General features: G+C 63.6%; 57 protein-coding genes and 2 pseudogenes (1 of these 59 only partly in view). 24 read left to right on the top strand and 35 right to left on the bottom strand.

What is annotated here, in order from left to right; all coding sequences use genetic code 11:
• Nucleotides 1-9 precede the first annotated feature (9 nt).
• A complete protein-coding gene (locus QM801_RS05985; protein ID WP_415018300.1) occupies nucleotides 10-135 on the bottom strand; it encodes a hypothetical protein in 126 nt (41 codons plus the stop codon).
• A gap of 120 nt (nucleotides 136-255) precedes the next feature.
• Here QM801_RS05985 and gcvA point away from each other — a divergent pair, with 120 nt between their 5' ends.
• On the top strand, nucleotides 256-1,209 hold the full coding sequence (gene gcvA / locus QM801_RS05980; protein WP_415018299.1) for a transcriptional regulator GcvA: 954 nt from the start codon (nucleotides 256-258) through the stop codon (nucleotides 1,207-1,209).
• Between the two features lie 4 nt (nucleotides 1,210-1,213).
• Here gcvA and QM801_RS05975 read toward each other — a convergent pair whose 3' ends face one another.
• From QM801_RS05975 to QM801_RS05965, 3 genes are all read right to left on the bottom strand, one after another.
• Nucleotides 1,214-1,996, bottom strand: coding sequence for an oxidoreductase (locus QM801_RS05975; RefSeq protein ID WP_415018298.1), 783 nt, complete (start codon nucleotides 1,994-1,996; stop codon nucleotides 1,214-1,216).
• A gap of 102 nt (nucleotides 1,997-2,098) precedes the next feature.
• Nucleotides 2,099-2,542 carry a L,D-transpeptidase gene (locus tag QM801_RS05970; protein ID WP_415018297.1) on the bottom strand — a complete coding sequence of 148 codons (444 nt, stop codon included), beginning with the start codon at nucleotides 2,540-2,542 and terminating at the stop codon, nucleotides 2,099-2,101.
• A gap of 181 nt (nucleotides 2,543-2,723) precedes the next feature.
• Complete coding sequence (locus tag QM801_RS05965) at nucleotides 2,724-3,368, bottom strand: hypothetical protein (protein ID WP_415018296.1); 645 nt, start codon at nucleotides 3,366-3,368, stop codon at nucleotides 2,724-2,726.
• 7 nt (nucleotides 3,369-3,375) lie between these two features.
• On the opposite strand from QM801_RS05965, the gene QM801_RS05960 reads away from it, so the two are divergent.
• Nucleotides 3,376-3,552: a hypothetical protein gene (locus QM801_RS05960; protein ID WP_415018295.1), complete on the top strand. Its 177-nt coding sequence runs from the start codon at nucleotides 3,376-3,378 to the stop codon at nucleotides 3,550-3,552.
• Between the two features lie 72 nt (nucleotides 3,553-3,624).
• Here QM801_RS05960 and QM801_RS05955 read toward each other — a convergent pair.
• A pseudogene (locus tag QM801_RS05955) lies at nucleotides 3,625-3,966 on the bottom strand (hypothetical protein); the annotation flags it as partial.
• 264 nt (nucleotides 3,967-4,230) lie between these two features.
• Nucleotides 4,231-5,334, bottom strand: coding sequence for an ATPase inhibitor subunit zeta (locus QM801_RS05950; RefSeq protein WP_415018294.1), 1,104 nt, complete (start codon nucleotides 5,332-5,334; stop codon nucleotides 4,231-4,233).
• Nucleotides 5,335-5,706: 372 nt separating this feature from the next.
• On the opposite strand from QM801_RS05950, the pseudogene purC reads away from it, so the two are divergent.
• Nucleotides 5,707-6,478, top strand: a pseudogene (purC, locus tag QM801_RS05945) (phosphoribosylaminoimidazolesuccinocarboxamide synthase).
• A 2-nt stretch (nucleotides 6,479-6,480) separates the two neighbouring features.
• Nucleotides 6,481-6,720 carry a phosphoribosylformylglycinamidine synthase subunit PurS gene (gene purS, locus QM801_RS05940; RefSeq protein WP_415018293.1) on the top strand — a complete coding sequence of 80 codons (240 nt, stop codon included), beginning with the start codon at nucleotides 6,481-6,483 and terminating at the stop codon, nucleotides 6,718-6,720.
• Nucleotides 6,721-7,025: 305 nt separating this feature from the next.
• On the opposite strand, the gene QM801_RS05935 is transcribed toward purS, so the two are convergent.
• The gene (locus QM801_RS05935; RefSeq protein WP_415018292.1) at nucleotides 7,026-7,775 is read right to left on the bottom strand and encodes a hypothetical protein; all 750 of its coding nucleotides are present in this window, start codon (nucleotides 7,773-7,775) and stop codon (nucleotides 7,026-7,028) included.
• A 179-nt stretch (nucleotides 7,776-7,954) separates the two neighbouring features.
• Here QM801_RS05935 and purQ point away from each other — a divergent pair, with 179 nt between their 5' ends.
• The 6 genes from purQ to purL all read left to right on the top strand — a co-directional run bounded on the left by purQ (nucleotide 7,955) and on the right by purL (nucleotide 12,659).
• Nucleotides 7,955-8,617, top strand: coding sequence for a phosphoribosylformylglycinamidine synthase subunit PurQ (gene purQ / locus QM801_RS05930; RefSeq protein ID WP_415018291.1), 663 nt, complete (start codon nucleotides 7,955-7,957; stop codon nucleotides 8,615-8,617).
• 107 nt (nucleotides 8,618-8,724) lie between these two features.
• Nucleotides 8,725-8,865 carry a hypothetical protein gene (locus QM801_RS05925; protein ID WP_415018290.1) on the top strand — a complete coding sequence of 47 codons (141 nt, stop codon included), beginning with the start codon at nucleotides 8,725-8,727 and terminating at the stop codon, nucleotides 8,863-8,865.
• Nucleotides 8,866-9,034: 169 nt separating this feature from the next.
• A complete protein-coding gene (locus QM801_RS05920; RefSeq protein WP_415018289.1) occupies nucleotides 9,035-9,214 on the top strand; it encodes a hypothetical protein in 180 nt (59 codons plus the stop codon).
• Between the two features lie 163 nt (nucleotides 9,215-9,377).
• Nucleotides 9,378-9,554 (top strand): hypothetical protein, encoded by a 177-nt coding sequence (locus QM801_RS05915; protein WP_415018288.1) that lies wholly within the window; start codon nucleotides 9,378-9,380, stop codon nucleotides 9,552-9,554.
• Between the two features lie 62 nt (nucleotides 9,555-9,616).
• Entirely contained in the window at nucleotides 9,617-10,159 is a 543-nt protein-coding gene (locus tag QM801_RS05910; protein ID WP_415018287.1) for an NADPH-dependent FMN reductase, read from the top strand.
• Nucleotides 10,160-10,460: 301 nt separating this feature from the next.
• Complete coding sequence (gene purL, locus QM801_RS05905) at nucleotides 10,461-12,659, top strand: phosphoribosylformylglycinamidine synthase subunit PurL (RefSeq protein WP_415018286.1); 2,199 nt, start codon at nucleotides 10,461-10,463, stop codon at nucleotides 12,657-12,659.
• Nucleotides 12,660-12,711: 52 nt separating this feature from the next.
• Here the strand turns inward: purL and QM801_RS05900 are convergent, their stop codons facing one another.
• Complete coding sequence (locus QM801_RS05900) at nucleotides 12,712-13,311, bottom strand: L,D-transpeptidase (RefSeq protein ID WP_415018285.1); 600 nt, start codon at nucleotides 13,309-13,311, stop codon at nucleotides 12,712-12,714.
• 160 nt (nucleotides 13,312-13,471) lie between these two features.
• On the opposite strand from QM801_RS05900, the gene QM801_RS05895 reads away from it, so the two are divergent.
• Both QM801_RS05895 and grxD read left to right on the top strand, forming a co-directional pair.
• Entirely contained in the window at nucleotides 13,472-13,708 is a 237-nt protein-coding gene (locus QM801_RS05895) for a BolA family protein (protein ID WP_415018284.1), read from the top strand.
• 4 nt (nucleotides 13,709-13,712) lie between these two features.
• Nucleotides 13,713-14,039, top strand: a complete 327-nt coding sequence (grxD, locus tag QM801_RS05890) for a Grx4 family monothiol glutaredoxin (RefSeq protein ID WP_415018283.1) — start codon at nucleotides 13,713-13,715, stop codon at nucleotides 14,037-14,039.
• A gap of 217 nt (nucleotides 14,040-14,256) precedes the next feature.
• Here grxD and QM801_RS05885 read toward each other — a convergent pair whose 3' ends face one another.
• Entirely contained in the window at nucleotides 14,257-14,448 is a 192-nt protein-coding gene (locus QM801_RS05885) for a hypothetical protein (protein WP_415018282.1), read from the bottom strand.
• On the opposite strand from QM801_RS05885, the gene QM801_RS05880 reads away from it, so the two are divergent.
• The 4 genes from QM801_RS05880 (at nucleotide 14,447) to QM801_RS05865 (ending at nucleotide 17,474) form a co-directional block, all read left to right on the top strand.
• Entirely contained in the window at nucleotides 14,447-15,064 is a 618-nt protein-coding gene (locus QM801_RS05880) for a glutathione S-transferase family protein (protein WP_415018281.1), read from the top strand. The two genes, QM801_RS05885 and QM801_RS05880, sit on opposite strands and share 2 nt — an antisense overlap.
• A 14-nt stretch (nucleotides 15,065-15,078) precedes the next feature.
• Entirely contained in the window at nucleotides 15,079-16,209 is a 1,131-nt protein-coding gene (locus tag QM801_RS05875) for an aromatic ring-hydroxylating oxygenase subunit alpha (protein WP_415018280.1), read from the top strand.
• A gap of 131 nt (nucleotides 16,210-16,340) precedes the next feature.
• Nucleotides 16,341-16,619: an usg protein gene (locus QM801_RS05870; RefSeq protein ID WP_415018279.1), complete on the top strand. Its 279-nt coding sequence runs from the start codon at nucleotides 16,341-16,343 to the stop codon at nucleotides 16,617-16,619.
• 39 nt (nucleotides 16,620-16,658) lie between these two features.
• Nucleotides 16,659-17,474, top strand: a complete 816-nt coding sequence (locus QM801_RS05865; RefSeq protein WP_415018278.1) for a cyclase family protein — start codon at nucleotides 16,659-16,661, stop codon at nucleotides 17,472-17,474.
• A 61-nt stretch (nucleotides 17,475-17,535) separates the two neighbouring features.
• Here QM801_RS05865 and rpsD read toward each other — a convergent pair whose 3' ends face one another.
• Entirely contained in the window at nucleotides 17,536-18,147 is a 612-nt protein-coding gene (rpsD, locus tag QM801_RS05860; RefSeq protein WP_415018277.1) for a 30S ribosomal protein S4, read from the bottom strand.
• Between the two features lie 438 nt (nucleotides 18,148-18,585).
• Between rpsD and QM801_RS05855 the strand changes: the two genes are divergently transcribed.
• Nucleotides 18,586-19,410, top strand: coding sequence for a carbohydrate ABC transporter permease (locus tag QM801_RS05855; protein WP_415018276.1), 825 nt, complete (start codon nucleotides 18,586-18,588; stop codon nucleotides 19,408-19,410).
• A gap of 3 nt (nucleotides 19,411-19,413) precedes the next feature.
• On the opposite strand, the gene murI is transcribed toward QM801_RS05855, so the two are convergent.
• The 5 genes from murI to QM801_RS05830 form a co-directional block, all read right to left on the bottom strand.
• Entirely contained in the window at nucleotides 19,414-20,235 is an 822-nt protein-coding gene (gene murI / locus QM801_RS05850) for a glutamate racemase (RefSeq protein ID WP_415018275.1), read from the bottom strand.
• A gap of 6 nt (nucleotides 20,236-20,241) precedes the next feature.
• Nucleotides 20,242-21,069 (bottom strand): RNA methyltransferase, encoded by an 828-nt coding sequence (locus QM801_RS05845; protein ID WP_415018274.1) that lies wholly within the window; start codon nucleotides 21,067-21,069, stop codon nucleotides 20,242-20,244.
• Between the two features lie 175 nt (nucleotides 21,070-21,244).
• Entirely contained in the window at nucleotides 21,245-22,039 is a 795-nt protein-coding gene (locus tag QM801_RS05840; protein WP_415018273.1) for a class I SAM-dependent methyltransferase, read from the bottom strand.
• A gap of 138 nt (nucleotides 22,040-22,177) precedes the next feature.
• Nucleotides 22,178-23,224: a cytochrome-c peroxidase gene (locus QM801_RS05835; RefSeq protein ID WP_415018272.1), complete on the bottom strand. Its 1,047-nt coding sequence runs from the start codon at nucleotides 23,222-23,224 to the stop codon at nucleotides 22,178-22,180.
• A 209-nt stretch (nucleotides 23,225-23,433) separates the two neighbouring features.
• Nucleotides 23,434-24,672 carry an MFS transporter gene (locus tag QM801_RS05830; protein ID WP_415018271.1) on the bottom strand — a complete coding sequence of 413 codons (1,239 nt, stop codon included), beginning with the start codon at nucleotides 24,670-24,672 and terminating at the stop codon, nucleotides 23,434-23,436.
• Between the two features lie 171 nt (nucleotides 24,673-24,843).
• Between QM801_RS05830 and QM801_RS05825 the strand changes: the two genes are divergently transcribed.
• Nucleotides 24,844-26,055 (top strand): NADP-dependent isocitrate dehydrogenase, encoded by a 1,212-nt coding sequence (locus QM801_RS05825; RefSeq protein WP_415018270.1) that lies wholly within the window; start codon nucleotides 24,844-24,846, stop codon nucleotides 26,053-26,055.
• A 71-nt stretch (nucleotides 26,056-26,126) separates the two neighbouring features.
• Here QM801_RS05825 and QM801_RS05820 read toward each other — a convergent pair whose 3' ends face one another.
• From QM801_RS05820 to QM801_RS05805, 4 genes are read right to left on the bottom strand one after another with little or no spacing between them, the layout of a single operon-like run.
• Nucleotides 26,127-27,662 carry an ATP-binding protein gene (locus QM801_RS05820; RefSeq protein WP_415018269.1) on the bottom strand — a complete coding sequence of 512 codons (1,536 nt, stop codon included), beginning with the start codon at nucleotides 27,660-27,662 and terminating at the stop codon, nucleotides 26,127-26,129.
• Nucleotides 27,663-27,700: 38 nt separating this feature from the next.
• Nucleotides 27,701-28,066: a response regulator gene (locus QM801_RS05815; RefSeq protein ID WP_415018268.1), complete on the bottom strand. Its 366-nt coding sequence runs from the start codon at nucleotides 28,064-28,066 to the stop codon at nucleotides 27,701-27,703.
• 14 nt (nucleotides 28,067-28,080) lie between these two features.
• A complete protein-coding gene (locus QM801_RS05810) occupies nucleotides 28,081-28,803 on the bottom strand; it encodes a response regulator (protein WP_415018267.1) in 723 nt (240 codons plus the stop codon).
• Nucleotides 28,800-30,611 (bottom strand): sensor histidine kinase, encoded by a 1,812-nt coding sequence (locus QM801_RS05805; RefSeq protein WP_415018266.1) that lies wholly within the window; start codon nucleotides 30,609-30,611, stop codon nucleotides 28,800-28,802. Before QM801_RS05805 ends, QM801_RS05810 begins: the two co-directional genes overlap by 4 nt.
• A gap of 135 nt (nucleotides 30,612-30,746) precedes the next feature.
• On the opposite strand from QM801_RS05805, the gene QM801_RS05800 reads away from it, so the two are divergent.
• Nucleotides 30,747-31,211, top strand: coding sequence for a GFA family protein (locus QM801_RS05800; protein ID WP_415018265.1), 465 nt, complete (start codon nucleotides 30,747-30,749; stop codon nucleotides 31,209-31,211).
• Nucleotides 31,208-31,666: a GFA family protein gene (locus tag QM801_RS05795; protein WP_415018264.1), complete on the top strand. Its 459-nt coding sequence runs from the start codon at nucleotides 31,208-31,210 to the stop codon at nucleotides 31,664-31,666. Before QM801_RS05800 ends, QM801_RS05795 begins: the two co-directional genes overlap by 4 nt.
• Nucleotides 31,667-31,716: 50 nt before the next feature.
• Here QM801_RS05795 and alaS read toward each other — a convergent pair whose 3' ends face one another.
• The 4 genes from alaS to QM801_RS05775 all read right to left on the bottom strand — a co-directional run bounded on the left by alaS (nucleotide 31,717) and on the right by QM801_RS05775 (nucleotide 39,969).
• A complete protein-coding gene (alaS, locus tag QM801_RS05790) occupies nucleotides 31,717-34,365 on the bottom strand; it encodes an alanine--tRNA ligase (protein ID WP_415018263.1) in 2,649 nt (882 codons plus the stop codon).
• Between the two features lie 485 nt (nucleotides 34,366-34,850).
• Nucleotides 34,851-35,918 (bottom strand): recombinase RecA, encoded by a 1,068-nt coding sequence (gene recA, locus QM801_RS05785; protein WP_415018262.1) that lies wholly within the window; start codon nucleotides 35,916-35,918, stop codon nucleotides 34,851-34,853.
• A gap of 227 nt (nucleotides 35,919-36,145) precedes the next feature.
• Complete coding sequence (locus QM801_RS05780; RefSeq protein WP_415018261.1) at nucleotides 36,146-37,495, bottom strand: amidase; 1,350 nt, start codon at nucleotides 37,493-37,495, stop codon at nucleotides 36,146-36,148.
• The gene (locus QM801_RS05775) at nucleotides 37,492-39,969 is read right to left on the bottom strand and encodes an ATP-binding protein (RefSeq protein WP_415018260.1); all 2,478 of its coding nucleotides are present in this window, start codon (nucleotides 39,967-39,969) and stop codon (nucleotides 37,492-37,494) included. The genes QM801_RS05780 and QM801_RS05775 overlap by 4 nt, the downstream gene beginning before the upstream one ends.
• Before the next feature lie 149 nt (nucleotides 39,970-40,118).
• Between QM801_RS05775 and QM801_RS05770 the strand changes: the two genes are divergently transcribed.
• Nucleotides 40,119-40,511 (top strand): hypothetical protein, encoded by a 393-nt coding sequence (locus QM801_RS05770; RefSeq protein ID WP_415018259.1) that lies wholly within the window; start codon nucleotides 40,119-40,121, stop codon nucleotides 40,509-40,511.
• Between the two features lie 2 nt (nucleotides 40,512-40,513).
• Here the strand turns inward: QM801_RS05770 and QM801_RS05765 are convergent, their stop codons facing one another.
• Nucleotides 40,514-41,137 carry a hypothetical protein gene (locus tag QM801_RS05765; RefSeq protein ID WP_415018258.1) on the bottom strand — a complete coding sequence of 208 codons (624 nt, stop codon included), beginning with the start codon at nucleotides 41,135-41,137 and terminating at the stop codon, nucleotides 40,514-40,516.
• 83 nt (nucleotides 41,138-41,220) lie between these two features.
• Complete coding sequence (gene ppa, locus QM801_RS05760) at nucleotides 41,221-41,748, bottom strand: inorganic diphosphatase (protein ID WP_415018257.1); 528 nt, start codon at nucleotides 41,746-41,748, stop codon at nucleotides 41,221-41,223.
• 235 nt (nucleotides 41,749-41,983) lie between these two features.
• Here ppa and QM801_RS05755 point away from each other — a divergent pair, with 235 nt between their 5' ends.
• Nucleotides 41,984-42,643: a response regulator gene (locus tag QM801_RS05755; RefSeq protein ID WP_415018256.1), complete on the top strand. Its 660-nt coding sequence runs from the start codon at nucleotides 41,984-41,986 to the stop codon at nucleotides 42,641-42,643.
• Between the two features lie 92 nt (nucleotides 42,644-42,735).
• Here the strand turns inward: QM801_RS05755 and QM801_RS05750 are convergent, their stop codons facing one another.
• The 10 genes from QM801_RS05750 to QM801_RS05705 form a co-directional block, all read right to left on the bottom strand.
• On the bottom strand, nucleotides 42,736-43,149 hold the full coding sequence (locus tag QM801_RS05750) for a universal stress protein (RefSeq protein WP_415018255.1): 414 nt from the start codon (nucleotides 43,147-43,149) through the stop codon (nucleotides 42,736-42,738).
• 102 nt (nucleotides 43,150-43,251) lie between these two features.
• A complete protein-coding gene (locus QM801_RS05745) occupies nucleotides 43,252-43,830 on the bottom strand; it encodes a sarcosine oxidase subunit gamma (protein WP_415018254.1) in 579 nt (192 codons plus the stop codon).
• Nucleotides 43,823-46,741, bottom strand: a complete 2,919-nt coding sequence (locus QM801_RS05740; protein WP_415018253.1) for a sarcosine oxidase subunit alpha family protein — start codon at nucleotides 46,739-46,741, stop codon at nucleotides 43,823-43,825. Before QM801_RS05740 ends, QM801_RS05745 begins: the two co-directional genes overlap by 8 nt.
• On the bottom strand, nucleotides 46,738-47,025 hold the full coding sequence (locus QM801_RS05735) for a sarcosine oxidase subunit delta (RefSeq protein WP_415018252.1): 288 nt from the start codon (nucleotides 47,023-47,025) through the stop codon (nucleotides 46,738-46,740). Before QM801_RS05735 ends, QM801_RS05740 begins: the two co-directional genes overlap by 4 nt.
• A 4-nt stretch (nucleotides 47,026-47,029) precedes the next feature.
• Complete coding sequence (locus tag QM801_RS05730; protein WP_415020897.1) at nucleotides 47,030-48,280, bottom strand: sarcosine oxidase subunit beta family protein; 1,251 nt, start codon at nucleotides 48,278-48,280, stop codon at nucleotides 47,030-47,032.
• Nucleotides 48,281-48,321: 41 nt separating this feature from the next.
• Nucleotides 48,322-49,629, bottom strand: coding sequence for a type III glutamate--ammonia ligase (gene glnT / locus QM801_RS05725; RefSeq protein WP_415018251.1), 1,308 nt, complete (start codon nucleotides 49,627-49,629; stop codon nucleotides 48,322-48,324).
• 56 nt (nucleotides 49,630-49,685) lie between these two features.
• Nucleotides 49,686-51,014 (bottom strand): FMN-binding glutamate synthase family protein, encoded by a 1,329-nt coding sequence (locus QM801_RS05720; protein ID WP_415018250.1) that lies wholly within the window; start codon nucleotides 51,012-51,014, stop codon nucleotides 49,686-49,688.
• 8 nt (nucleotides 51,015-51,022) lie between these two features.
• Complete coding sequence (locus QM801_RS05715) at nucleotides 51,023-51,706, bottom strand: protein GlxC (protein WP_415018249.1); 684 nt, start codon at nucleotides 51,704-51,706, stop codon at nucleotides 51,023-51,025.
• Nucleotides 51,703-52,605 (bottom strand): class II glutamine amidotransferase, encoded by a 903-nt coding sequence (locus tag QM801_RS05710; protein ID WP_415018248.1) that lies wholly within the window; start codon nucleotides 52,603-52,605, stop codon nucleotides 51,703-51,705. The genes QM801_RS05715 and QM801_RS05710 overlap by 4 nt, the downstream gene beginning before the upstream one ends.
• Before the next feature lie 98 nt (nucleotides 52,606-52,703).
• Nucleotides 52,704-53,393 carry a helix-turn-helix domain-containing protein gene (locus QM801_RS05705; RefSeq protein WP_415018247.1) on the bottom strand — a complete coding sequence of 230 codons (690 nt, stop codon included), beginning with the start codon at nucleotides 53,391-53,393 and terminating at the stop codon, nucleotides 52,704-52,706.
• A 98-nt stretch (nucleotides 53,394-53,491) separates the two neighbouring features.
• On the opposite strand from QM801_RS05705, the gene QM801_RS05700 reads away from it, so the two are divergent.
• Nucleotides 53,492-53,776 (top strand): hypothetical protein, encoded by a 285-nt coding sequence (locus QM801_RS05700; protein ID WP_415018246.1) that lies wholly within the window; start codon nucleotides 53,492-53,494, stop codon nucleotides 53,774-53,776.
• Between the two features lie 2 nt (nucleotides 53,777-53,778).
• Nucleotides 53,779-54,152 carry the 5' portion of a hypothetical protein gene (locus QM801_RS05695; protein ID WP_415018245.1) on the top strand. Its footprint extends 10 nt past the window's final position, so the window shows 374 of its 384 coding nt (coding positions 1-374); it begins with the start codon at nucleotides 53,779-53,781; its stop codon lies off the right edge, out of view.

Below are 54,152 nucleotides of genomic sequence, written 5' to 3'. Positions count from 1 at the left end.
TCGGGACGATCAGTTGCCGCCGAAGTGCGAAGAGAGAGCGACCTGGACGTAGGTCTTCTCCAGCATGCGCTGGGCTTCGACGTCGGTGGTGAAGGCCTTGCGGAGGACCTGGGCGGTGCGGGTGAGGAGCTTCATGGGGTTAACTTTCTTTAACTAATGTTGATGATGATCATATAGATCATTGTGATTCAAAGGGGAAACGACTAATTCTTTCAGCATCTTCAAATTACGTTTGAAGATAGAAGCGGATCAGCCATGATAGAAATTTTTCCCGGACTGCGCTCCCTGCGGGCCTTCGATGCTGCAGCCACCACCCTGAACTTCACCCGGGCCGCCGAGGTGCTGGGGGTAACACCGGCGGCAATCAGCCACCAGATCAAGGAGTTAGAGGCCGTCGTGGGGGTACCGCTGTTCAGCCGGACGAGCCGGTCCATGGCCCTCACCCGCCAGGGAGAAATTCTCCATACCGCAGCGCACGAGAGTCTGGAGGTGCTGAGCCGGGCCCTCATCCGGATCAAACGGATGGAAAACCGGAAACAGATACGGGTCTCGGCCTCCCCCTCCCTTGCGGCCAAATGGCTGGTGCCCCGGCTGGACCGCTTTCTGGCCATGCACCCAGGCGCGGACGTCCGGGTCGACGTCTCCCATGCGGCGGTCGACTTCGACCGCGAGGATGTGGATGTGGCGATTCGCTTCGGCGAAGGCCGGTATGCGGGCCTCCGTTCGGCGATGCTGTTCCAGGACAACGTCTTCCCGGTGTGCAGCCCCAAGATCATCACCAAGGAACGCCCGCTCAAAACCCCGCGCGACCTCCTGCGCTACACCCTCATTCACCTCGACTGGGAAGCCCAGGGCTCCCCGTGGCCGAACTGGAAGATGTGGATGAAGGCGGCGGGCATCAATGATTTCGATGACAGCGCCGGACTTCACTTCGGCCAGACCTCCTACGCGGTGCAGGCGGCCATCGACGGGCTGGGCGTGGCGCTGGGCGATTCGAACCTCGTGGCCGACGACCTTGCGGCCGGGCGGCTGGTGAAACCCTTCGAGCTTTCGCTGCGGGCGCCCAAGTCCTTCGCCTACTTCATCATCACCCGGCTTGATACGAGCGACGCGCCGCTGGTCGATGCCTTCCGCGACTGGTGCATGAGCGAAGCCAAGGCGACCGAGAACCGCCTCGCCGCCAATCATCCGGAGCAGCCGGCGGCGTGAAATCTCACTCTGGCGCCAGCGCCGGATGCGAATCGAATACGCCCGTCGGCATCTGCTCGTAGTCGATGACGGCGCCCGTCATCATCTGGGCAGGCGGCGAGACGAGGAACTGGCACAGCCCCGCCACGTCCTCCGCCTTCTGCAGGCGGCCGAAGGGCATGCGCTTGCCGATCACCTCGGCCCAATTCTCCGGCATCTTGTGGAAGGTGGTCTGCAGCCGGTGTTCGCCATCGGTCGCTACCCAGCCGAGATTGACGGCGAAGACGCGGATGCCCTCGCGCTTCCAGGCATTCGCCGCATTGCGCGACAGCACGACGAGCGCCGCCTTCGACGCCGCATAGACGCCGAGATTGGGCGGGCCGCCGTAGGAGAGCATGGAAGCGATGTTGATCACCACGCCGCCTCCGGCCTTGCGCATCTCCTTCGCCGCTGCCTGCATCATGAAGGTGGCCGCCTTCACGTTCACATCGAACATCTTGTCGAAGGCTTCGGGCGTCACCTCGTCGATGGACCAGCGCTCGGTATTGCCGGCGGCATTCACCAGCACGTCGACACGGCCAAAGCTCTTCACCGCAAGATCGACGGCGGCCTTCGGAGTCGCGGCGGCAGTAAGGTCGGCGGCGAGCACGGCACACTTGTCCTTGCCCAGCGCCGCCTGAACGGTTGCGAGGCCATCGGCATTGCGGTCCACCAGCACGCAGCCGGTGAAATCATGGGCGAGGAAGGATCGCGCGATGGCGGCTCCAAGACCTTGTGCTCCGCCTGTGATGATTGCCACGCGTCCCATGTTTTCCTCGCATTTTTCTTGTTCTCGGTGGCGCCCACGATGCGAAAAAGGCCCCGGTGCGTCAAGCACCGGAGCCTCGCGACATCAGACGTGCTGCCGTCCTCAGTCGGTGAGCGTGATGCGCGTGCGCTTCAGGCCGTAGCGGTGCACCAGCGCGTAGAGCTTCGCGGCATTGGCCGGATGCAGGCGCACGCAGCCATGTGAAGCGGGGCGGCCGAGATTACGGATGTAGCCGGTGCCATGGATGGCATAGCCGCCATGGAAGAACACCGAGTTCGGCATCGGCGAGTTGTCATACTTGCGCGAGTAGTAGACCTTGGCGGTGCGGGTGACGCCGAAGCTGCCGCGCGGCGTGTAGTAGCCCTTGCGTGCCGTGGACACGCGCCAGAAGGCATAGGGGAAGCCGTTCACCATCACCGACATGGTCTGCGAGCCGATGTCGATGTGGACGCGGACGGCCGGGTTTGCAGGCGCCGCCTCGACCGTGGTGAAGGTGATGGCGACCGCCGCCATGAGAGCGACGATGACGGACAGAATTTTCTTCATGTGATTGTTCCCCAGTTAGCCCCTCAATGACGGTCATCTGTATCCGATATCTGCACAGATGACCAGTTCCCGTTCGACGTGCAGAGGACAACCGGCGGGGGCCGCATGACGGGCCACATCACGGATTGCGCTCACCTTGCACACGCCCGGCTCGCAGGTGCGTGCCGTTGCGTGTCTGGGGTCAGTCGAACAGGAACTCCCGTCCGACCTTCACACGCCTCTCTCCGCCGTAGGAGACAATATCAGCCGTGGCATAGGTCTCGGTCAAGGTGGCAGGCAGGAAGGAACCAGTTCCCACCATGTTGAGGGGTGCGCGCGCCGCCCCCATGATCTGGCACTTCTCCGGGTTGAAGCCGGAAGAGCCCACGATCTGCGCATCCGGATAGCCGGCATTGTCGAGGGCCAGGCGGGCATGGATGATCGCCGCCACCGAGACGCCCTTGCCGAAGAGGATGCGGCGCACCTTGTCGACGAGGATGTTGCCGGGGTCCAGCTGGAAGGCGCGGCCGCCCAGCACCTGTTCCACGATGTTGTACTCGCCTGAGACCTTGAGCCAGTGGCCGACCACATCCACCGACTTCTCGTAGTCGAGGCCTTCCGAGAAGCGACCGCCGTGGGTATCGAGGCGGATGCCGAAGGACTTGCCCTCCTTGTCGAGCTTCTGCTCCTTGTAGAACCAGCGGGCGCAGCGGAGCGAATCCGTGATCTCGTGGCCGGTGTAGTCGACGAGTGCAGTGAGCGACTTCGCTTCGGGAATGGTGTCGTGGAAGAGCTTCATGGCGGCGAGCACGTCGCCACCGGTGTAGCCCACGAGTGCGTGGGGCATGGTGCCCATGCCGCCGCCTGCACCGAAGAAGGGCGCAGTCGAGATCCTGCGAGGAACCGATGAAGCCCTTGGCCTTGGCGTTGTGGCGGCGCGCCGCGACCGAGCCCACCATGGCGCCATAGGCCGCGAGGATGTTCATCTCCGCGCCCGAGGCGTGGCGGGCGTGCATGTCCATGAATCCTGAGTCCGGCATGGCGAGGCACATCTCGTAGGCGTTGTTGGCGCAGACGCACGGAAAGCCGATCTTCTGCAGCAGCACGGTTTCCACTTCCGAGAGCTTCTTCATGGAGCCGGTGATTTCCATGAGCTTGCGTTCAGAGGGCACCACCTCGCCTTCCTGCACGAGACGGCGGATCTTCACGTCGGGCACCAACGCGCGGGCGAGCCGGATCGCAGGTTCAAGAGCCGCAACGACACGACGGCGCATGAACACCGCGAAGGTCACTTCCGTGTCGCCATGGGCCGCGACGATACGCGAGGTGTTGGTGAAATACTTGTCGGTCTGGGCCTCGAGCGGGCCTGCCGCGTGGACGAGCGCAATCAGCTTGTCGAGAATGGCGGCATGCGCGGGGTTCAGCGTGGTGTCGGGCTTGTCCATGACAAGGCTTTTCGCCCGAATGGCCGGGGCCGTCAAATGGAAGGATGGGCGCGCGGCCGGGTCCGGGGTGCGAGAGATGGGTCTCTCCTCTTCCCGTCATGGCCCACGCATGAACGGGACTGTGGCTTCACAATCGTCACCCCCGCGAACGCGGGGGCCCAGCTTCCTTTGCCAAAGCTGGATTCCGGCTCGCGCGCGACATCTCGCTTTCGCTCGATCAAGGCGCGCGTCCGGAATGACGGAAGAATAGATAGACCTTTGACTTCAGCCCTTCAGGCTGGCCTGGAACGATGCCGTGCCCATGCGCATGAGTTCGGTATCGGTGGGGCCGGCGAGGAAGGTGAAGCCGATCTCGGCATAGGCCTTCACGCCATCGGCGGTGCCGGCAAAGGCGGCGGCGATGAGCTTGTGCTTCTTCGCTGCAGCGACGACCTTCTTCATGGCGTCGAGCGTGCCTTGCCCCAGACGGTCGATCTTGGCGCCGTTCGACAGCGCAATCGAGAGATCGCTCGGGCCGACGAACAGGCCATCAAGGCCCGGCACGGCGGCAATCGCCTCCACGTTGTCGAGGGCTTCCTGCGTCTCGATCATGGCGAGCACGAGGGTCTCGTGATTGGCCTGCTTGAGATAGTCGCCAGCGCTCACGCCCGCCGACTGCAGCATGGTGTAACCGCCCCAGGAGCGCTGCCCCACGGGCGGATACTTCGCGGCCTTCACCAGCGCCTTCACCTGCTCCACCGAATTGGTCATCGGCGCGATCACGCAGGCCGCGCCCATGTCGAGGGCGGAGTTGACGATGCCGGGATCATTCCAGCGTACACGCATGATCGACGGCACACCCACGGCATTGATGGCGGCCACCATCTGCGCGGCCTCGCCCATGTCGATCGTCGAGTGCTGCAGGTCGAGGGCAACGGCGGGAAAGCCGAGCCGGGCGATCTGCCCGGCAAGCTGTGCGCCGGGCGTGCCTACCCACGGGAAGATGAGCAGCTCGCCCGTGGCCAGCCGCTTGCGAAGCGCGAAGGAAGCACCCGACACCGGCGTCAGCCCTGTGCCTTGATCTGCTGGATCGCCTCGGCCATCAGTTCGTCCATGGTGCGGCGGATTCTGATGCTCTGACTGGCTCACGTTCTTGGCGGTGAAGTCCTTCAGCACCTTGCGCACCACGTCATCATCGCCCGCCTCTTCGAAATCGGCGGCGACGACTTCCTTGGCGTAGGATTCGGCGGCAGCGCCCGAGAGGCCCAGCTTCTCGGCAGCCCAGAGACCCAGCAGCTTGTTGCGGCGGGCGGTGGCCTTGAAGCGGAGTTCCTCGTCGTGGGCGAACTTCTTTTCGAAGCTCTCCTCGCGCTTGTCGAATGTCGTCATCGTGTGTCTCCCAGATATGGCCTCCCCATAGCATGAGGCAGCGGCAAATCAATTTCCGATTTCGTAATGTCGATTCCCCTTTTCAAGGCAGGGACTTGGGCGCTTCCGGTACCCTCGTGGCGGGCCACCCTGCCCTGCCCCCGGAAGCCCAGGCCGAAGGCCCCGAACCCCGCCCTGAATCATCGCCGTTGTGCGCCGCAGCATTCTGCCCTATAGGGCGCAGCGAGTTTTTCCACCCCACCCCATATTCCATGTGTGTCAGGCCCCTGCCGTGGTAAACGTCGGGCCAGTGCGCGTCCCGGGCCAGAGGCCTGTCCGGGGCACACCGCGCCAGTTACAAGAAGGCAGAGAGCGTCTTTGAGGATTTACAGAATGAACAACAAGCGCACCCGCATCTACGAGGGCAAGGCCAAGATCCTGTACGAGGGTCCGGAGCCCGGCACCGTGGTTGTGCATTTCAAGGATGACGCCACTGCTTTCAACGCCGAGAAGAAGGCGGTGATCGAGGGCAAGGGCGTGCTCAACCAGCGCATCTCCGAATACCTCTTCACCAAGATCAACGAGATGGGCTTGCCCACCCATTTCATCCGCTCGCTCAACATGCGCGAACAGCTTGTGCGCGAAGTGGAGATCATTCCGCTCGAAGTGGTGGTGCGCAATGTCGCCGCCGGCTCGATCTCGAAGCGTCTCGGCATCGAGGAAGGCAAGCAGCTGCCGCGCTCGATCATCGAGCTCTACTACAAGAACGACAAGCTCGGCGATCCCATGGTGACGGAAGAACACGTGACCGCCTTCGGCTGGGCCACGCCCCAGGAGATGGACGACATCGTCCACATGGCCGTCCGCATCAATGATTTCCTCTCCGGCCTTTTCCTCGGCATCGGCATCCGCCTCGTCGACTTCAAGCTGGAGTTCGGCCGCTACTACGAGAACGACATGATGCGCGTGGTGCTGGCCGACGAGATCAGCCCCGACAACTGCCGCCTCTGGGATCTCGAAGACCAACGACAAGCTCGACAAGGACCGCTTCCGCCGCGACATGGGCGGGCTGGTGGAGGCCTATCAGGAAGTGGCCAAGCGCCTCGGCATCATCCAGCAGGGCGAGATCGTGGAACGCAGCCTCAAACTTGTGAAGAACGACTGACCATGAAAGCGAAGATCAAAGTCACCCTCAAGACCGGCGTTCTGGACCCTCAGGGCAAGGCGATCGAAGGCGCGCTTGGTTCGCTGGGCTTCGACGGCGTCAACGGCGTACGCCAGGGCAAGTACTTCGAGATCGAGCTGGCAGAGACCGATCGCGCCAAGGCGGAAGCCCAAGTGAAGGCCATGTGCGAGAAGCTCATCGCCAACACGGTGATCGAGAACTACGCCATCGAGCTGGGGTAGAAAAGATGCGTCACCGCTAGCGAAGGCGGGGGCCCAGCTGCTTCTTTCGCACATATGATCGACCCAAGCTGGATTCCGGCTCGCGCGCGACATCTCGCTTACGCTCGATCAAGGCGCGCGTCCGGAATGACGGGATGAAATAGTCGTCCGAGTTACTCCGTCACCCCCGCGAAGGCGGGGGCCCAGCTGCTTCTTTCGTACATCAATCCACCAAAGCTGGATTCCGGCTCGCGCGCGGCATCTCGCTCGCGCTCGATCGAGGCGCGCGTCCGGAATGACGGCATAGGAGCAATTGCGATTGCGCCCTACATCCCCACGCGCTTGCGTGGCGGTGGGCGGGGCGGCATCGGTTCGAAGATGTCTTCATCCTCGTCGAAAGCGCGGAGCGGCGGCTCGCCCTCCTCGGCCTCATCGTCCTCATACAAATCGTCGTCATCATCCTCGTCTTCATCCCCATCGCCGAGCGACGGCGCGCGGCGGGCGTGGCGGCGCGACTTGCGCTGCACCGGCACGGGTGCGGCCATCCGGTAGAGAATGAGGCCCAGCAAGGCGAGCACGATCGAGCCCGTCATGAAGAGGAGCGAGCGCACGAGGTCGCCCCAGGTGATGTCCGTCTTCACGTCGTTGAGGCGGTTGGGATTGACGTAGATCATCACCTTGCCGCCCTGGGCCAGCTTCTCGGGATCGAAGGCGGAGGTGGGCAGCTTCACCTTCTGCTCGAGGCCGCTCGCCTGATAGGAAAGCGTCACGGTGCCGGCGCGCACCACCTTGAAGGCCTGGCCGGAATTGTTGCTGAGAAGTGAGCCCGCTGCGTCGCAGTCCATCGAGGTGATGGTTTCGCCCGCGCCGCCTTGTGCCTTGCCGGTGACATCGCAGTGCTCGTCGAGTTCCGTGATGGTGGCGGATACGTCCATGTAGAACTTGATCTGCGATTGGCGGAAGGCCAGCAGGCCGACGATGCCGAGGGCCGAAACCACGCCCACCAGCACGAGCACGAGCGCAAGCTTCTGCACGCCGGTGAGAGGCATGGCCCGCCGCCGCCGAAAGCGCTTCAAGATGCCCTCTCGGGCCATGACAACCGACCTTTTCCGCCCCCGGAGAGACCCGCGCTTTACTCCGGAATTCCTTGGCGGAAAACCGTGAAGTTCCCACTTTGTGAATCCCCCGTGATCCGCTAAGCGAAGCGCCAGAATTTCCCGGGCCTTCGGGCCTTTTTCCCACGGATGCCAGTACCATGAAATCCGCCGTCATCGTCTTCCCCGGAATCAACCGCGAGCGCGACATGATGCGCGCACTCGAATCAACGACGGGGGTGAAGCCGGTCGCCGTGTGGCACACGGAAACCGCGTTGCCGAAGGTCGATCTCGTGGTCGTGCCGGGCGGCTTCTCCTATGGCGACTACCTGCGCTGCGGGGCCATCGCGGCACGTTCACCCATCATGGCAGATGTGAAGGCCAAGTCTTTGAAGGGACTGAAGGTTTTTGGTGTCTGCAACGGCTTCCAGATCATCACCGAAGCGGGTCTCCTGCCCGGTGCCCTGGTGCGGAACGCAAGCCTGCACTTCGTCTGCCGCGAAGTGAAGCTGCGCATCGAGAACAACACGACGTGGTTCACCAACCGCATGGCCAAGGGCAGCACCGTCTCCTGCCCCGTTGCCCACGGCGAAGGCAACTATCTCTGCGACCCCGAGACACTGAAGCGCCTCGAGGGCGAGAACCGGGTGGTCTTCCGCTATGCCGACGGCACCAATCCCAACGGCGCCACCAATGACATCGCCGGGATCATGAACGAGGCCGGCAACGTCATCGGCATGATGCCGCATCCGGAAAACATGATCGAGCCCATCCACGGCAAGACCGACTGCCGCCCCCTCTTCGAGGGCCTGCTCGCGGCGTAACGCTTCGGCAACCGTGACATCCGTTAAGACTCCCGAAAGCTCGAATTTTAGCGGTTCCTGACGCTGCCCGTGGCAGAACAGCCTGAGGTTACGTGAGGCTTCTGCACATGACAAAATTCATCTCGAAATTGCTCGGCCGCAAGAGCGACGCTGCAAACGAGGCCGAAGCATCGGCCGCGCAGCAGCGGCTTTTGGCCCGTGTTGCAAGGGTTTCTGCGCCACAGGCCAATGCCGCCAAGGGCGGTTAACAAAACGTTTCGAGCCAATCTTTCCCAAAACTCAAGCTCCGCGGTTAACAGGTCCTGAACCTCGATCGGTGTTAACGGTAGATTAACACGATCAAATAGGGCCCAATGCAACCACACGCCGGTGACGGTGTGGGACGGCGAAAAAAGTTGGAGCAAGTTGGAGAGAGAGATGTTCCAGAACCTTTTCAAGCGTAACCGCGAAGAACCCGAGATCGACGAGAACCTCGTGAACTCGACCCAGCGGCTGATGGGCCGCATGGAGACGATGCTGGAAGACATGGCGATGCAGGACAACCTGCGCAGCATCCGCTTCGCAACCGTCGACACCACCCCGAGTTACTACCGCTGACGCACCACGACCATCGGGCCCGGGATTGGTCTCGTCGCCCGCTGGCCCTGGCACAGGGATCCGGCTTCAGTCGCCGTCCCAGCCGCCCCTGTGCCAGGGAGGCCTTTCCTGACTGTTTGACCACCGGAGTTTCTCCGGGCGATATGCGAAAAGGAATATGCCCATGAAAATGCTCACCCTTTGGGCCTGCCTCGATCCTGCAGAGCGGCCCTGCGAAACACCCGCCCCCAAGGCGCTGGCCTGGAAGGAAGCTTGGCAACAGTCCTTAGGAAGCCGCGACGCCGGCGGTGGACAAACAACCGCAGGTGAAAAATCCACCCTGCGCCATACTGGCACTTGAAATTGGTCCCGAGGCCCTATACGTAACCGACGCCATTACATTAAACATTGGAGTTGCTTACCATGGCCTACAACGTCGCCGTCATCATCGGCAGCCTTCGCAAGGACAGCTTCACCCGCAAGGTGTTCAACGCCGCCAGCAAACTGGCCCCCTCGACCCTGAAGTTCGAGGTCGTCGAGATCGGCAACCTGCCGCTCTTCAACCAGGACACCGAAGCGGGCGACGCCGCCGTGAAGGCCTTCCGCGACAAGATCGCCGCCGCCGACGCCGTTCTCTTCGCCACGCCCGAGCACAACCGCTCGGTCCCGGCCGCCCTCAAGAACGCCCTCGACTGGGCCTCGCGCCCGTGGGGCCAGAGCAAGTGGGGTGGCAAGCCTGCCGCCATCATTTCGACCTCGATCGGCAACATCGCGGGTTTCGGCGCCAACCATCACCTGCGCCAGACGCTGGCCTTCCTCAACATGCCGACCCTCGGCCAGCCGGAAGCCTATGTCGCCAACGCCAATACGGTGGTCGATGACAAGGGCGAGATCGTCGCCGCCTCGAAGGACTTCTTCACCGGCTTCTTCGCCGCCTTCGCCGACTTCATCAAGAAGCACAAGTAAGCCGTTTCATCCGGCTTGCCAGCCCGGCGGGAGCACGCTTCCGCCGGGTTTTTTTGTCCACGCGCACCACCCTTCCGCCGTCATGCCGGACGCGCATCCCACCTTCCCCTCCGTCATTCCGGACGCGCGCCTTGATCGAGCGTCAGCGAGATGTCGCGCGCGAGCCGGAATCCAGCTTCTTGCGGGGTGGAGGCTGAAAGCTGGGCCCCCGCCTTCGCGGGGGTGACGGCCAGAATAGTGGTGCTTCAACAGCCCCAACAATGGGTTTGAGATTCGCCGCGCGCGGCTCTAAAGCCCGCCCATGAGCAGTGCCAAAACCGAACCCAAGATCACCCCCGATGTCGTCAAGGCCCATGGCCTGAAGCCCGACGAATACGACCACTTCGTCAAGCTCCTCGGGCGCGAGCCGAGCTTCACCGAACTCGGCATCTGTTCGGCCATGTGGAACGAGCACTGCTCCTACAAGTCATCAAAGAAGTGGCTCAGGCAACTGCCGACCAAGGGGCCGCGCGTCATCCAGGGCCCGGGTGAGAATGCCGGCGTCGTCGACGTGGGTGATGGGCAGGCCATCATCTTCAAGATGGAGAGCCACAACCACCCCTCCTTCATCGAACCCTATCAGGGCGCCACGACGGGCGTGGGCGGCATCCTGCGTGACGTCTTCACCATGGGCGCCCGCCCCATCGCGGCGGTGAACGCGCTCCGCTTCGGCGCGCCCGATCATCCGAAGACGCGCCACCTCGTGGGCGGCGTGGTTGCGGGCGTGGGTGGCTATGGCAACTCTTTCGGCGTGCCGACGGTGGCGGGCGAAGTGAACTTCCATTCCCGCTACAACGGCAACATCCTCGTGAACGCCATGGCAGTGGGGATCGCCGACACCGACAAGATCTTTTACTCGAAGGCGGAAGGCGTTGGCCTGCCGGTCGTCTATCTCGGCGCCAAGACGGGCCGCGACGGCATCCACGGCGCCACCATGGCCTCGGCCGAATTCGACGACAAGGCCGAAGAAAAGCGCCCGACCGTGCAGGTGGGCGACCCCTTCACCGAGAAGTGCCTGCTCGAAGCCTGCCTCGAACTCATGGCCTCGGGCGCGGTTATCGCCATCCAGGACATGGGCGCTGCCGGCCTCACCTGTTCCGCCGTTGAGATGGGCGCCAAGGGCGACCTCGGCATCGAACTCGATCTCGACAAGGTGCCCTGCCGCGAAAGCCACATGACGGCTTACGAGATGATGCTCTCGGAGTCGCAGGAGCGCATGCTGATGGTGCTCCGCCCTGAGAAGGAAAAGGAAGCGGAAGCGATCTTCAAGAAGTGGGGACTGGATTTCGCCATCGTCGGCAAGACCACCGACACGCTGCGCTTCGTCATCAAGCACCAGGGCGAAGTGAAGGCCGACCTGCCGATCAAGGCCATGGGCGACGAGGCCCCCGAATACGACCGCCCGTGGGTGGAGCCAAAGAAGCCCGCCGTCTTGAAAGCAGATGATGTCCCTGCCCCCAATGACCTTGCGGCGGTCATCCTCAAGATCGTGGGCTCACCCGACATGGCCTCGCGCCGCTGGGTGTGGGAACAGTATGACTCGCTGATCGGCTCCAACACCGCGCAGATCCCTGGCGGCGATGCCGGCGTCGTGCGCATCTCCGACAAGAAGGCAATTGCCGTCTCCTCCGACGTGACGCCGCGCTATGTCGAGGCCGATCCGTTCGAGGGCGGCAAGCAGGCCGTGGCCGAATGCTGGCGCAATCTCTCGGCTGTGGGCGCCGAGCCCATCGCCGTCACCGACAACCTCAACTTCGGGAATCCCGAACGCCCGGAGATCATGGGCCAGTTCGTATTTGCCCTCAAAGGCATCGGCGAAGCCTGCCGGGCCCTCGACTTCCCCATCGTCTCGGGCAACGTCTCGCTCTACAACGAGACCAACGGACAGGCGATCCTGCCCACGCCCACCATAGGTGGCGTCGGGCTCATCCGCGACTGGACCAAGATGGCGACCGTTCGCTTCAAGAACGACGGCGATGCCATCCTGCTTCTCGGCGGCCACGGCAGCCACATGGGCCAGACCATCTACATGCGCGAAATCCATGGCCGCGAGGATGGCGCCCCGCCGCCTGTCGATCTTGCCAGAGAGCGCAAGCATGGCGATTTCGTCCGTGGGCTGATCAACGCCGAAGCCGTGACCGCGGTGCATGACATTTCGGATGGCGGCCTCGTCTCGGCGGTGATCGAGATGGCGCTCGCCGGCAACCTGGGTGCCACCCTCGACGCCATGGACCACGTGAAGCTCTATGCCGAGGACCAGTCGCGTTACGTGCTGACCTGCCCGGCCAAGGAGGCCGCCAAGATCATCACCCAGGCCCATGTGCAGGGGATCGATGTCATCCGCATCGGTACAGTGACCAAGGAGCAGACGGTGAAGACCGGCAGCACGTCGATTGCGCTCTCAGCCCTCCGTGACGCCCACGAGGGATGGCTGCCGAAGCTGATGCAGGGCGAAGTTTAGTTTTGGCGCCTCTTTCGCGTCGCAAGTGGTACCCACTTGCTCGCCCGATGCGCTAGCCAAAAAAGCCCGACTTCTTGAGCATCACCACGCGCGTGCCCACCTGCACGCGGGTGTAGAGGTCGATCACGTCACCGTTCAGCATGCCGATGCAGCCAGCGGTCGCCTTCTTGCCGATGTCGCCCAGATGCGCCGCACCGTGGATGCGGTTGATGGTGTCCACCTCGCCCTTGAAGAGATACATGGCGCGGGCGCCGAGCGGGTTATCCGGTCCGCCGGGCATGCCGCCGGGCAACCACTTGGCGAGATCAGGCTTGGTCTTGATGTGATAGGGTGCAGGCGTCCAGGTTGGCCATTCCTTCATGTCGTGGATGATGACCTCACCCTCCCAGGCATGGGCCGACTTGCCCACCGCCACGCCATAGCGCAGCGCCTGTCCGCCATCCTGCACGAGATAGAGGAAGCACTTGCGCGGATCGACCACCACCGTGCCCGGGGGCTCGGTGGTCTCGAAGGCCATCTGCTGGCGCTGGAATTTGTAAGGGAGCTTCTTCCACTCATCCATGTTGACGGGATAGGGCTCGTCGGCGCGGGCGGCGCGGGGCAAGGCGAGCCCGGCAGCGGCGGCAAGAAGGGAGCGGCGGGAAAGCAGCATGAATCGGACCCGTTCAAATGAGAAATTCTTTGTAGTGCCGCCCTGTGCCCTGATCAATACAGCCCCCCCGGCATGCACTGACCCGGCGACGGCGGGCCACACTGGAAAACGGGTCCAATACGGCCTATTTAGGGCATCACAAGAAGGGAACTCCGCCTCCATGGCCATGTCTGCCGCCGATATCGAGAAATTCATCAAGGAAGGCCTGCCGGACGCGCAGGTCGAGATCAAGGATCTGGCCGGCGACGGCAACCACTATGCGGCGACCGTCATCTCGGCGGCCTTCAAGGGCAAATCGCGCGTGCAGCAGCACCAGATGGTCTATGCCGCGCTCAAGGGCAACATGGGTGGCGTGCTTCACGCCCTCGCACTCACAACCTCAGCACCACAGGACTGATCCAATGACCACCATCCACGACCAGATCGACAACGACGTGAAGACGAACGACGTCGTGCTCTTCATGAAGGGCACCGCCCAGATGCCGATGTGCGGCTTCTCCGGCCGCTCCGTGCAGATCCTCCAGCACCTCGGCGTACCGTTCAAGGACGTGAACGTGCTCGCGTCAGACGAACTCCGCCAGGGCATCAAGGACTACACCAACTGGCCCACCATCCCGCAGCTCTACGTGAAGGGCGAATTCGTGGGCGGCGCCGACATCATGTACGAGATGTTCCAGTCGGGCGAACTTGCCGGGCTGCTGAAGGAAAAGGGCGTGGCCGCCGCTTGAGAGGCTGCGGATCCCCTCATGACCGTCACCCCCGCGAAGGCGGGGGCCCAGCTTCTTCCTCCGCACCAGTGATCAGCCAAAGCTGGATTCCGGCTCGCGCGCGACATGTCGCTCCGCTCGATCAAGGCGCGCGTCCGGAATGACGGGGGAATTGAGCTATAACTTGTCCGTCACCCCCGCGAAGGCGGGGGCCCAGCTTCTTCCTCCGCACCAGTGATCAACCAAAGCTGGATTCCGGCTCGCGCGCGACATCTCGCTTCGCTCGATCGAGGCGCGCGTCCGGAATGACGGTTGAATAACTAAGCAACGCAGGAACGCCCCCAAAACCACATTCCAGCCTTGTCCGGTCCGGCACTGGCGTTTCGGTCAAGCCGTGATAGCGTTCACCTTCAGACAAGGAGAACGCCATGCTGACCTTCTACCGTTCCGGCGGCACATCCTGCGCCGTCGCCACCCAGATCGCCCTTGAAGATGCAGGGGCGGACTACAAGGACGTGGTGGTTGACCTCGCCGGCGGACAGCAGCGCTCACCCGAGTTCCTGAAGGTCAACCCCAAAGGCCGCGTGCCGGTGCTGGTGACCGACAAAGGCGTTCTCACGGAAACCGTCGCCCTCCTCCTCTATGTGGCGCAGACGCACCCGGCGGCAAAGCTCGCCCCCACGGACCCCTTCGAGCTGGCGAAGCTCCAGGCCTTTAACGCCTATCTCGCCTCCACCGTGCACGTGGCCCACGCCCACAAGCTGCGCGGCCACCGCTGGAGCGACGATGCCGCAGCAATCGAAACCATGAAGGCCAAGGTCGCCAGCAACATGACCGACTGCGCCCGCATCATCGAGACCGAATACCTCGCCGGACCCTGGGTGATGGGCGACCATTACACCGTGGCCGATCCCTACCTGCACATCATCACTCTCTGGATGGAGGGCGACGGCGTCGATCTCTCCACATTCCCCAAGCTCAGCGCCCACAAGGCGGCGATGGCGCAGCGCCCTTCGGTGAAGAAGGTTCTCTCGAAACTGTCCTGACGAGGAGTCGTCCGATGAATGCCCATGACCACAGTTTCGATCCCGTCGCCGAACTGAAGGCGAATGTCTCGGTGCCCTTCAACCGCGCCAAGGCCATGCCCAAGTCGGTCTACACCTCGGAGGAATTCGCCGCCCGCGAGGTGAGCGACATTTTCGCCAAGCAGTGGTTCTCGCTGGGGCGCGCCTCCTCGCTGGCCAACCCGGGCGACTACGTGACCGCCGAACTGGCAGGCCAGCCCATCATGGTGATCCGTGACCGCGAAGGCGGCCTGAGGGCGCAGTCGAATGTCTGCCTGCACCGCATGTCGGTGCTGCTCGAGGGCAAGGGCCACGTCAATGCCATCGTCTGCCCCTATCACGGCTGGACCTATGCCCTCGACGGTCAGCTCCGCGCCGCCGCGGCGATGAAGCAGAACGAGACCTTCGACCACCACACGCTCTGCCTGCCACAGATCCGCTGCGTCGATTGGCTGGGTTGGATCATGGTGACGCTGAATCCGGACATCCCCGAGCCTTCGCAGCAGTTCGCCGAGGTCGAGAGCCACATCGCCGACTACGACATGGCGAACTACACCGAGGCCTTCCGCGAGGAGCATGTGTGGAACACCAACTGGAAGGTGCTGGCCGAGAATTTCATGGAGAGCTACCACCTGCCCGTCTGCCATGCGGGCACCATCGGCGGCCTCTCGAAGCTGGACGAGATGGTCTGCCCGCCGGGGCTTGCCACCTTCAACTATCACACCATCCTGAAGGATGACCGCCTCAAGATCGCGCTCGCCCACCCCAGCAACACGAAGCTCACCGGCGACCGCCGCCGCATGACCTACCTGCTGGCGATCTATCCTTCGCTGCTCATCACGCTCACCCCCGGCTACTTCTGGTATCTCTCGCTCCATCCGAAAGGTCCGGGCCAGGTGAAGATCATCTTCGGCGGCGGCATGTCGAAGGACTTCATGCAGGATGCCGATGTCGACCAGCACTTCACCAAACTGAAGACGCTGCTCGACGAGGTGAACGTGGAAGACCGCGGCTGCACCGAGCGTGTCTACCGCGGCGTGCTCTCGTCGCTGGCCGAGCCCGGCCCGCTGTCCCATCTCGAACGCCCCAACTTCGATTTCGCCACGTGGATCGCCGCCCAGCTCTGACGGGCTTGGCAGCACTCTTCCAGACTGGCTGCTAATACGCTGAAATCACTCGTTAATCCTTCATTCACGGGATTGACGGACAGTGAGTCTTCGCGGACATTTCTCTTGCCCGAATGGAAAGGAGACTGTGCATGACGGCCACGACTTGCAGCGACTTCGACAAGCGGATGAAGGGGTGGAGCCTGACGACGGCGGAAATCCTCTACCGTATGCCCGACCACCGCAGCATCCTGCAGACTTTCGTATGGCAGGACTACGACCTCGCCCCGAAGTTCCCCCGCCTGAAGGAGTTCCTGGATTTCTGGGAACGCAATCTCGATGGCCCGCTGCACAGCGTGCGCGTCGCCCACGCCTCGATCATCAAGCCGTCCGAATTCCGCACCGTCGACGCGGAGTGGCGGCTACACTGAGAAAAAGCTAGCGTGCTCTCCCACGCGAGGAGAGTACGCATGTGCAACACCTGTCTCATGGAGAGCGTGCGGGCCTCGGTCCGCACCCACCCTACCGCCTTTGAACGCTCGGCGGTGGCCGCTGCCCAATCACGCGCGGCGGGTACCGGCGCGGCGCGGGACAATCTCGCCCGCAGTACGGGCCGCGTCGTCGATCTCACCCACGTCTATGATGACGCCTTCCCCACCTATGACGGCCATCCCGGCATCACCATGAAGGCGATCAACGAGTTCGGCCGCGACCGCTCAAATCTCTTCCGCCTCACCATCTTCGAACACACCGGCACGCACGTGGATGCGCCGCTGCATTTCTCGGCCGATGGCGCCTCGCTCTCCGAACTTGATCCGCAGAAGCTGCTCTGCCCGCTCTGCGTGATCGACATCACCGCCAAGGCGAAGGACGAGGTGAACGCCATGGTGATGCCGGAAGACATCGAGCGCTGGATCTCCGCAAATGGCGCCATTCCCGCAGGCGCCTGCTTCGCCATGCATTCAGGCTGGGGAGCCAAGGCGCCGGGCGCCTCTTTCCGCAACACGCCGGACGGCAAGCTCGCCTTTCCCGGCTTCAGCAAGGCCGCCACCGATCTACTCGCAGAGATGGGCGTGGCGGGCATTGCGGTGGATACGCTGTCGCTCGATCCCGGAAACTCCACGGATTTCGCGGTTCACTATGCCTGGCTGGGCGGCGGCCGTTTCGGCGTGGAATGCGTGGCGAACCTCGACCGGTTGCCGGCAACGGGTGCAACGGTGTTCGTCGGCGCCCCCACCCATCGCGGCGGCACGGGCGGCCCGGCGCGCATCCTCGCGGTCGTTTGAACTCCAAAACAAAAGGGCGGGAAAAATCCCGCCCTTCGCATTCCGTGCAGCTGATGAAAAATCAGCGCGAGTAGTATTCCACCACCAGGTTCGGTTCCATCTGGACCGGATACGGCACTTCCGAGAGCGACGGCACGCGGGTGAGCTTCACCTGGCCGCCGGCCACTTCGAGATAGTCGGGGGTGTCACGCTCGGCCGAGGCCTGCGCTTCCTGCACCGAGGCCATTTCCTTGGCGCGGTCGGTGAGTTCCACGACATCGCCCGGCTTGATGCGGATCGAGCCGATGGTGACGCGCTTGCCGTTCACCTTGACGTGGCCATGGCTCACGAACTGGCGGGCAGCGAACACGGTCGGCACCCACTTGGCGCGGTACACGATGGTGGCGAGGCGGCGCTCGAGGAGGCCGATCAGGTTCTCGGACGAGTCGCCCGTGAGACGGATGGCTTCCACGTAGAGGCCGTGGAACTGGCGCTCGGACAGGTTGCCGTAATAGAACTTGAGCTTCTGCTTGGCGCGCAGCTGCGTGCCGAAGTCGCTCATCTTGCCCTTGCGGCGCTGGCCGTGCTGGCCGGGGCCGTATTCACGCTTGTTCACCGGGGACTTCGGGCGGCCCCAGATGTTTTCGCCCATGCGGCGATCGATCTTGTACTTGGCGTTTGAACGCTTTGTCATTTACAGCTCTCAAAAATGATGGAGATGCGAAGCTGGCCGAGGGGTGGACCTCGCCTTCTTTACAGCTCCAACGGGTTGGTTGGAGCCCACCCTCCTCTGACACCGGTCTCCCGGCCGACAGACGCCTCAAAAGGCGTCACGGGCAAGCAAAACGCAGGGTTTCCCCTGCGGTCGTGGGCTTCCTAGGGGAAATGGGGGGCGGTGTCAAATGGGACCCCCATGAGAGCCGTCACCCCCGCGAAGGCGGGGGCCCAGCTTCGGAAGTCCGACCCCGGCTCAACCAAAGCTGGTTGCCCGCCTCCGCGGGCATGACGGATTTTGGGGCGTTAGACCGGACCATGGACACCCTCCCCCTGTTTGTCGCCCGCCACTGGCAGCCCGAAGCCCACTGATCTGGGCATGGACGGCACGGGCTCCGGGGCCTAGCCTGCCGCTGACATGCCTCACCTGAAAACCCGGATCCGGGACGCCGCAGCCCTTCTCCTCGTCATGCTCTACATGCTGCCCATCGTCTGGTGGGGCCTTTCGGCCTTCACGCCCGCCGATGTGCTGCTCGACCTGCCGCGCTTCCTCAGCATGGACTTCTCTTTCACACTCTCGAACTTCGCCCTTGTCATCCTCGGCGTTGAAGGCACGATCTTCGATTCGCGTGACAGCCTGGTCGATTCCACCCTCGTCGCCCTGCTCTCGACCGCAATCGTGACGAGCGCCGCCCTGCCCCTCGCCTATGCCCTTTCGCAGATGACCTTCCGCTGGCAGAAGACGCTCCGCAACACGGTGATCCTGCAGCGCTTCATGCCGCCCATCGCCATCGTCTTTCCTCTGGTCGGCCTTTATCACACGGTGGGCCTGCTCGACACGCGCCTCGGCGTGGCGCTGGCCCATGCCGCGCTCAACCTGCCCTTCGCCGTGCTGCTGCTCAAATCCTTTCTTGATGACGTTCCGCTGGAAGTGACGGAAGCGGCGCGCCTCGACGGCGCCACGCGCTACGAGACCTTCCGCCACGTCATCCTGCCGCTGATGAAGGGCGGCATCGCCGCAACGGCCATCCTCTGCTTCATCTTCTCGTGGACGGAATTCCTGCTCTCGCTCTTCCTCACCCAGAACATGCGGCTGATGCCGGTTCAGGCCGGCGTGCTGGTGATGAACATGTGGGGGCTCATCTCGGCGCTGACCACGACGGCGCTGATCCCTGCATTCCTCTTCGTGCTCGTTGTGCAGAAGCACCTCGTGCGCGGATTGACCCTCGGGATCTACCGCTGAGGCTCAGGCCGGAAGATCAAGCACCATGTGCTTCGGGAAACCCATCGTTCCATAGGCGGCCAGCGTTTCCGAGGCGCTGCCCCGCGCCGAGGTGAGCACAACCGTGCCATGGGCAGGCACCGTGGCATCCGGACCCTCGAGCGGCGTTTCCTCCACCACATCGGCGGTGCGGCGGGCAATGGCGGGAGCGGGATCGATATAGGTTACGGGCCACGGTGCCACCTTCTCGATGTCTTCCGTCAGCAAGGGATAGTGGGTACAGCCCAGCACCACGACGTCGGTCGCCTTGCCGTCACGCTTCCTGAAGACCGGCGCCACCTCGGCACGGAGTTCATCCATGTCGATGGCATGGCCCTTAAGCTTGCGCTCGGCAATCTCGGCGAGATGCGGCGCGCCGTGCAGCACCACCTTGCAGTGATAGGCGAAGGTGTGGATGAGCGAATGGGTATACTCGCGGCTCACCGTGCCGGGCGTCGCGAGAACGCCAATGACGCCGGTCTTCGTTTGTGCTGCGGCAGGCTTGATCGCCGGCACCGTGCCCACGAAAGGCACCCTGTAGGCAGCACGAAGATCGGCAAGCGCGATGGTAGAGGCGGTGTTGCAGGCGATCACCACCACATCGGGCCTGGTGAGATCGATGAGGCGGCCGATCACCATGACGATGCGCTTGACGAGGTCCTGTTCCTTCCAGGCGCCATAGGGAAAGGCCGCATTGTCGGCGGCATAGACGAGATGCGCTTCGGGCAGCTGCCGGGCAACGGCGCGGGCCACCGTGAGGCCACCCATTCCGGAGTCGAAGAGAAGGATGCGCGGCCGGGTGGTCATGATGTGTCAGGTCTCTTCGGCTGAGCGCTTTTGCTTGCGCAATTCATGCACGCGGGTGAGCGACGAGATGATACCGCGGAGCGTGCTCACCTCCTGCGCCGAGAGTGCAGTGCGGGCGAAAATGTTGCGGATGTTGCGCAGCATGCCCGGGCGCTTCTCGGTGGTCTTGAAGAAGCCCACCTCCCAGAGCTCGCGCTCGAGATGATCATAGAAGCCGTAAAGCTCATCCTTGGTGGCAGGCCGCGTGTCCGGCATCTGCAGGCCGGGGCCTTCCAGCGCCGGCAGTTCCGGCGTCGCCTGCCCCAGGCTCGTCGCCTCGTGCTTGAACCATTCGTAACCCATCAGCAGCACGGCCTGGGCAATGTTGAGCGAGGCGTAGGCCGGGTTGACGGGAGCGGTCACGATCACGTCGGCGAGCGAGACCTCGTCGTTGTTGAGGCCGAAGCGCTCGCGCCCGAACATCATGGCCACCTTCTCGCCCCGGGCGATGCGGGCCCGCATGTCGAGGCCCGCCTGTTCCGGCGTCAGCACTTCCTTGGTCATGCCGCGCGGCCGGGCGGTGGTGGCGTAGACGTAATGTACCTCTTTCAGAGCCTCTTCCAGCGTATTGTAAACGCTGGCCTTTTCCACTGTCTCGTGGGCGCCGGAGGCAGCCGCCTGCGCCTTCTCCCGGTCCCAGCCCACGCGTGGATCGACGAGCTTGAGATCGAACAGGCCGAAGTTCGCCATGGCGCGCGCCGCCATGCCGATGTTCTCGCCCAGTTGCGGATTGACCAGCACCACCGACGGTGCGGGTCCGAATGCCTGTTCCTTGGTCTTGTCCGTGCCAGCCATGGCCTGCGGGATAGCGCCTGTTCCGCCCGTCGGAAAGAGGATTCGAAACTTGCCGTCATGCCCGCGAAGGCGGGCACCCAGCTTTGCTGATCACCATCCGGAATCAAAAAGCTGGACCCCCGCCTCCGCGGGGGTGACGTGTGAAGAACGAGCGCGTTGCGACGCCGCCTAGGCGCTATCCCCGCTTCCGGCCCTTCACCGCATTGGCCACCGCTTCGTAGGAAATGCTGCCGTCGGCTGCCGGCTTGAGCTGCTCGCGGAGGCGCCGCTTCAGCTCGTCCACCTGGTCCGGCGCAAGCGCCTTGATGCGCGCCGCCTGCGGGCCCACCGGCAGCGTATTGGCCTGCCAGAAATCCTCGAAATCGATGAAGTGCACGGTGATGCGGAATTCCGTCATCTCAACATCGGCAAGGCCCGCCCCGCGCCACAGGCGTTCGAGCGGCTCGCGGGCCGAGATTTCCGCGCTGGGCGGCTGGGCCGCATCCATGCCCATCTGTTTCAGCGTGCGGTAGAAGGGCGCGGTCGGAACGCCGCCTGCCGGGATGTCCCACATGTAGGTGGCGGCAAGACCGCCCGGTTTCAGCACGCGGGCCAACTCGGCCACGCCCTTGGCCGGATCGGGCACGAAGGCGATGACCAGGGCCATCACCGCGGCATCGAACTCGGCATTGCCATAGGGCAGCGCCTGGGCATCCCCCACGTCGAAGCGGGCGAGGCCCACGCCGGGGCGCTTGCGGGCATAGTCGATCTGGGCGGGCGACGGATCGATCCCCTGCACCGCACTGGGCTGCGCATGAGCGACGATTTCCTCGGTGAAGGCGCCGTTGCCGCAGCCCACGTCGAGCCAGCGGCCGCCTGCCGGAACGTTGCACCAACGGAGGAACTCGCGGCCCACCTTGCGGCTCCAGCGGCCCATCAGGCGTTCGTAGGCGGCACCATCATTGAACTGGATGTCGGACGATTGGCTCATCGCGTCCTCCCGGGTGTTGTGGCCCGCGCGACGTTGCGCCTGTCCGGGCGTGAAATCCAGCGGCAGGAAGTTGTGGCAGGCGCAACAGAAGGGCACCACATCCATGACTGGACGTAGTGCCACAATGTCGAAGAGACGTTACTTCACTTCGCCCGTCGGACGCGGTGTATCCGCCGTCTCGGGCGGCAGCACGGGAAGGGTCACTTCCGGCATTTTGCCGGTCAGGGATTCGAGGAAGGCAACAATGGCCGTTTCCTCGTCATCGTTGAGATTGGCGCCAAGTTGCGAAGTGCCCATGATGCCGACCGCCTGCTTCAGGTCCCACACCTTGCCGGAATGGAAGTAAGGGGCCGTGAGGGCGATGTTGCGGAGTGGCGCGGCCCGGAAGACATAGGAGTCATCTGCCGTCTTCGTCACCTGGAAGCGGCCCTTGTCCTTGGCGGGCAGCACGTCGCCGCCGGGCTTCTCGACCACACCGAAGGGATAGTAGCCATGGCCGCCGACATTCACGCCGTTGTGGCAGGTAGAGCACCCCTTGTCGATGAAGAGGCCAAGACCCTTCTTCTGCACATCGCTCAAGGCGTTGTCATCACCGTTGAGGTAGGCATCGAATGGTGCAGGCGTGATCAGCGTCGCCTCGAATGCCTCGATTGCCTTGGCGAAGTTGTCGAAGGTCACCGGGTCCTTTTCCTGCGGGAACGCCACCTTGAAGGCCTCGCCATAGGCCGGCATCGACTTCAGCGTAGCGACGACCTGATCAGCGGTGTTGGCCATCTCAACTCCCGCCTGAACCGGACCCTTGGCCTGGGCTTTCAGGTCTTCGGCGCGGCCATCCCAGAACTGGGCTTCGTTGAGCACGGCGTTGAGCGCCGTCGGTGCGTTGCGCGGGCCTTTCTGCCAGCCGTGGCCGATGGATGTTTCCAGATTGTCATCGCCGCCCGTCGCGAGGTTGTGGCAGGAGTTGCAACTGAAGACGCCAGACTTCGACATACGCGTATCGAAGAAGAGCGATTTGCCGAGGGAGATCTTCTCGGGCGTGATCGGGTTGTTCTTCACGCTGGGAATGGTGGACGGTAACGGTTTGAAAGCTTCGGTTGCCTTGGCACGAAGGTCATCAGCGGCCAGTGCAGCGGAAGAGAGCGCCACGCCGGCAATGAGCGCGATTGCGAATGTTTTGATATGCATGAGGCACCATCTTGAAGATGGAGCGGCCTCAATCCCTGCCCCGCTCCCTTTGCAGGATCAGGTGAAGCGGACTGGCAATGCGATTCAACCTGACAGGGAAATGCTATTCCGTGTGATTGTGGCGCTGTTGATTTGGATCAATTCCAAACTGCTGCCGCTGACGATCTGTCTGTGGAAGAGTGTTGCTGACAGAGCGGCAGGAAACTCGGTCAGCTAGCATCGGCGCGCGCTTCAAGCCGCCGTGCCCTGCGAAGACCCGGGAACATCCAGCTCCACAGGCCCGCCACCATGACGGTACCCACCCCGCCCGCAGCCACTGCGGTGACGGCGCCCAGATGAGCCGCCACCGAGCCGGCGCGGAATTCACCCAGGTCGTTCGAGGCGCCGATGAAGACGCGGTTCACGGCATTGACCCGGCCACGCACCTCGTCAGGTGTCCACAACTGCATCAGCGTCTCGCGCACATAGACGGACACCATGTCGAAGGCGCCCATCATCACGAGCGCGAAGAGCGAGAGCGGCAGCCATGTGGAAAAGCCGAAGACGGTCGTGAAAACGCCGAAGGCCGCCACGCAGGTGAAGAGAATGCGACCGGCGTGATCCTTGATGCCATAGCGCGACAGCCACAGCGCCATGACGACCGCCCCCACGCCCGGCGCCGAGCGCAGCAACCCGAGCCCCAGTTCATCTACCTTGAGAATGTCGCGGGCATAGACCGGCATCAGGGCGGTGGCGCCGCCCAGCAGCACGGCGAAGAGATCGAGCGAGATCGCGCCCAGCACCACCGGCTCCGACTTGATGAAGCGGAAGCCAGCCAGCAGTGAATGGATCGTCGTGTCCTCGATGCGGTTCCGCTGTTCGGTATGGCCGATCAGCACGACCAGCACGACGGCGAGCGCCGCAAGGAGTGCCGCCGTGGCATAGGCCACCTCGCCCGCGATGCCATAGAGGAGCCCACCTACTACCGGCCCCGTGATGTTGGCGAGCTGCCACGACATGGAGTTGAGGGAGATGCCATGGGGAATGGCCTCCCGCGGCAAGAGGTTGGGGGCAAGCGCATCCGCCGAGGGGGCGAGGAAGGCCCGCGCCACGCCGAGGACGGCGAGGATTGCGAACATCGGCCACACCAGTGTCGGGTGGGCCAGCGTGAAAGTCACGAAGGCCAGCGCACAGCCCATCTCGGCAAACAGGCAGATGCCGATCACCACCCGGCGGTTGAAGCGGTCCGCCACCAGCCCCGTGACCAGCACCAGCATGAGGGCGGGCAGGAACTGGGACAGGCCGATCAGACCGAGGTCCCAGGGGTTGCGGGTGATGTCGTAGACCTGCCAGCTGATGGCAATGGTCATGATCTGCGCCGCGAAGCTGTGGCAGAGGAGCGCCGAGATGTATTTGACGTAGGCCGGATGCGAGAGGGCGTTGGCGGAGGGCTGCTGCGGCGTGTCCATGGAGCCTCGCTGCCATGCCCGGCAGCCCCTGTCAAAGCCCGGAAAAGACAGGTCCGCCATGCACCTGCCGGGGAATGCGGCAGCCCCGCTTCCGCCTTCCGTCGCATTTGCCGGGGGGCACTGCCACTGCTATAGCCCGGTCAATTCTTCGCCCCGCACAAAGAGGTCAGCATGGACAAGATCAAAGTCGCCAACCCGGTCGTCGAACTCGATGGCGACGAGATGACCCGCATCATCTGGGACCAGATCAAGAAGGAACTGATCCTCCCCTACCTCGATGTCGACCTGCACTACTACGACCTCTCGGTGGAGAACCGTGACCGCACCGAGGACAAGGTGACGGTGGACTCGGCCAACGCCATCAAGAAGTACGGCGTGGGTGTGAAGTGCGCCACCATCACGCCGGACGAAGCCCGCGTGAAGGAATTCAACCTCAAGCAGATGTGGAAGTCGCCCAACGGCACGATCCGCAACATCCTGGGCGGCGTGATCTTCCGCGAGCCAATCATCTGCAAGAACGTGCCGCGCCTCGTGCCGGGCTGGACGCAGCCGATCATCATCGGCCGCCACGCCTTCGGCGACCAGTACCGCGCCACTGACTTCACCTTCCCCGGCAAGGGCACCCTCACCATCAAGTTCGTGGGCGAGGACGGCCAAGTGATCGAGAAGGAAGTGTTCAAGGCGCCGGGCTCCGGCGTCGCCATGGCGATGTACAACCTCGATGACTCGATCAAGGAATTCGCCCGCGCCTCGCTGAACTACGGCCTGTCGCGCAAGTTCCCGGTTTACCTCTCGACCAAGAACACCATCCTCAAGGCCTATGACGGCCGCTTCAAGGACATCTTCCAGGCCGTCTACGACGCCGAGTTCAAGGCGGAGTTCGAGAAGGCCGGCATCACCTACGAGCACCGCCTGATCGACGACATGGTGGCCTCCGCCATGAAGTGGACCGGCGGCTATGTCTGGGCCTGCAAGAACTACGATGGCGACGTGCAGTCCGACCTCGTGGCGCAGGGCTATGGCTCGCTCGGCCTGATGACCTCGGTGCTGATGACGCCCGACGGCAAGACGGTGGAAGCGGAAGCCGCCCACGGCACCGTGACCCGTCACTACCGCCTGCACCAGCAGGGCAAGGCCACCTCCACCAATTCCACGGCCTCCATCTTCGCCTGGTCCGGCGGCCTCAAGCACCGTGCCAAGCTCGACGGCAACGACAAGCTGAAGGCCTTCGCCGAAACGCTGGAGCGCGTCACCGTCGCCACCATCGAGGAAGGCAAGATGACCAAGGACCTCGCCGTGCTGGTGGGTCCGGAGCAGACCTGGCTCACCACCGAAGGCTTCATCCAGGCGGTGGACAAGAACCTCGCCAAGGCCATCGGCTAAGCGCAAGCAATCATGAATGTGACGGAAGCGGCGGGACGGGTTCCCGCCGTTTTCTTTTCAGGCGTAAGAGATCAGGCGGCGGCTTCGCCGTCTTCGCGGCGGGGTGTCACGAGCGGCAGCCAGAGCATGAAGACCGCGCCCTGCCCAGGAATCGACGAGATGTCGAGGCGGCCGCCATGCTGGGTGGCGATGTTCTCGATGGCCGGCACGCCAAGGCCGGTGCCGAAGCTCTTGGTGGTGAAGAGCGGCTCGCGGATGCGCGCCAGCACCTCCGGCGGAATGCCGGGGCCGTTGTCGGCCACGGTCACGACAGCGCCGCCATCGCGCAACTTGGTCGAGACGGTGATATTGGGATCTGGCCGGGCGAACTTGCTGCTGTCATCGCCCTGCCCCACCAGCGCCTCCGAGGCGTTGGTGATGAGGTTGACGATGGCCCGCTGCAGGCGGGAAGGATCGAACGGCACGTGATGCGCCTCAAGGCCGAGGTCGCAGGTGATGGTGATGGCGGCGGGCAGCTTCTTCGCCTCCTCGTCCAGTACCTGCAGCAGCCACTGGTCGAGATCGGCAGGCTGGCAGTTGAGCTGGCGGGTGCGCGAGAAATCGAGAAGCTGGGTGATGATGTTGTCGCAGCGGATCACGCCCTTGTTGATGCGGTCGAGCTGTACGTCAACGTCGAGGCCCTTGCCCTTCAGCTTGCGCTCCACCAGGAAGGCGGAGGTGCGCACAGCACCCAAGGGATTACGCAATTCATGGGCGACGGTGGCGGTGAGCTGGCCCAGCTGCTCCATGCGGCCCTTCTTCACGAGTTCGTCCTGCGCCTCCTTGAGGCGCTGCATGTTTTCGGCGAGTTCGCGGTTGAGGCGCGAGACCTCGTCGTTGATGCGGCGGAGCTCGGTCATCTCGGTGATGTCGACGAAGCTGATGATGGCCGAGCGCTTCTCGCCGCCGATCCACAGCCAGCCCGAACTGATGACGATGACGGTGCGGCGGGGCATGCCGATTGCCGCAATCTCGGTCTCGAAGCGGCAGGCGGTGCCCGGAAACTCCGGATGCTTGGCCTTGATCTGTTCGATGAGGTCGAATTTCGATTCCGCTGCGCCATCGCCACCGCAATAGGCATTGAGCAGCGGGTTGGCGAAGGCGACGGTGCCGTCCTCCTCAAGCTGCAACACGCCCACCGGCACCGTTTCAGTGAGTGCCTTGTATTGATCCTCACGGTGCTTGATTTCGGTGAGGTCGGTGTTGGTACCGATCAGATAGGTCTTGCCATCGGGCGCCACGAGCCTGGCCTTGCGGGTCAGCAAGGGGCGCGGTTCACCGCGGTCCCCGGGCACGAATTCCTCGGAGATGCTTTCAACGCCCGTGTCGATCACCGACCAATCGTGCTCGACGAACTGGCGGGCAGCTTCCTCCGGCCAGAAGTCCTTGTCGGAATGGCCGAGAAGCTCGCTCTCCTCGCGGTTGATGAGCTTGCAGTGGGCCGCGTTCGAATAGACGAAGTTCAGGTCCTCGTCCTTGACAAAGATCGAGGTCGGCAAATTGTCGAGAATGCTGAGCAGCACTTGCGGATCATCCAACCGCTTTTTCTGTTCAGACTCGTCCGACATTGTCCTCTCCCCAGTTCCTCTCGCGCGGTGCGGCCCGGTCAGACCGCCTCGCGCTCCACCGCTTCCAGAATGCGCCCGAGATCGACGGGCTTGCTGAACACGCCCAACGCACCACCCTTCACCGCCTTGTCGATGAGGTCGTCGGCACTGTAGCCGGTCATGAAATAGATGCGCGCATCCGGGAACTTGCTCTTGATCTGCATGAAGCTATCGACGCCATTCTTCTTCGGCATCATCACGTCGAAGAAACCGACATCCACCTTGTTCAGTGTGAAGGCCTCGATCGCCTGCTCGCCGTCATACGCGACGATGACCTGATGGTCGTCCATGGCGAAAAGCTCTGCGAGCGAATCCGCGTTGGCGGCATCGTCATCGACCACGAGGATGTTCAGTTTGCGTCCCATGATTCAGTATCCTTTCAGGCTGCCAGCCGCGGCAGGCGGGTGAGAAGTTCAAGCGGGTCGAAGGGCTTGTTGAGGACGCCCGTGACGCCGATATCGCGGAGAAGTTTCTCTGCGGCGCATTCGCCGGTGGGCGCGCGCGGCACGAGGAAGGCAGGCCCGGTGTGGCCAAGGCCCTGGAAATCCTTGAGGACGGACACCTCTTCCAGAAGCGGCACGCCGGCGTCGATCACCAGCACGTCATCGCGTGCGGGCCAGGCCTGGGTGCCGGCCCGGCGGACCATCTGGCAGGCGCGGCCGGAGCGGCTGAGCGCAGCCTGGATCGCCTCGCCCACAGGCTGGCCGGGGGCCACGGGCGGGGCGAGCACCACGCCGCCGGGGCCGACGCTTTCGGTCAGGCGCAGCACTTCGTCCACGTCGAAGGGTTTCTCCAGAACGCCAAGCGCGCCACCATGCAGCGCCTGTGTCAGCAGTTCCTCCACGCTGTAGCCCGTCATCATGAAGACGCGGGCCTGGGGCTTGAGGCGGCGGATTTCGAGGAAGCTTTCGACGCCGTTCTTGCCCGGCATCATCACGTCCATGAAGGCGACGTCGAAGCTGTCGCGGCAGTAGGCCACGATCGCATCCTCGCCGCTGTGCACCACGTGCACGGCGTGGCCCTCCATCTCGAAGAGCTCGCCCAGCGAGGCCGCGTTGTCGGCATCGTCATCAACGACGAGAATGTTGAGTGATGACGTCATGCCGCCTCCGTGTAGGTTTCGCCGTTGCCCTCGATAGGCAGGTAGATGTCGAATGATGACCCCTTGCCGACGGCCGAGGAAATGGCGAGGCGGCCGCCATGCTGTTCGAGGATCTTCTCCACCGCCGGAAGGCCAAGCCCGGTGCCGAAACTCTTGGTGGTGAACAGAGGCTCGCGGATGCGGGCAATGTTTTCTGGCGAGATGCCGGGGCCATTGTCGCTGACGCTGATCACCACATTCTTCCCCTCGCGGTGGGTGGAGAGCGAAAGCCTTGGATGGGCCGTGGTGAAGCGCGCAGCGTCCTCGCCGGTGCCGACCATGGCTTCACAGGCATTGTTCATGAGGTTGATGACGGCACGGCGCAGGCGCGACGGATCGAAGGGCACCATCAGGTCGCCAAGCCCCAGCGTACAGGTGATCTCCACGGCAGCCGGCAGGCGTTGTGCTTCCTCCTCGACGGCGGTGGCAAGCCAGTTGTCGAGATTGTCGGGCCGGCAACTCAGCTGCTTGGTGCGGGAATAGTCGAGGAGCTGGGTGATGATGTCGTCGCAGCGGGTGACGCCCTTGTTGATGCGCTCGATCTGCGCTTCCACGCCGAGGCCCTTGCCCCTGATCTTCCGCTCCAGCAAGAAGGCCGAGGTGCGCACCGCTCCCAGCGGATTGCGGATCTCGTGGGCTACGGTGGCGGTGAGCTGGCCCAATTGCTCCATGCGGCCGCGCTTCACCAGTTCGTCCTGCGCCTCCTTGAGGCGGAGCATCTTGTCGGCGAGGTTGCGGTTGAGTGCCGTCACCTCCTCGTTCACCTTGTGCACGGTATCGGCCATGGCCTCGGCCTCGAGGCGGGCGGCATCGGCCTGCTCCTTGGCGAGCGCCACATGGTCGAGGCGGCGGAGCGTGGAGCGGAACATGCCAAGGGCCGCCCCCGCGCCCAGCAGCACGCACAGCGCCGCAATGCCCATGTTCCAGTAGAGCTGCTGGCGCATGTTGTCCCGGCGCTCGTCGAGCAGCACCGAAAGCCGGCGCATGGTCTGGTTCCACATGGCGCGCTCGAGCTGATACTTGCGGCCGGCGTTCAGCGTCTGCTGCGCCAGCATGGTGAGGGCAAGCCACTCCCCCCCTTCCGGGGCGGAGCCCAGCACATCGAGCGTCACGTCGATATCGTTGCGGATGTCGTCGACGAGCTCGAGGGAAGAGTCATAGACACCGCTGTTGCCGCTGCTGGCCTGCGCCCTGACGACGGAATTGCGCGTGCGTTCGATCGCCGCGTCGAGGCCGCCGAGCTTGAAGAGGAATTCGCGGATTTCCGCAGCGTCGATGCCGTTCGTTGCGATCGACGTCTGCAGCACGGTGTGCAAATCATGGAAGCTGAGCAGAAGCTCAGGGAGGTTCTGCACGTTGGTCTGGGCAAGGAAGGTGGTCTCAGGATCGGTGTCAAGCAGAAGCGAGGACTGCGTGCCGATCATGTTGATGGAGCGCACGAGATGGAACAGCTTGTCGCCCTTGGCCATGGCGGCAGACGCCACCTTGGCGGTCATCTCGGCATAGGCCTTGTCCATGCCGAGATCGGCGGCGAAGGCCTTCCCCTTGGCCAGTTCCGCGGCCCCCTTGGCGCTGTCGAGCGAACCGTCGGCGATGCCGATCGCCACCGGCATCACGACGTTGGCGAGCAGCACGCCCGTGGCCTCGCGCTCTCGCTGGGTAATTTCGCGGCGCAGGTTGTTGAGCGTGAGATGGCTCAGCAGCAGGATGGGCACGAGCAGCACGAAGACGATGGCCGTGAGCCGCAAGCCCGCCACGCGTGATGCCATTGCCTTGACCAATGTCGTCTCCAGCCATGTGATGCGGGTTCGCGCAGGCGCGGGAACCCACGTGCCAATTCAAAGAGCGAAAATGAACGGTTTATGGTAAACGCAGTGTTAAGAATTGGAGTGTGGGAGGACGGAATGTCGGATTTGAGCGGTGGGTGCCAATGCGGCGCAGTGCGTTACCGGATCACAGGCCCTCTCGGGCATTCCGGCATTTGCCACTGCCGCATGTGCCAGAAGGCCTTCGGCTCCTGGGGTGCGGCACTGGTCAGCGTGCCGCTTCAACAGTTTAAGTGGACGCGCGGCGCGCCAGGCATCTTCCGTTCGTCGGCGCCGGTGGCGCGCGGCTTCTGTTCAGCCTGCGGCACGCCGCTGTTCATGGCCGAGGATGGCTACGGCGTCATCGAGGTTGCAATCGGAACGCTGGACAACCCCGATGCGGCACCACCCACGACTCAGGTGGGAACCGAAGCGCGCGTGGCGTGGTTCACGGCGATGGCAGACCTGCCGCAGCAGACCACCAACGAGAACAATCCCCTCGCCGCGCAGGGCCGCTACAAAACATTGCAACACCCCGACCACGACACGGAGACCTGGCCATGACGGAACGCGAAGCGATCACCGGCGGCTGCCAGTGCGGCGCCGTGCGCTATCGCATCAAGGGGCCGCTCTTCGGCGGGCACATCTGCCACTGCCGCATGTGCCAGAAGGCCTTCGGCAATTTCTTCGCGGCACTCGTGGGCGTGAAGAAAACGGACATCGCCTGGCCGAAGGGAGAGCCGGCGGTGTTCCGCTCTTCCGCCATCACATCACGGGGCTACTGCGTGTCCTGCGGCACGCCGCTCACCTTCGCCTATGACCACACGCCGCACATGAGCGTCTCAATCGGTTCGCTCGATCATCCTGAGCTTGCGAAGGTGGAAAACCAGTTCGGCATGGAGGGCACTGTTCCCGCCTTTGCGACACTGCACGACCTGCCCGGTACGCGGACCGAGGATGACGTCTCGCCGGAGGACATGAAGAAGCTGCGCAGCCTGCAGCACCCGGACCACGATTAAAAAAGCCCGGCACGGAGGCCGGGCATTTTTCTATTGCTAAGCGATGTGAGTTAAAGCGCGGCCTTGATGGCGGCGAGCGCATCCGCCGCCTTGGCACCCTCGGGTCCACCCGCCTGGGCCATGTCGGGACGGCCACCGCCGCCCTTTCCGCCCATGGCCGCAGCACCCACCTTCACGAGGTCGATGGCGTTGATCTTGCCCGCGAGATCATTGGTGACGCCGACGACCACGGCACCCTTGCCATCTTCAGAAACGGCAACGAGCGCCACGACACCGGAGCCCACCGCCTTCTTGCCTTCATCGGCGAGCGGCTTCAGATCCTGCGGCGAGACGCCCTTGAGCAGGCGCGCCATCACCTTGATGCCCTTCACTTCGCTGATGTCGGAGGCGGCACCCGAAGTACCACCGCCCATAGCGAGCTGCTTCCTCGCCTCGGCCAGTTCACGCTCCAGCTTGCGGCGCTCTTCCACCAGCGCCTCGATGCGCGGCACCAGATCATTGGCCGAGACCTTGAGTGCGGCAGCCGCCGCACTCACGCGGCTGTCCTGCACGTTCAGGTATTCGCGCGCGGCTTCACCCGCGAGGGCTTCAAGACGGCGCACGCCTGCCGATGAGGCGCTGTCCGACAGCACCTTGATGAGGCCGATGTCACCGGTGCGGCCCACATGGGTGCCGCCGCAGAGTTCGAGCGAATAGATGGGGCGTTCGTTGCCGGAATTGCGGCCCATGGAAACAACGCGCACCTCTTCGCCATACTTCTCGCCGAAGAGCGCCATGGCGCCCTCGGCAATGGCAGCGTCAACGCTCATCAGGCGGGTGCTCACCGTGTCGTTCTGGGCGACGATCGAATTGGCCATGCGTTCCACCTCGGCGATGTCGTCGGCCGAGAGCGGCTTGGTGTGCGAGAAGTCGAAACGCAGGCGGTTCGGCTCCACCAGCGAGCCCTTCTGCGCCACGTGGCTGCCAAGCCGCTTGCGCAGCGCTTCATGCAGCAGGTGGGTGGCGGAGTGATGCTGGCGGTTGCCGGAACGGCGGCTGTGATCGACCACCAGCTGGGCCGGCGTCTTCACGTTGATCGTGCCCCGCGCAACCTTGCCGGCATGGACGAAGAAATCGCCCACGCGCTTCAGCGTGTCGGTGACGGCGAAGGTGCCGTCGGCGGTGATGATCTCGCCGTGGTCGCCGGTCTGGCCGCCCGAATCCGCATAGAACGGCGTCTGGTTGGTAATGATGGCGCCCGCTTCGCCGGTCTTGAGGCTTGCGACTTCCTTACCGTTGGCAACGAGTGCGGTGATCAGGCCCTCCGCCGTCTCGGTGTCGTAGCCGAGGAATTCGGTGGCGCCCAACTTCTCGCGGAGTTCGAACCAGATCGTCTCGGTTGCAGCTTCGCCCGTGCCCTTCCAGGCACGGCGGGCTTCCTCGCGCTGGGCTTCCATGGCGGTCTCGAAGGCGCCCGTGTCCACCGCGATGCCGCGCGGCTTGAGCGCGTCCTGCGTCAGGTCGAGGGGGAAGCCATAGGTGTCGTAGAGCTTGAAGGCGGTGGTGCCGGAGAAGGTGTCGCCCTTCTTCAGGCTCGACGATTCATCATCGAGCAGGCGGAGGCCGCGCTCCAGCGTCTTGCGGAAGCGGCCCTCCTCGAGGCGGAGCGTTTCGGTGATGAGGTCCTGCGCACGGACGAGTTCGGGATAGGCCGCACCCATCTCGCGCACCAGTGCCGGCACCAGCTTCCACATCAGCGGTTCCTTCACGCCCAGGAGTTCGGCGTGGCGCATGGCGCGGCGCATGATGCGGCGCAGCACGTAGCCGCGGCCCTCGTTCGAGGGCAGCACGCCATCGGCGATGAGGAAGGACGAGGCGCGCAGGTGATCGGCGATCACCCGGTTTGAGGCCTTGTGGGCCCCTTCCGCCGGGACATTGGTGATGTCGATGATGGCCGAGATGAGCGCACGGAACAGGTCCGTCTCGTAATTGTCGTGGGTGCCCTGCAGAACCGCCGAGATGCGCTCGAGACCCATGCCGGTGTCGATCGAGGGCTTGGGCAGGTTGACGCGCACACCGCCGGGCTGTTCCTCGTATTGCATGAACACGAGGTTCCAGATCTCGATGAATCGGTCGCCATCGGCGTCGGGGCTTCCGGGCGGGCCACCCGGAATCTTGTCGCCGTGGTCGAAGAAGATTTCCGAGCAAGGCCCGCAGGGACCCGTGTCACCCATGCGCCAGAAATTGTCCGAGGTGGGGATGCGGATGATGCGGCTGTCGGGCAGGCCTGCGATCTTCTTCCAGAGCTGGAAGGCCTCGTCGTCTTCCGAATAGACCGTGGCGGTGAGCTTGTCCTTGGGGAGGCCGTATTCCTTGGTGACCAGCGTCCAGGCCCACTCGATGGCATCCGGCTTGAAGTAATCGCCGAAGGAGAAGTTGCCCAGCATCTCGAAGAAGGTGTGGTGGCGGGCGGTGTAGCCCACGTTGTCGAGGTCGTTGTGCTTGCCGCCCGCTCGCACGCACTTCTGCGCCGTGGTGGCGCGGGTGTAGGGGCGCTTCTCGACGCCGGTGAAGACGTTCTTGAACTGCACCATGCCCGAGTTGGCGAACATCAGCGTGGGGTCGTTGCGCGGCACCAGCGGCGACGAGGCCACCACCTCGTGGCCCTGCTTCTTGAAGAAGTCGAGGAAGGTCGATCGGATCTGCGCAAGGCCGGTCATGGGCTCAGGGTCTCTTTCTAAATCATCGTGCAGGCAGGTGGACTCCACTTGCGGCGCGAAAGATGCGCCAGAAGGGAAATCGTGGGGGCGTCTATAATTGGAGAGGGCAAGCCCTGTCCACAATTGATGAGCGGAGCGGACCAGATGACGGCCCTGCCGGGGCAGGTTCGGGCGGGTGGCCTGACGGCCTGTGCCAAACGGAAACACCCCCGGCGGGGCCGCCGGGGGTGCCTTGGCTTGCGAGCGTGGGGCGGAAAACCGGGCGGGCTGCGAAACGCGACCGGCCTTCGTGAAAACGTCTCGCGGGATTTGGCTGCCTACGCTGGCCTCTCAGGAACCTGTGGAACGGGGGTCGGTTCCAGACGCAAAGGCCGGCAGCCAAAGCTCTTTACGGTGGGAGCACCGGATCGGAGCTGCAGGGGAGCGGGGACGGACAGGGAAAACGGGCGGCGGCAGAACCGCCACCCGGGATCTGTGGACCAGGATTATTCGTCGTCGCCCGATTCCGCCGCACCGTTGTCGGTGATCTTGGCGGCGATAAGCCCGGCATTGCCGCGGATGGCGGCTTCGATGGCGGCGGCCACGTCGGGGTTCTGGCGGAGGAAGGTCTTGGCGTTTTCACGCCCCTGCCCGATCCGTTCCCCGTTGTGGGAGAACCACGAGCCGGACTTTTCGACCACACCGGCGGTGACGCCGAGGTCAACGAGTTCGCCCACCTTGGAGATGCCTTCGCCATACATGATGTCGAACTCGACCATCTTGAAGGGCGGCGCCACCTTGTTCTTGACCACCTTGACGCGGGTCTGGTTGCCCACCACCTCGTCGCGCTCCTTGATGGCGCCGATGCGGCGGATGTCGAGGCGGACGGAGGCGTAGAACTTGAGGGCGTTGCCGCCCGTCGTCGTTTCGGGCGAGCCGAACATGACGCCGATCTTCATGCGGATCTGGTTGATGAAGATTACCATGCAGTTCGACTTGGAGATCGAGGCGGTGAGCTTGCGCATCGCCTGGCTCATCAGGCGGGCCTGCAGGCCCGGAAGCGCATCGCCCATTTCGCCTTCCAGTTCGGCCTTGGGCGTGAGGGCGGCAACCGAGTCGACCACCAGCACCTCGATGGCACCGGAGCGGACCAGCGTGTCGGCGATCTCGAGGGCCTGTTCGCCCGTGTCGGGCTGGGAGATCAGGAGGTCGTCGATGTTGACGCCGAGCTTCTTGGCATAGACGGGATCAAGGGCGTGCTCGGCGTCCACGAAGGCGCAGATGCCACCCTTCTTCTGGGCTTCCGCCAGCACGTGCAGGGCCAGCGTGGTCTTGCCCGAGGATTCCGGACCATAGATTTCGATGATGCGGCCCTTGGGCAGACCGCCGATGCCGAGCGCGATATCAAGCCCGAGGGAGCCCGTGGAGATGGCCTCCACTTCCATGGCCTGGTTGGCCCCCAGCTTCATGATCGAGCCCTTGCCGAACGCCCGTTCGATCTGGCTCAGCGCAGCATCCAGCGCTTTGTTCTTATCCATAGAATTCTCGACAACCCGGAGAGCAGCTTGACCCATCGTTCCCGTTCCTTATTTCACTGGCGTGGCGGTTAGGCAATTGGACTGACATTGGCGGGTGATAGTTCCGCCGATGTGCTGTATATGTTCTATTTTAGTTCCAAAAGCAAGCCCTGTTATGCACAGGCCGAAAACGATTGTTTCGCCAATGACTTGTGCCGGGCACGTTCCGGCTGCGGCAGGTGATTCCACGACCGGACCGGGAACATCGGCCCTACCGGCCCAAATCAGGCGAGGGCCTGCTCCACGGCCAAGGCCGCCGCGAACAGCGCCGCGTCACCGCCATTGGGCCTGGCCAGCATCAGGCCGGTGGGCGGCGCCCCCTCCCCGTGCATCGGCAGGCTGATGGCGCAGGCATCGAGGAAGTTGAAGACATAGGTGTTGCGGAGGCAGAGGCCGTTGATGCGCCGGTAGTCGGCCTCGGCGGCAAGCTCGTCGATCCTGGGCGGAATGACCGGCACCGCCGGGCAGGCAATGGCATCGAAGCCCCGGGCCACGGTGGCGAAGCGGCCAATGAGTTCGGCGCGGCGGTGGCGGAGAAGTGCCAGGTCGTCGTGGCTCACCTTCTCGCCGAAGCGGATACGGCTGACGACGCGGGGGTCATAGTCCCGCTCCCGCCGGGCCACGATGGGGGCATGGATGGTCCAGGCCTCAGCCGCCACGATGCCGCCGTTCACCAGCAGGGCCGGCATCTCGGTGATATCGGAGAACCAGACCTCCTCGACGCGGTGGCCCGCCTTGCGGAGGGCAGCAAGGGCTGCCTCGAAATCCCGGGCCACATGCTCGTCCAGTCCGTCCAGCACATAGTCGCGTAGCACGCCGATGGTGAGCGGGCCGGGCTTGGCGGTAATCTCGGGCCGCTGGTCGCCCGACAGCAGGCCATCGACGGCAGCGCAGCAGGCGACCGAATTGGCAAGGGGACCGATCGAATCGAAGCTGGGTGAGAGCGGAAAGACGCCGCGCTTGCTCACCCGCTGGGCAGAGGGCTTGTAGCCCACGATGCCGTTGAAGGCGGCGGGGATGCGGCACGAGCCGCCCGTATCGGTGCCGAGCGCCACCGGGCACATGGCGTCCGCCACGGCCACGGCGGAGCCAGAGGAAGAGCCGCCGGGAATGCGCCGCTCAGTTCGTCCGTACACGGACAAGGGCGTGCCGTGGTGCGGATTGAGGCCCACGCCGGAATAGGCGAACTCGGTCATGTTGGTGCGGCCGAGCCCAACGAAACCCGCCCGCTTCATGGCGGCCACCGCGTCACTATCCGTCTCCGCCGGTGCTTCGCCGGCAAGTAGCGCCGAGCCAGCGGCCGTCACTTCGCCCGCGACGTCGAACGAATCCTTGATGGCGAAGGGAATACCCGCGAAGGGAGATGGCGCCCGGCCCGCACGGCGGAGCGCATCCTGCGCATCGGCCTCGTGCATCACCTTGGAGGTGTCGACATGGATGAAGGCCCGGGCCCCCTCGCCTGCCGGATCGGCGATCCGGGCGAGCGATTCCTCGGCCAGTTGCCGCGCCGTGACCTTGCCCTGGGCCAGATCCTTTGCGATCTCGCCCAGTGTTGCGTGACGCCTGCGTTTCATCCCATGACCTCCTTCACCTTCTCCACCAGTTGCTTCAGGGTGAAGGGTTTCTGGATGAAAGCAAAATCATCGGGATTTTCAAGATTCCGTTCAAAGGCATCTTCTGCATAGCCGGACATGAAGATGAACTTGCTGGTGATGCCGCGCTTGCGGATTTCGGCCAGCATGGTGGGGCCGTCCATCTCGGGCATGACGACGTCGGAGAGGATCACTTCGAAGCCTTCCTTGTCCTCGTCGATCACCTCGAGGCCGCGCTCGCCGGAATCCGCCTCGACCACGGTATAGCCGCGGGAGGTGAGCGCCCGCACGGCAAAGGCGCGGACCGAGTCCTCGTCCTCGACAACGAGGATGCGGCCACGGCCGGTGAAGTCGGCACGCGGCGCCTCCACCTTTTCAGCGGCAGGCGGCGGCACGGCGGCCGGTTGCGGATAATGGCGCGGCAGGTAGATGGTGAAGGTGGTGCCCTTCCCCACTTCACTGTCACAATAGATGAAGCCGCCCGTCTGCTTGACGATGCCATAGACCATGGAGAGGCCGAGGCCCGTGCCCTTGCCGACTTCCTTGGTGGAGAAGAAGGGTTCCCAGATTTTCTCGAGGATCTCCTTCGGAATGCCGGTGCCGGTGTCGGCCACTTCGCAGACCACGTATTCCGCTTCCGGCAGCTTGTGCTTGCCGTTCTGCGATTGCGCCTTGGAGACGTTGTAGGTCTTGACAGAAAGCCTACCGCCATGGGGCATGGCATCGCGCGCGTTGACCGCGAGGTTGATGACCACCTGTTCGAACTGGTTGAAGTCCACAAGCACGTAGCCCAGGTCACGCTCGTGGTTGATGTCGAAGCCGATCTTTTCGCCCAGCACGCGGCCCAGCAGGTTGCCGAGGTCCGACATGGCCTCGCTCAGGAGCGTGACGCGCGGCTGCATGGTCTGCTTGCGCGAGAAGGCCAGAAGCTGGCGCACCAGGTTGGCGGCGCGGTTGGCATTCTGCTTGATGTTCATGATGTCGGCGAAGGCCGCATCGGTGGGCCGCATCTTGGTGAGCAGCAGATCGGCAAAGCCGATGATGGGCGTGAGAACGTTGTTGAAGTCGTGCGCGATGCCGGAAGCAAGTTGGCCCACCGCCTGCATCTTCTGGCTTTGGGCCAGCTGCACCTCGAGGGCGCGCGCCTCGGTCCGGTCGAGAGCGAACGCAGCGAGCGTATCTCCCACCTGGCAGAGAGACATCTGCACGGCACGCGGCGGCTGGTTGTCGAGCGTCACTTCGCAGGAGGCGGGTGTACCCGGACGAGCAAGGGCGGCCTCCAGGGCCGCGGAATAGGCGGGCCGGTCGGTTTCGCGCACTGCATTGAGAACGGCGCCGTGGAGCTTCAGTTCGGCGGAAAGACCGAGGAAGGTGGAATTGGCGCGGCGCAATTCACCCGTCTTGGTCAGCACGGCAACGCCGATGGGAGAGGCAACGGCGAGGAGATCGAACCAGTTGGCAGCGGCCGCCATCCGCTCCGGCTCCTGCTTCAGCATCACCATGGCGCGGGATGGAAGCGGCTTGCCGTCGCTGTCGAAGTCGCTGCGGAAGATGATATCGGCCGCAACCCGGCCACTGCCCTTCGGCAGTTGGGCGGTGAAGCGGTCGACGTGCGAGACATTGGCGCCCCCCTGCACTGACATCATGTGGCGCGCCGCTTCATCGCCCACGAGGCGGGCGAGCGGCATCTTGTCGGTCTGGGGCGCCGCAAGGTCGAGGCCCAGCCACTCCGCCAGCGTGGCGTTGATGTAGTCGACGCGGCCATCGGGCAGGATCGAGAAGAAGCCTGCCGGCGCATGGTCGAGGTAGGTGATGATGTATTGCAGGCGGGCGAAGGCGGTCTCCTGCCCCTGCCGGTCGGCGGTGATGTCGGAGAGGCGCCAGAGGCTGCGCCGGCCACTTGCCGCAGCCAAGGGCGAGACCGAGAGGCGAAGCCAGCGCGCGCCCTCTGCGGATGCACCGGGCACTGAGGAATTGGCGGGCACGCGCACGTCGCGCGACAGGCTGCGCCCTGCGGCGGAGGCCTGGGCCAACTGGTAGATCGGTTCGGCGAAGTCCGGATACCCGGCGTAGAGCACGTCCATGCCGGTGACGCGGGACTGGCCCGCCTTGGAGACGAGCTGCACGAAGGCGGTGTTGGCGTGGAGAACCCGGCCGCGGTCATCGGCCACCACCATGGCATCACCCGTACCATCCGCCATCTGCTGCGGCAGGAGGCCAGTGTCGCTCAGCCCCCCGAACTGCCGCCCGGCGAGTAGGCCGAGCAGAAACATGACGACGAGCACCGCCACACCCGGAAGGAGAAGGTCGGCGGCATCGCCACCCTTGCGCACGAGAAAGACAAACAGGCCTGCAACCGCAAGGGCAGCAACGGCCAAAAGAAGGGCCGCGATAAGCGGCCGCTTGCCGTTTGCGCCTGCGGGCCGCCCTGCCCGCGCGTTGTCCTTGTCAGTCATTCACCCCATCCCGAATCATGGGCAGTATAGGCTTTCGCTTCCGGCAGTTAACCGCGAAACGCCGGGACGGCGGAGCGGCCAACATGGTCAGTGATTCCTTAACCGGAATCCGTTATACTCTGTGACCCTGGGAGTATGAGGACCAAGTCATGGACTACCTGCAGCCGTACTACACCGTCATCGCCTTGATCCTGATCGCGCTTGTGGTGCTGGTCGGGGCTGCCATGATCCTCCGCTCCTTCAATGGCCGTGTGCGCGGCCGCCGCGGTTCACGGCTCGGAATCAGCGAATATTACGAGATGGATCAGACCCGCCGTCTGGTGCTGATCCGCCGCGACGACGTGGAACACCTGATGCTGGTGGGCGGCGCCCAGGACGTGGTGATCGAAAGCAACATCCGCGCCAGCGTCGGTGTCCAGCCGCAAATCCCGCCGCCACCGGAAGCCCCGCAACTGCGGACCGCGCCGCGTCCTGCCGTGTTCGGCACCACGCGTCCGCCGCTCCGCCCTGTTGCGCCGAACTTCCAGGATCCCAACAGCTAAGCCTACGGGCCGAAACGCATGCCCTCCGGCGCTGGAACCACGCTCCAGCCGGCACCCTGAAGCGCGCTCATGTGGGATTGCAGGAGTTGGTCGTAAGTCTTTGACGCAGCAGCAACTCGGTCAGTCCAGCCCGCCGCCAGCCCGAGCTGGGTGACGCCCTGCTCGGCAGCCTCGGGCGGAAGGCTCTTCGGGTCCTTCCGCAAGGCCTCCAGCAGCCAGCGCAGGGTCACGAACCAGGCATCGTCGCCCTGCCGCAGCATCGGGCCGAAGACCTTGCCATCGCTCTCTCGCTTCAACAGCGGCTCAAGCAGCAGCACGCCGTCATTGACCTCCTCCGCGAAGCTCCACTGTGCCGGCGCGAACAGAACATCCGCCTCGCCCGCCTGCAATGAGACGATGCCGTCGCTCTCCGTCACGTCGACGAAAGCAACGTTCGTGGCGTGCCCAGTCACCGCCGCGGCAAGCACGGCACAGAGATCGATGGCGAGGCCGCTGCGCTGGCCGTTCTTCTTTTCGGCAATGCCCGGTGCATCGGCAGCGACAGCACAGGTGACGACGCCGCGTCCGCGGATATCCTCCAGCGTTCCGGCCATCGCCTCAGCTGAGACCCCGACGGCCAAGGTCACGGCCCAACCCCACGCAAATGCAACGGCAAGCGAATGCTTCATGCCGCCATGGAAGCCAAGGCGGGAGGCCGCGTCAATGGGCGTCACTTCTTGGCGCGGGCAATGGCGTCGAGGATCATCTGCTCGGATTCAGCAGCGTCACCCCAGCCCACCACCTTCACCCACTTGGTCGTTTCAAGATCCTTGTAGTGGGCGAAGAAGTGCTCGATCTGCTGCAGGGTGATCTCGGGCAGGTCCTTGTAGTTGTGAATGTTCTCGTAGCGCCGGGTGAGCCGGGGCACGGGCACGGCCACGACCTTCTCGTCATGGCCCGCTTCATCCTGCATCTTCAACACGCCGACAGGCCGCACCGCCACGATGGCGCCGGGAATGATGCCGCGCTGGTTTGCAATCAACACGTCGATGGGGTCACCGTCATCGGACAGCGTATGCGGAATGAAGCCGTAGTTCCCGGGATAGCGCATGGACGTGTAGAGGAAGCGGTCGAGCACGAGAGCGCCCGCTTTCTTGTCCATCTCGTACTTGATGGGCTCCCCGCCCACCGGCACTTCGACGATGACGTTGACCTCCTTCGGTGGATTGCGTCCGATGGAAATGGCGTCGAGGTTCATGATGGGCAGTCTCCGGGTGAGAATGTGAATCACTGCACACTAGTGCGTGCAGAGCGGCTTTGCCAACGCTGCCAAAGGTGAAGGTGAAGAGGCCGGCTGAAGGTGCGGCAAAACTTTCTCAGCGCCTATTTTCACTGGTGCTTCAATGCGTTCAAGACGGGTTGACACCAATCAAAGACAAAATGGCCGGCCGGGAGCAGCGTGACCATAACGCCAACCGGACCTGCCCTATCCCGTGAAAGACACCCGGCACCATACAATCCTGCTGCTTGCGGATGATCCGCAGGTGCGGCGGTTGCTGACCGTGCAATTGCAGCTACTTCACTATGTGGTCGGCCATCTGGCCTCCCTTGAGGATGCAGCACGGGTGCGGGTGAGCAGCCGGACCGTTCTCGCCCTCATCGACCTCGACAGTTTCACGCCCCAGGCCATCGCCGCCATTCGCCGTCTCGACGAATTCTGCCCGGTGATTGTGCTCACGGCGGCAGATGCCATCGAGCAGGCGCTGCGGGCCGGAGCGGCCGACAATCTGGTGAAACCTGTGCCGCCTGCCCGGCTTTCGGCCGCCATCGAGCGCGCCATCGAAACCCGGGCGCTGCGGCGTACCCTTGGAACTTCGGAGAACCACCCCATGCATGACAGCAGAACAATCGCCGCCCCCGCGAACGGACAGGAGCACAAGAGCTTCACCATCAGCTTCGACTACGTGCCGACAATGGAGCAACTGAAGTCGAGCTACATCGACCGGATGCTGGCAGCCCACGGCGGCAACCGCGAAGCGGCGGCCCGCGCCATGGGGATCAGCGCCCGCAACCTCTACCGCCACATCGCGGACAAAAGAGCCCGCCGTGCCGCAGCAGAGCAGGCCCAGAACGGCAAGCAGGAACTGGTATAGCGCAGCCGATGAATCAAACGGAGAGCTGCGCCCGATCTTCGTCCAGGCGCAGCTTTCGTTTTACAAGTGGAGTAAACTGCCCGAAGGTTACGTTATCGCGCCACAGTCACGGTGCAGTGGGCGCGGCTTGCAACGTCAGCCGCCACCGAGCCCAGCACCAGGCGCGACACGCCGTGCTTGTCACCCGTTCCGGTGATGATGTGGTCGCAGCCGTTTTCTTCCGCATAATGAACAATGGCCGACGCGGCTTCACGGGCCTTGAGGGAGACTTCCTCTACCGTTTTCACGTTCGCAGCCTTCGCGACCGCAGCAGCGGAATCGAGGATCCGCTTCACCTCGGATTCTTCCAGTGAGAAGATGAGGGGCCCGCGGGCGCCGCCACGGCCGACGTTGACCGTGCAGATCACGAGCGGCACTGCCAGCGTGCTGGCGAGCGTAGCGGCAAGTTCAACGGCATGCTGGGAATGGGAGGTACCGTCCGTTGCGCAAAGGATTTTCTTGGTCATTGCCTTCTCTCCTTGGTTGAAAGTCAGAGGTCGATTACCTGCAAGAACTTTCGATCACCGGGAGTGAACACGCATTGACTCGTGTCAACGCTGCCCGATTTTTCAGCGGACGAGGTAGCCGAATTCCTCTGACTGTTCGCACAGCCACTCCCAGAAGCTTTCCGAGAAACCGCGGAAAACCAAGAGGTCGAACCCATCTTCGCTGACGCGGGTGATGTGAACGCCGACATGGGCCATCTGCGTGAGCGCCGACTTGCCCAGCGGGAATTCGGACGCGTGAAGATCAACCGGTGTGCCCTTGGCAAGAACGGCGCGGGACCTTGGCCCCTCCACGCGGATGACCACGCGGCCATGGCTCTGCTCGGAGACCGAGGCGACGCCCTGCAAGGTTGCCGTCAACTCGGCAGCGAGAGCGCCCTCGCCCCGGCCCTCGGCCTGGACGAAATACTGGTCCGGCCCGGCCCACAGCACCGTGGCACCCTTCAGGGCAGCAAGCGCATCCGCCAATGTCTTTCCCTTGCCCTTGCGGGCGATCACCGTTGCAATCGAGAGCGGATGGCGGACCGAAAGCGTGACGCCGGCTGTACCCTTGTCAGCACCGAAGCGGCCCTGCACGGCCACATCGGCCAGGGGCGAAAGACGCGGGAAGCTCCGTTCGATTTGACGCGCCTGCCTAGCCATGGAGCCTCGCATTGTCCTTGTCGAAGTGCATGGGTTCGCAGATCTCGCCCAGCATGTGGATGTTGCGGAGGCCATCGAAGACCTGCACCACCTCGCCGATGCGGTTGCGGCCATTAGTGAGAAGTGCAAGGCCGAGCCACATGTTCAGCATGGGTGACCACGCGACGGAAGTGATGTAGCCCTGATCGGCGGCCATGGAGGGTCGTGTGCCGCGGGTGAGCAGATGCGAGCCCGAGCGCAGCTTGTCGCGCGTGTCCACCGGACGGATACCGACAACACAGGCGCGGGCCGGATCGGTGAGGCCTTCGCGCTGCGCCATCATGCGGCCGATGTAATCCTTCTTGGTGGACATCATCTTGCCGAGGCCGAGGTCGGCTGCCGTGGTCGTGCCGTTCAGTTCACCGCCCGCCACATGGCCCTTCTCGATCCGCATGATCGAGAGTGCCTCTACGCCATAGGGCGTGATGCCGAATTCCTCGCCCGCCTGCACGAGCGAACGGGCCACCATGTTTCCGTAATCGGCCGGAACAGCAAGCTCGTAGGCGTGTTCGCCCGAGAAGGAGATGCGGAAAAGCCGCGCCGGAATGCCGCCCAGCACCGTGACCGGGAGAGCTGCGAGATAGGGCACGGTCTCATCCGAGAGAATGAGACCGTCGATGATCTTATGTAATGTGGCGCGGGACTTCGGTCCCGCCACCGCCATCTGGGCCCACTGTTCGGTGACCGAGACATATTGCACGTCGAGATCGGGCCACAGCGCCTGATGGCAGAATTCCATATGGCTCATCACCTTGGCGGCGTTGGCCGTGGTGGTGGTCATCACGTAGTGGTCTTCGGCGAGGCGCGACGTCGTACCGTCGTCCATGACGATGCCATCCTCGCGCAGCATCAGACCATAGCGTGCCTTGCCGACAGCAAGCGTGGAGAAGGTATTGCAATAGAGCTTGTCGAGGAAGGCGCCCGCATCCCTGCCCTGCACATCGATCTTGCCGAGGGTAGAGACATCGCAGATGCCGACTCCGTTGCGTGTGGACAGCACTTCGCGCGAGGCGGCAGCGAGCCAGTCCTCGCCTTCGCGCGGGAACCAGGATGAGCGCATCCACAGCCCGGTTTCCACAAAGACGGCGCCCAGTTCATCGGCCCAGTCGTGCAGCGGTGTCTTGCGCACCGGCTGGAAGTGATGGCCGATGAAGGGCCCTGCAAAGGCACCAAACGAGACAGGCGTATAGAAGGGCCGGAACGTGGTGGTGCCGACTTCGGCGATGGACTTGCCCGTGGCCTCGGCGAGAATGGCGATGGCATTCACGTTGCCGAGTTTGCCCTGGTCGGTGGCCATGCCGGTGGTGGTGTAGCGCTTGGCGAGTTCGATATCGGTGTAGCCTTCGCGCGCGGCGAGCGGCAGGTCCTTCGCGGTGGCGTCGTTCTGGTAATCGATGAAGGCCTTGCCGTGGGCTTCCTTCATCCACCAGAGCGGCGAAATGGCATAGGCCTCGTCACGGCACTTCGGCACGGCGGGCGTCTTGCCCTTCAACGTTCCGGCGCGCGCACCATCCGCAAGGCATTCCGAGAGCAGCATGCGGCCCGCTGCGGAACCCACGGCGACAAACTGCGGACCCACATCCGGCGGGACAAAGGCAGCGATGCTTTCATTCCAGACGGGCTTTGCACCGCGATGGCACATGAGGTTCACGACCGGCGACCAGCCGCCCGACATGGCAATCGCATCACCGGAGACGGGTGAGCCGTCGCTGAGCTCGCCGCCCTTGACGAACTTGCGTCCCGCAACATCGGCAAGCCTCTTGCCGCGCAGCACGGGAACGCCGCCGCTGTCGGCCTTGGCGCCGTCGCGGCTGTCGACGATGACGCCCACATGCACGCCCGCAGCCTTCAGGTCACGCGCCGTGCGGTAGCCGGAGTCATTGTTGGTGAAAACCACGATGCTGTTGCCCGCCGCGACAGCGTAACGGTTGGCATAGTGGCGCATGGCGGAGGCGGTCATCACGCCCGGCACATCGTTGCCGCCAAAGGCGATGGGACGTTCCTCGGCGCCTGCCGCCAGAATGGCCTTCTTGGCAAAAATGCGCCAGTAGCGCTGGCGCGGCTCGTAAGGCGATGGTTCGGCCACGTGGTCGTTGACGCGCTCGACGGCGCCGAAGATGTTGCCGTCGAACCAGCCAAAGATAGTGGTGCGCGGCATCAGCGACACGTTCGGCATGGCGGAGAGTTCGGCAATCACGGCGAGCGCCCAATCGAGCCCCGAAGTGCCGCCGATCTCCTCGCGCTCGAAGAGCAGCGAGCCGCCAACGCGAGCGCCTTCATCGGCCAGAATGACACGTGCCCCACCGCGTGCCGCCGTGAGTGCGGCCATGAGACCCGCAGGACCTGAGCCGATCACCAGCAGGTCGGCGTGGGCATAGGCCTTTTCGTACTTGTCCGGATCCGGTTCCTTCGAGGCCGCACCCAACCCCGCCGCACGGCGGATGATGGGCTCGTAGATCTTTTCCCAGAACGCGGCAGGCCACATGAAGGTCTTGTAGTAGAAACCCGCCACGAACATCTTCGAAGCAAGTCCATTGATCGCGCCCACATCGAAGTTGAGCGACGGCCAGCGGTTCTGGCTTTTGGCCACAAGGCCATCGTAGAGCTCGATCATGGTGGCGCGGGTGTTGGCCTCCTTGCGGCCCCCTTCGCGCAGCTCCACCAGCGCATTGGGCTCCGCCGCGCCCGCCGTGATGACGCCGCGCGGACGGTGATACTTGAAGGAGCGGCCCATCAGCGAGACGCCATTCGCCAGGAGTGCCGAGGCGAGGGTATCGCCCTCAAGCCCCGTATAGGACTTGCCGTCGAAGCTGAAGGTCAGCTCCGAACCCCGGTCAACGAGGCCGCCGGACGAGAGACGGAAGGACGTCATGCGCCGCTCCTCCCGCGCTTCTTCGCGTAGTCGCGCGCCGTGACGGTACCGAAGACCTCATGGGTCTGGGTATCACGGGTGATGACGAACCAGGCTCGGCAACCGCCGGAATGATGCACGAACTCGTCGAAGCGGCCGCGCGGATTGTCGCGCAGGTACACATAATCGAACCACTGCTCCATGCTGGCGGGATCGTTGGTGGCGGGGCGCTGCGGCTTCGCATCACCGAGGAAGGTGAACTCCTCGACAGGGCGGGTTCCGCAATGTGGACAGGTGATCAGCATGGCATCAGTGCAGGTTGGGCGTGGCGCCCTGCCCCTTCTCGTCGATCATGTAGCCGCGGCGGAACCGGTCCAGCCTGTAGGCCGCATTGAGTTGGTGGAGTTCGTTCTTGGCGATGGTGTAGGCAAAGCACCAGCCGGAGGCGGGCGTCGCCTTGAAGCCGCCGTAGCACCAGCCGGTATTGAGATAGAGGCCGTCGATATGCGTCTTGTCGATGATGGGCGAGCCATCCATCGACATGTCCATGATGCCGCCCCAGGAGCGCAACACGCGCACCCGCGCCAGCGCCGGGATCATCGCGACACCCGCCTCGATTACATGCTCCACCATCGGCAGGTTGCCGCGGCGGGCATAGGAATTGTAGCCGTCGATGTCGCCGCCGAAGACGAGGCCGCCCTTGTCGGATTGCGACACATAGAAATGCCCAGCCCCGAAGGTGACGACGCCATCGATGAAGGGCTTCAACCCTTCCGATACGAAGGCCTGCAGCACATGGCTTTCGATCGGCAGCTTGAGGCCGGCCATGGCCGCGGTCTCGGAGGAATTGCCGGCGGTGGCAAGGCCGAGCTTGCGGCAGCCGATGAAACCCCTGTTGGTATCGACGCCTAGAACCTTGCCGTTCTCGATGCGGATCCCCTTCACTTCGCAATTCTGGATGATGTCGACGCCGCGCATGTCGGCACCGCGGGCATAACCCCAGGCGACGGCATCGTGGCGGACGGTACCACCACGCCGCTGCAGGAGCCCGCCCTTGATGGGGAAGCGCGCGTTATTGAAGTCGAGGAAGGGGTACATCGCCTTCACGTCATGGGCATCGAGCAATTCTGCATCGACGCCGTCGATCCGCATGGCATTGCCGCGCCGCGCAAACGCATCTCGCTGGGCATCGGTGTGGCAGAGGTTGAGGACGCCGCGCTGCGAGACCATGGCATTGAAGTTGAAGTCCTGCTCAAGGCCTTCCCACAGCTTCATCGACCATTCGTAGAACGGGTTGTTGCCGGGAAGCATGTAGTTCGAGCGGATGATGGTGGTGTTGCGGCCGATGTTGCCGGAGCCCAGCCAGGACTTCTCAAGCACCGCGACATTGGTGATGCCGTGTTCCTTGGCGAGATAGTAGGCAGTGGCGAGGCCGTGGCCGCCGCCGCCCACGATCACCACGTCATACTCCTTCCTCGGCTCAGGCTCGCGCCAGGCCGGTTGCCACTTCGTGTGGCCGGAGAGCGTGTTCTTCAGAAGCGAGAAGACCGAATACTTCATCATCGTCCCTGGGCCAGGCGGAGGACCGCCGGACCGTTGCGCTAGCAATCCAGCGTCGTCTCGCGCTCCCACTGGGTGAGATGGCGGCAATACTGGTTCCATTCATTGTGCTTGAGCTTGAGGTAACCCGCCGACACTTCCTTGCCAAGTGCCTCGCGGAGATAGCTGTCATTCTCGAAGGAACGCAACGCATCAAGCAGATTGAGCGGCAGCTTCTTGGCGTCCTTGACGGTGTGGCCCTCGGCATACATGTCGATGTCGAGGCGCTTGCCCGGGTCCATCTTCTCTTCGATACCGTGCATGCCCGAGACGAGGATCGAGGCGAGCAGCAGATAGGGGTTCGCCGCCCCGTCGGGCAGGCGGTATTCGGCACGGCCCGCATCGGGAATTCGGACCATGTGCGTGCGGTTGTTGCCGCCATAGGTGACGGAAGAAGGCGACCACGTGGCGCCCGAAATGGTGCGGGGCGCGTTGATGCGCTTGTAGCTGTTCACCGTCGGGTTGGTGATCGCGGCCATGGCAGCGGCGTGATGCATCAGGCCGCCGAGGAAGTGATAGCCAAGCTTGGAGACGCCAAGCTCGCCCTTCTCGTCCTCGAACAGGTTGTTCTTGCGCGCCTTGTCCCACACCGAGAGGTGAACGTGGCAACCGTTACCGGTGAGATTGATGAAGGGCTTCGGCATGAAGGTGGCGCGGAAGCCGTGCTTCTCGGCAATCGCCTTCACCATGAACTTGAAGAAGGCAAGCTGGTCAGCAGTGGTGAGTGCGTCGTTGAAGTTCCAGTTGATCTCGAACTGGCCGTTCGCGTCCTCGTGATCGTTCTGGTACGGACCCCAGCCCAGCTTCACCATGGTGGAACAGATCTCGCCGATGACATCGAGGCGGCGCATGATGGCGGACTGGTCGTAACAGGGCTTGTCCTGCGTATCCTTCGGGTCTGAGACAGCGCTGCCATCGGAATTGATGAGGTGGAATTCGGGCTCGACGCCCGCCATCAGGGTGAAGTTCTTGGCGGCGTACTTCTCGGTGAGGCGGCGGAGCACCACGCGGGGCGCCTGCGCCAGCGGCTCACCGTTCATCCACGGATCACCGGCGACCCAGGCCACATCCGGACGCCAGGGCAACTGGATCGCGGTGGCCGCATCCGGCATGACGAGAATATCGGGATGGGCGGGCGTCTGGTCGAGCCAGGTGGCGAAGCCCGCAAAGCCCGCGCCTGCCTTCTGCATCTTCGCCGCCGCTTCCACGGGCACCAGCTTCGCCCGCTGCGTGCCGAAAAGGTCAGTGAAGTTGAAGAGGAAGAACCTGACCTCTTTGTGGTCTTTGGCAAAACTGGCGAGATCGCCCATGATACGTCTCCATTCCCTGTTTATGTTCTTATCGTTGTCGAAGCGGAACGCGGCGGTCAATAACCGCCGCGGCCCGGTATCCAGTCAGTTCCGGCGAGCGGAACGCCCGCCATGGCGGCGGCTTCCACCGTGAGCGCACAGAGGTCTTCCGGTTCCAGATTGTGCAGGTGGCTCTTGCCGCAGGCGCGTGCCACGGTCTGGGCCTCGAGCGTCATCACCTTGAGGTAGTTGGAGAGGCGGCGGCCCGCCTTCACCGGGTCAAGGCGCTTGGCGAGGTCCGGGTCCTGCGTCGTGATGCCGGCGGGGTCGCGGCCTTCGTGCCAATCGTCATAGGCACCGGCGGTGGTGCCGAGTGCGCGATATTCCTCTTCGAGGTGCGGATCGTTGTCGCCCAGCGCCACGAGGGCCGCCGTGCCGATGGCCACCGCATCGGCACCGAGTGCCAGCGCCTTCGCTACATCGGCCCCGTTGCGGATGCCGCCCGAGATGATCAACTGCACCTTGCGGTGCATGCCGAGGTCCTGCAGCGCCTTCACGGCCGGCCGGATGCAGGCGAGCGTGGGCAGGCCCACGTGTTCGATGAACACTTCCTGCGTTGCGGCGGTGCCGCCCTGCATGCCGTCGAGCACAACCACGTCGGCACCCGACTTCACGGCGAGCGCCACGTCGTAGTAGGGACGCGTGCCACCCACCTTCACGTAGATCGGCTTTTCCCACGAGGTGATTTCGCGGAGCTCGTGGATCTTGATTTCGAGATCGTCCGGCCCGGTCCAGTCGGGATGGCGGCAGGCGGAACGCTGGTCGATGCCCTTGGGCAGGCAGCGCATCTGCGCCACGCGGTCGGAAATCTTCTGGCCGAGCAGCATGCCGCCGCCCCCCGGCTTGGCACCCTGCCCCACCACCACTTCGATGGCGTCGGCCTTGCGCAGGTCATCGGGGTTCATGCCGTAGCGCGACGGCAGATACTGGTAGACGAGGTGCTTGGACTGGCCGCGCTCTTCCGGGGTCATGCCGCCGTCGCCGGTCGTGGTCGAGGTGCCGGCCATGGATGCGCCGCGGCCCAGCGCTTCCTTCGCTTGCGCCGACAGCGAGCCGAAGCTCATGCCGGCGATGGTGATCGGAATCTTGAGTTCGATCGGCTTCTTGGCGAAGCGCGTGCCGAGGATGACATCGGTGCCGCATTTCTCGCGATAGCCTTCCAGCGGATAGCGCGAGATGGAGGCGCCAAGGAACAGCAAGTCATCGAAGTGCGGAAGCTTGCGCTTCGCGCCGGCGCCGCGGATGTCGTAGATGCCGGTCGTTGCGGCGCGGCGGATTTCAGAGAGCGTGTAATCATCGAACGTCGCGGATTTGCGCGGCACGGTGCGTGGAATGTTGGTATCCATGAGATGCCTCAGTAAGCGTCGGCGTGATCGACGTTGAAGTTGTAGAGCTTGCGGGCCGAACCGTAGCGGCGGAAATCCTGCGGCCGGTCCTTGCGCTTGGCAAGGTCGAGCAGCCGGGCGAGGTCCTCGAGATGTTCGGCGCGCATCTCCTTCTCGATGCAGTCGGAGCCGAGGCTTGCGACCTTGCCCTTCACATAGAGACGCGCTTCGTAAATGGAATCGCCGAGTGCATCTCCGGCATCACCGCAGACCACGAGGTTGCCGCGCTGGGCCATGAAGGCCGACATGTGGCCGATGGAGCCGCCCACAACGATGTCGACGCCCTTCATGGAAATGCCGCATCGGGAAGAGGCATCGCCGTCAATGACGAGAAGGCCGCCGTTTGCCGTGGCGCCAGCAGACTCCGAAGCATTGCCCTTCACCCAGACTGTGCCCGACATCATGTTTTCGGCCACGCCGACGCCGGCATGGCCGTGGATGACGATATCGGCATGCTTGTTCATGCCGCCGCAGTAGAAGCCGACATGACCCTGGATTTCCACCGTGAGCGGTGCATCAAGGCCGCAGGCGATGGCGTGCTGGCCCATGGGATTGCGAATGATCCAGTGGCGCTCGTTGCTGTCCTTCGGGAGCTTGTAAAGGCGCTGGTTGACGCCCGTCACTCCTTCTTTCTTGAGATCGATTTCGCTCATGCGTGGCCACCCCATGTGTAGACTTTTTCAGGTTCGGGTTCCCAGGTCTTCGCCGTTTCGGCGCCGGGAAGATGCGCAATGGCGCGCCATTCCGTCGCCATGGCCACCCAGTCGTCGGTCTCGGCCATCACTGCGTGCTTGCAGGCGATGGGATCGCGCACCACGGCAAAGCCATCCGCCGTGCCCACGAGGAAGGTGAAGAAGCCGTCGAGATCATGCAGGCCGTCTTCCAGCGCTTCCTTCAGCGTGGCGCCATTGCGCAGCTTCCAGGTCATGTAGGCGGCGGCCACTTCGGTATCGTTCTCGGTCTGGAATTCCATGCCCTCGCGGCGCAGGTTTTCGCGCAGGCGATTGTGGTTGGACAGCGAACCGTTGTGCACGAGGCAGAGGTCGGCACCCGTGGCGAACGGATGCGAGCCCGCCGTCGTGACGGCGCTCTCCGTCGCCATGCGGGTGTGGCCGATGATGTGCGTGCCCTTGGCCGAGGTGAGATCGAATTTCTCGTAGACGTTCTCGGGCAGACCTGTTTCCTTGAATATCTCGATCGTGTGCCCCGAACCCACCACGCGCACGGCGGGATGGTTGTGCTTCAGCCAGTTCAGAACGGCATCCTCTTTCGCGTTGGTGACGAGGATGCAGTGGTTGCCGATCTTCTTGATCGTCGCTTCGCAGCGGAGCGAGCGCTCCAGGCCGGTGTCAACCTTCTTCCAGTCGTAGCCCGCATCGTCATGGGCGAGCGAGAACTTGATCTGGTTCTTCTTCACGGGGTTGCGGTAGATGGCGACGCCTGCGGAATCAGGACCGCGGTTGGTCATCTCGATGATCATCGGCTTGAACATCGCGCCAAGCTTCGGCTGAAGCTTTGAATTCTTGAGATAAAGTCCGACAATTCCACACATGGGCCTTGCTCCCTTCCGTTGTGGCGATTGGGATCAGCCTAACAGGGCAAAAGGCCCTGTCAACTAGCAGGAATTATTTATTCACCAGAGGAATGACATCATTCGTCCCGTCGATAGCTGATGATCGACAGGTAGCGCGCCGGCAACTTGCGCAGCTCATCTGGCCCATGGGGCGCCTCGGCATCGAAGAACAGCGCATCGCCCGGATGCATGTCGTAGGTCTTGTCGCCATGGCGGTAGACCACATTGCCCTCGAGCATGAACAGGAATTCGAGGCCGGCATGCTGGAAGGTGGGGAACACATCCGTCTCGTGGGTGAGGGTGATGAGATAGGGTTCGACCATTACCGGCCCATGGGGGCTGTGGCCCAGAAGCTGATACTGGTGGCCTGCACGGGTGCCGCGCCGCTCGATGGTCAGACCCTGCCCCGCCTTCACGAAGGTCGCATCGCGGATCTCCTCGAACGAGCGGAACAGAGCCGTGAAAGGAATCTGCAAGGCGCGACTCAGGGCCTGCAACGAGGCGAGCGAAGGCGAGGTTGCGCCGTTCTCGATCTTCGATAGCATGCCTGCGGAGAGTCCCGACTGCTTCGCGAGATCAGAAATCGTCAGCCCGAGCTTTTCCCGGTAGCGCCTGACCTCGCGGCCGATCGCTTCTTCCAAGTAGCGGTTATCGTTCGGATTGACAGCGTGCGGGTTCTGAAAGTCGTCCATCTTCTGCTCAACAGTTTTGCGGTGCAGCACTTTTTGTTCACCGCCGCCCGCTTGACAAGACGCGGGTTCAGGCATTTCCTGACAGAAAATAAAGTTGCCCCGTAGCAAACAAAAACACAAGGGGCAGCCGAGCACGCGCGGGGAACAACGCTCGGTCTGCGGGAGGAAACGAGATGTCTGACCTCAATCAGCGTATTGAGGCCATGTACCGCGGCGACGTGCGCGGTGCGTGGACCTTCGTGGCGGTCCTCTGGATCGTCGTCCTGTTCGTGCTCTTCATGTCATGGCCGCATATTCCCGACAGCGGGGTCAGGATCGTCTGCCTCATCGCGGCAGCCGCCGTGCTGATCTTCAACACGGCCTCGGTCGGCGCCATGGTCCGCAACTACGCGGCGGACAAGGACTTCATCTACGGCCTCGACATCAAGCACCTCGACCAGATGCACGGGGACAAATGATCATGGCCAAGTATATCCCTCCGAACCAGTCCAAGGCCCTTCAGTGGCTAGACATCATCTTCGTCGTCGTCGCCATTTTCGCCGCGCTGTGGCTGCCGCTGCAGGCAGGCTGGGCCGGTGTTTCCCGCGCCATCGATAAGATCGACAACCCGACCTGGGAAGCCCTCGGCCAGACCCCTGCTCAGGTCGAGCAGTGGGTGAAGCTCGGTTTTGCCGACGCCGCATCGGCCCACGACATCATCCAGAACAAGTTCGATTACTCGATCGACTGGGTGCAGCTCATCATCATGACCATCGTCATCGTCGGTTATTTCGTCTTCCTCTTCCGCGCTTCGGACAAGGAATACCGCGAAGTGATCGAAGAACGCTTCAACGG

Source organism: Aestuariivirga sp., assembly GCF_047600585.1.
Taxonomy (GTDB): domain Bacteria; phylum Pseudomonadota; class Alphaproteobacteria; order Rhizobiales; family Aestuariivirgaceae; genus Aestuariivirga.
Note: the sequence above shows the minus strand (reverse complement) of the source record. Positions and strands in the feature narration are given on the sequence as shown.

What these genes read in the sequence shown, in the direction of transcription:
- QM801_RS05985 (WP_415018300.1), bottom strand. Translation starts at nt 135, where the DNA reads ATGAAGCTCCTCACCCGCACCGCCCAGGTCCTCCGCAAGGCCTTCACC.
- gcvA (WP_415018299.1), top strand. Translation starts at nt 256, where the DNA reads ATGATAGAAATTTTTCCCGGACTGCGCTCCCTGCGGGCCTTCGATGCT.
- QM801_RS05975 (WP_415018298.1), bottom strand. Translation starts at nt 1,996, where the DNA reads ATGGGACGCGTGGCAATCATCACAGGCGGAGCACAAGGTCTTGGAGCC.
- QM801_RS05970 (WP_415018297.1), bottom strand. Translation starts at nt 2,542, where the DNA reads ATGAAGAAAATTCTGTCCGTCATCGTCGCTCTCATGGCGGCGGTCGCC.
- QM801_RS05965 (WP_415018296.1), bottom strand. Translation starts at nt 3,368, where the DNA reads ATGCCCCACGCACTCGTGGGCTACACCGGTGGCGACGTGCTCGCCGCC.
- QM801_RS05960 (WP_415018295.1), top strand. Translation starts at nt 3,376, where the DNA reads ATGCCGCCGCCTGCACCGAAGAAGGGCGCAGTCGAGATCCTGCGAGGA.
- QM801_RS05950 (WP_415018294.1), bottom strand. Translation starts at nt 5,334, where the DNA reads ATGACGACATTCGACAAGCGCGAGGAGAGCTTCGAAAAGAAGTTCGCC.
- purS (WP_415018293.1), top strand. Translation starts at nt 6,481, where the DNA reads ATGAAAGCGAAGATCAAAGTCACCCTCAAGACCGGCGTTCTGGACCCT.
- purQ (WP_415018291.1), top strand. Translation starts at nt 7,955, where the DNA reads ATGAAATCCGCCGTCATCGTCTTCCCCGGAATCAACCGCGAGCGCGAC.
- QM801_RS05925 (WP_415018290.1), top strand. Translation starts at nt 8,725, where the DNA reads ATGACAAAATTCATCTCGAAATTGCTCGGCCGCAAGAGCGACGCTGCA.
- QM801_RS05920 (WP_415018289.1), top strand. Translation starts at nt 9,035, where the DNA reads ATGTTCCAGAACCTTTTCAAGCGTAACCGCGAAGAACCCGAGATCGAC.
- QM801_RS05915 (WP_415018288.1), top strand. Translation starts at nt 9,378, where the DNA reads ATGAAAATGCTCACCCTTTGGGCCTGCCTCGATCCTGCAGAGCGGCCC.
- QM801_RS05910 (WP_415018287.1), top strand. Translation starts at nt 9,617, where the DNA reads ATGGCCTACAACGTCGCCGTCATCATCGGCAGCCTTCGCAAGGACAGC.
- purL (WP_415018286.1), top strand. Translation starts at nt 10,461, where the DNA reads ATGAGCAGTGCCAAAACCGAACCCAAGATCACCCCCGATGTCGTCAAG.
- QM801_RS05900 (WP_415018285.1), bottom strand. Translation starts at nt 13,311, where the DNA reads ATGCTGCTTTCCCGCCGCTCCCTTCTTGCCGCCGCTGCCGGGCTCGCC.
- QM801_RS05895 (WP_415018284.1), top strand. Translation starts at nt 13,472, where the DNA reads ATGGCCATGTCTGCCGCCGATATCGAGAAATTCATCAAGGAAGGCCTG.
- grxD (WP_415018283.1), top strand. Translation starts at nt 13,713, where the DNA reads ATGACCACCATCCACGACCAGATCGACAACGACGTGAAGACGAACGAC.
- QM801_RS05880 (WP_415018281.1), top strand. Translation starts at nt 14,447, where the DNA reads ATGCTGACCTTCTACCGTTCCGGCGGCACATCCTGCGCCGTCGCCACC.
- QM801_RS05885 (WP_415018282.1), bottom strand. Translation starts at nt 14,448, where the DNA reads ATGGCGTTCTCCTTGTCTGAAGGTGAACGCTATCACGGCTTGACCGAA.
- QM801_RS05875 (WP_415018280.1), top strand. Translation starts at nt 15,079, where the DNA reads ATGAATGCCCATGACCACAGTTTCGATCCCGTCGCCGAACTGAAGGCG.
- QM801_RS05870 (WP_415018279.1), top strand. Translation starts at nt 16,341, where the DNA reads ATGACGGCCACGACTTGCAGCGACTTCGACAAGCGGATGAAGGGGTGG.
- QM801_RS05865 (WP_415018278.1), top strand. Translation starts at nt 16,659, where the DNA reads ATGTGCAACACCTGTCTCATGGAGAGCGTGCGGGCCTCGGTCCGCACC.
- rpsD (WP_415018277.1), bottom strand. Translation starts at nt 18,147, where the DNA reads ATGACAAAGCGTTCAAACGCCAAGTACAAGATCGATCGCCGCATGGGC.
- QM801_RS05855 (WP_415018276.1), top strand. Translation starts at nt 18,586, where the DNA reads ATGCCTCACCTGAAAACCCGGATCCGGGACGCCGCAGCCCTTCTCCTC.
- murI (WP_415018275.1), bottom strand. Translation starts at nt 20,235, where the DNA reads ATGACCACCCGGCCGCGCATCCTTCTCTTCGACTCCGGAATGGGTGGC.
- QM801_RS05845 (WP_415018274.1), bottom strand. Translation starts at nt 21,069, where the DNA reads ATGGCTGGCACGGACAAGACCAAGGAACAGGCATTCGGACCCGCACCG.
- QM801_RS05840 (WP_415018273.1), bottom strand. Translation starts at nt 22,039, where the DNA reads ATGAGCCAATCGTCCGACATCCAGTTCAATGATGGTGCCGCCTACGAA.
- QM801_RS05835 (WP_415018272.1), bottom strand. Translation starts at nt 23,224, where the DNA reads ATGCATATCAAAACATTCGCAATCGCGCTCATTGCCGGCGTGGCGCTC.
- QM801_RS05830 (WP_415018271.1), bottom strand. Translation starts at nt 24,672, where the DNA reads ATGGACACGCCGCAGCAGCCCTCCGCCAACGCCCTCTCGCATCCGGCC.
- QM801_RS05825 (WP_415018270.1), top strand. Translation starts at nt 24,844, where the DNA reads ATGGACAAGATCAAAGTCGCCAACCCGGTCGTCGAACTCGATGGCGAC.
- QM801_RS05820 (WP_415018269.1), bottom strand. Translation starts at nt 27,662, where the DNA reads ATGTCGGACGAGTCTGAACAGAAAAAGCGGTTGGATGATCCGCAAGTG.
- QM801_RS05815 (WP_415018268.1), bottom strand. Translation starts at nt 28,066, where the DNA reads ATGGGACGCAAACTGAACATCCTCGTGGTCGATGACGATGCCGCCAAC.
- QM801_RS05810 (WP_415018267.1), bottom strand. Translation starts at nt 28,803, where the DNA reads ATGACGTCATCACTCAACATTCTCGTCGTTGATGACGATGCCGACAAC.
- QM801_RS05805 (WP_415018266.1), bottom strand. Translation starts at nt 30,611, where the DNA reads ATGGCATCACGCGTGGCGGGCTTGCGGCTCACGGCCATCGTCTTCGTG.
- QM801_RS05800 (WP_415018265.1), top strand. Translation starts at nt 30,747, where the DNA reads ATGTCGGATTTGAGCGGTGGGTGCCAATGCGGCGCAGTGCGTTACCGG.
- QM801_RS05795 (WP_415018264.1), top strand. Translation starts at nt 31,208, where the DNA reads ATGACGGAACGCGAAGCGATCACCGGCGGCTGCCAGTGCGGCGCCGTG.
- alaS (WP_415018263.1), bottom strand. Translation starts at nt 34,365, where the DNA reads ATGACCGGCCTTGCGCAGATCCGATCGACCTTCCTCGACTTCTTCAAG.
- recA (WP_415018262.1), bottom strand. Translation starts at nt 35,918, where the DNA reads ATGGGTCAAGCTGCTCTCCGGGTTGTCGAGAATTCTATGGATAAGAAC.
- QM801_RS05780 (WP_415018261.1), bottom strand. Translation starts at nt 37,495, where the DNA reads ATGAAACGCAGGCGTCACGCAACACTGGGCGAGATCGCAAAGGATCTG.
- QM801_RS05775 (WP_415018260.1), bottom strand. Translation starts at nt 39,969, where the DNA reads ATGACTGACAAGGACAACGCGCGGGCAGGGCGGCCCGCAGGCGCAAAC.
- QM801_RS05770 (WP_415018259.1), top strand. Translation starts at nt 40,119, where the DNA reads ATGGACTACCTGCAGCCGTACTACACCGTCATCGCCTTGATCCTGATC.
- ppa (WP_415018257.1), bottom strand. Translation starts at nt 41,748, where the DNA reads ATGAACCTCGACGCCATTTCCATCGGACGCAATCCACCGAAGGAGGTC.
- QM801_RS05750 (WP_415018255.1), bottom strand. Translation starts at nt 43,149, where the DNA reads ATGACCAAGAAAATCCTTTGCGCAACGGACGGTACCTCCCATTCCCAG.
- QM801_RS05745 (WP_415018254.1), bottom strand. Translation starts at nt 43,830, where the DNA reads ATGGCTAGGCAGGCGCGTCAAATCGAACGGAGCTTCCCGCGTCTTTCG.
- QM801_RS05740 (WP_415018253.1), bottom strand. Translation starts at nt 46,741, where the DNA reads ATGACGTCCTTCCGTCTCTCGTCCGGCGGCCTCGTTGACCGGGGTTCG.
- QM801_RS05735 (WP_415018252.1), bottom strand. Translation starts at nt 47,025, where the DNA reads ATGCTGATCACCTGTCCACATTGCGGAACCCGCCCTGTCGAGGAGTTC.
- QM801_RS05730 (WP_415020897.1), bottom strand. Translation starts at nt 48,280, where the DNA reads ATGAAGTATTCGGTCTTCTCGCTTCTGAAGAACACGCTCTCCGGCCAC.
- glnT (WP_415018251.1), bottom strand. Translation starts at nt 49,629, where the DNA reads ATGGGCGATCTCGCCAGTTTTGCCAAAGACCACAAAGAGGTCAGGTTC.
- QM801_RS05720 (WP_415018250.1), bottom strand. Translation starts at nt 51,014, where the DNA reads ATGGATACCAACATTCCACGCACCGTGCCGCGCAAATCCGCGACGTTC.
- QM801_RS05715 (WP_415018249.1), bottom strand. Translation starts at nt 51,706, where the DNA reads ATGAGCGAAATCGATCTCAAGAAAGAAGGAGTGACGGGCGTCAACCAG.
- QM801_RS05710 (WP_415018248.1), bottom strand. Translation starts at nt 52,605, where the DNA reads ATGTGTGGAATTGTCGGACTTTATCTCAAGAATTCAAAGCTTCAGCCG.
- QM801_RS05705 (WP_415018247.1), bottom strand. Translation starts at nt 53,393, where the DNA reads ATGCCTGAACCCGCGTCTTGTCAAGCGGGCGGCGGTGAACAAAAAGTG.
- QM801_RS05700 (WP_415018246.1), top strand. Translation starts at nt 53,492, where the DNA reads ATGTCTGACCTCAATCAGCGTATTGAGGCCATGTACCGCGGCGACGTG.